A 50,263-nucleotide genomic window follows, 5' to 3' on the forward strand; every position below is an offset into this window, starting at 1 on the left:
CGGGAAGGCCGCCGCGCGCCCAGAACTCGGTGGCCGTCGCACCCGGCAGCACGGCTTGCACGCGCACGCCCTTGCCGTCCAGCTCGTGCTGCAGTGATTGACTGAAGGCCAACACGAAGGCCTTGCTGCCGCCATACACGCCATTCAAGGTCTCCGGCGAAACGGCCACGATGGAAGCGATGTTGATCAACGCACCTCTGCCGCGTGCCACGAAGCCGGGCACCACCGCGTAGCTCAGCCGGGTCAGCGCCGTCACGTTGAGGTCGATCATGCGCACCATCTGGTCCACGTCGCTCTCCAGCAGCGGCGTGTGCGTGCCGATGCCGGCGTTGTTGACCAGCAGGGTGATGCTCGCATCGTGCCTGAGCTTGTTTTCCACGCTGCGCAGCGCCACCGGGTTGTTCAGGTCGGCGGGAAAGACCTCCACCGCGCGGCCGTGGCGGCTGGTGATTTCCTCAGCCAACGGGTTCAAGCGCTCGCGGTTGCGGGCGACGAGGATCAGGTCGTAGCCGAGTCGCGCCAGGCGGTCGGCGTAGAGGGCGCCTATGCCGGAAGAGGCTCCGGTGATGAGGGCGGTGCCCGGGTTCGTCTGTGTCATGGTGATGCTCCGTTTCGGGGTTGCGATGGAGCCTATGTTGCGCCGCCTGGCGTTTGGCGTAAATGACGCTTATAGTCGTGTTTTATGCCATTGGCTATGGAGACGCACATGCACAAGATTGGTTACGTACTGCCGGCCGGCTTCCAGGTGATGGCGCTGGCCACGCAGGCGGTCTTCGAGTTCGCCAACCTCGTAGCGGGCGAGCCCTTCTACGAGGTGACCTGTCACTCGATGCCCGGCGGCACCGTGAAGACTTCACTGGGCACGACCCTGCAGACGAGGCCCTTCACCGCACGCAGCACGGCCGACACCTGGATGGTGGTGGGCTTGATCGACCCGTTGGCCACGCCATCACCACCCTCATTGCTGCAGGCGCTGCGAAAGTGCAGCGCACGGGCGCGTCGGACCGTGGGGCTGTGCACCGGTGCCTTCGTGCTGGCCGAGGCCGGCCTATTGGCAGGCCGACGCGCCACGACGCACTGGGTCTATGCGGACGCACTGCAACGGCGGCATCCGGACATCCAGGTCGAGCCGGACCGCATCTTCATCGCCGATGACCCGATCTGGACCTCCGCCGGCATGACGGCGGAACTGGATCTGGCGCTCGCTCTCGTCGGGAAAGACCTGGGCGACGACGTGGCGCGATCCGTGGCCCACCGGCTCGTCATGCATCAGCGTCGTTCGGGTGGCCAGTCGCAGCATTCGGAGATCCTGAATCTCGCGCCGCGCTCGGACCGCATCGCCCGCGCGCTGGAGCATGCGCGCGGCCACCTGACGCAGTCGCTGGGCGTGGAAGAACTCGCTGCGGCTGCGAACCTCAGCCCGCGCCAATTCAGCCGTGTGTTCACCGCCGAGACCGGGCAGTCGCCGGCCAAGGCGGTGGAGCGTTTGCGCGTGGAGGCGGCGCGCTTGATGATCGAGCGCAGCCGCCACCCGCTGGAGGTGGTTGCACGCGAAACGGGCTTTCGCGATCGACGCCATCTTCGAGAAGCGTTCATGCGGGGTTTCGGCAAGCCGCCGCAGTCACTCAGGCGCGACGCGCGCATGGGGTCCTGAAACGTGTCGAGATGACGGGGCAACGTGACCTACCTGAGCCACTTCATGGTCCTGGGGGCCAGCGACCTGGTCGCCACCAGCACGCCGCTGGGCGTTGGCTTGGGTCATGAGCCACCACTGTCCCGAAGCTTGGATTCTCACTCGGTCAACCGATCTCCCAGCCGCACCACATGCGCCTCTTGCGGATCGACCTTGCCCGCATGCAGGTCGGCGATCACCGCCTGCGCATGCTCAAAGCCCTCGCCCGGTGCGAGCGCCATCCAGCGGTTGCCGGGTTGGGCAAGCATCGCGATGAACCTTGCTTGCGCTTCGTTGAAACGGCGGTTCACCTCCTGCGGGCCCCAGTCGGCGTTGCGCTTGCGGATCTGCACCGGTGCGAAGTAGAACTCGGGCTGCGGGCCGGGCAGGCCGGTCTGGCTCAGGAAGGCGGTGTTCTGCGCCGAACCGGCATAGCAGTCGTACACCAGCGCATCCCCGAAGTGGTGGTGCACGGTGGCGCGCAACGCGTCGTTGCCCGCGAAATCGACATACAGCGTGGGCACATCGGCCGGCAGCTTGGTCACCTCGGCGTAATCCACCACGCGGTCGTAGCAGCCCAGGCCCTCGACGTACGCGCGATTGCCCGCCGAGGTCGCGCCGATCAGCGAGAGGCCTTCGCGCGCATCGAGGCAGAAGGCGGTGCCAAAGGCGGTCTTGCTCGACGCGCTCGACACCACGATCTGCCTGGCGCCGAAGAAGCCGTTGTCCTCCAGAAAGTCGGCGAGCATGAACGAGGTGATGAAGAGCGGGCGCACCAGCATCTGGTGGTCCTCCAGCGCCGCCGAGTAGCCCGCGTCGTTGCTGCAGCGCATGTACTGGTTGTAGGCGGAAACCAGTTCGGCGCGGTGCGGCGCGCCGTCGTAGAAGCCGCGCGGCGTCACGCGCACCGGCTGCATGCGGAAGTGGCTCGCGATTGGAAAGTAGCCGTAGAAGCGTTCACCGACATCGACGCCATCGGCCAATGAGGACACCACGTCCGCAAAGCCCCAGACCGGCATGTGGCCCCAGTCGGCATCGCCGGTCGGGAAGAACGACCAGTACTTCAGCTGCGCATCGCCGAAGGCGGCGTAGGTGATGTTGTTGGTGGTCAGCGCGAAGCGGTCGATTCTCATCAGCACCTCCCCGGGCTGCAGCGCGGCGTTGTCCTGCGTGGTCACGACACGGGTGGTGCCGAGGGCGTTTTTTCGCGTTTCAAGGCGGGTTAAAGTGAATGTGTTGTTCATTCCCAAACTGTAGGGCGACCCGCATCAAAGCGGGTTCGGAAAACCCGCCGATGCCGCACGCACCCCGCTCCAAGCCGCTGAAACGCCCCACGCAGGCCCGCAGCAAGTTCACCGTGCAGGCCATCTACGACGCCTTTGTTCGGATTTGGACCGCGCACGGCTGGGAGGGTGTGACCACGCGCGCCGTGGCGCTGGAAACCGGCATTGCGGTCGGTACGCTGTACGACTACTTTCCCGACAAGGAAGCGCTGCTCTCGGGGTATGTGCGGCATTGCGTCGATGCGCTGCTGGCCCGGCTCGACGCCGAGGTCATTGCGCCTTCAGACATCGCCTGGCAAGAACGCGTGAAACGCCTCGTGCGCATCACCTGCGACACGCGGCTCGATGGTCTGCCCGCGTTCGACCACGAGATGTTGATGCTGGAGCACCGCGTGGCGGAGCCCAAGCACCATCGCCGTGTCTACGAAGAACTCGCCGGCCGTTGGGAACAGGCTTTCGCGAGTTGCAAGGACCTGCTGCCTCCACTGCCGTCAGCCACCGTCCACACCCTGCTGACCGCCGCCTGGGGCGCTCGCCGCTACCGGCTGCTGGTGCAGCCTGAAACCGACCGGGACGAGTGGGTTGTCGACATGGAAGCGATCGTGACCGCGCGTGTTTCCATGCACCTGGCGGTGCACTGACCGTTGCGTGCCTGTTCAGGACGCTTCCGACGCTTCGGTGCGCGCAGGCCGCACGATGGTGACGGGCACGTGGCAGTTCTGCACCATGTGTTGCGCCACCGAACCCAGACCACGCTCGCTCTCGCCGCTGCCGTGGGCGCTCATGATCACCGCGTCGCACTCGTGGCTCTCCACCAGCTCGGCCAGCGTGTGGGCCGGGTCACCGCTGGCCACCACTGACTCCACCAGCTGGCTGGCGGAAGTCAGCAGTGCCACGGCCGGGCGGACCAGATCGTGCCCGGCGGCATCGCTCACCTCGTGCAGCACGTCGGGATCGTGCGCCACCACGAGTTCGTAGAGGTTGGGCGCTTCCTGCACGTTGGCCACCACGAAGCGGGCCTTCAGGCCCGAACTGACCAGGCGCATGGCGTGGTAGGCGGCGTGCATGGACTGGGCAGAGCCATCGACGGGAATGAGGTACTTGATCATGGATGTTTCCAGGGTTAGAGCCGCTCGTTGAGCAGGCACCAGTAAAGTTCGATGTGCTCGGCGACTTCAATGAACTTGCTGAAACTCACCGGCTTCTCGATATAGGAATTCACGCCCAGATCGTAGGCGGTCTTGAGATCGGAGTTCTCTCGCGACGAGGTGAGCACCACCACCGGGATGCGCCGAAACACCGGGTGCGCCTTGAGCTTCTGCAGCACCTCCAGACCATTGACCTTGGGCAGGTTGATGTCGAGCAGTATGACCGCCGGCACGGGCTCGCCCGCTTCCCAGCGCGCCATGTAGGCCAACGCCTCTTCCCCGTCACGCGCGATCTGGATCGTGTTGGAGAACTTCTTCTTGTTGAAGGCGCGCAGCGTGAGATCGAGGTCCATCGGGTTGTCCTCGACCAGCAGGATGGGCGGCAGGGAGGCGGGCTTGTTCATGACGGAAACTCCAGAAAGAAAGTGGCGCCCTGTCCCGGCTGGCTCTCGGCCCAGACCCGACCGCCCATGCGCTGCACGGCCTTGGCCACCAGCGCCAGGCCCAGGCCGGTGCCCTGGTAGTCCTCGGCGCGTTGCAGACGCTGAAAGATGCCGAAGATGCGATCGTGGTACTTCATGTCGAAGCCCACCCCGTTGTCGCGCACCCAGAGGATACGACGCGCGCCCTCGGTGCGGGCGCCGATCTCGACCACGGGCTGGTCCCTGGTGCGGCTGAACTTGATGGCGTTGCCCACGAGGTTGCGCAGCACCACCGCCAGGCCTTCCCGATCGAGCTGCAGCACCATCGGATCCAGGTTCAGGCTGAGCCGCACATCGGTGCTCTCGATGTCGGCGGAATGGCCTTCGATCACCTGCGCCACCAGGGCCGGCACATCCACCCGCTGATGTTCCATGGTGCGCCGCTCCATGCGCGAGTAGTCCAGCAGGCCCGAGATCAGGTCGCCCATCTGCAGCACGCCGCGGCGGATGCGGACCAGGAACTGGCGCCCCTCTTCATTGAGCTGAGCGCCGTGCTCCTCTTCGAGCAACTGGCTGTAGCCGTCGATCCCCCGCAAAGGGGCCTTGAGATCGTGCGAGACGGTGTACGAGAAGGCCTCGAGTTCCTCGTTGAGGCCTCGCAGCTGGGCGGTGCGTTCGGTCACGCGTTGCTCCAGCGCGGCATTGCTCTGCTCCAGCGTGGCCTGGGCCAGCTTGAGCTGGGTGATGTCGAGCAGGGTGCCGCTGTAGGTGTGGTGCCCGGCAGCCGTGGGCTTGCTCTGCACGCTGCCCCGGAACCAGCGCAACGCACCCAGGTCGGGATGGCGGCGAAACTCGGCGGTGATCATCTCCTCGCTGCCGGGGACCGAGCGCATGAAACGATCGGCCTTCGCGCGATCGTCGGGATGGATGCAGTCGAGGTAGGCCGCCAGATCCGCCGGCGGTCCGAGCGCCGGGTCGCGACCGAAATTGCGGTACATCTGGCGCGACCACCAGACGCTCTGACTCTGGGTGTCGTACACCCAGCTGCCGAGTCCGGCCATGGACTCGGCCAGTTCCAGCAGGTCCCTCTGCTTGCCGATGGCCGCTTCGGCCTGCAGCCGCTCGGTGATGTCCTTGATGGTGGCGAACAGGTGCTTGAGCGTGCCGTCGGGATGCCGCACCGCGCGCACGTCGATCTCGGTGTGCACGAAGCTGCCGTCCTTGCGCACGAAGCGCTTGCGCATCGAGTAGTTGTCGGTGCGGTTGGCCAGCATCTGATCGCGCAAGGCCAGGTTCTGGTCCAGATCGGGCTGGGGCGTCATCTCGGCCCATGTCATGCGCGTGAGCTCTTCGCGCGAATAGCCCAGGATCACGCACAGCTGGCTGTTGACCTGCAACCACCGCGTGGAGCCGGGTGCCGAAATCGCCATGCCGATGAAGGGCAGTTCGTAGAACAGGCGCAGGAACTCGGCCTGCTCCTGCTGCGCGAGCTGGGCTTCTTTCTGCACCGTGATGTCGAGCAGGATCCCGCTGATGTCGGTGATGACGCCGTGCTCGTCACGGGTCAGTGTGGTACGGTCGTCAACCCAGACCCAGCCTCCGTCGGCGCAGCGCAGCCGGTATTCTTGGCGGTGTTCGTCTGGCCCGTCCTTGAAGTAGCGGGCGGCCTCGATCGTCACGCGTTCGATGTCTTCCGGGTGGATGAGCTGCGCGTAGGTCAATTCGCCGTGCAACAGTTCCCCGGGCTGGTAGCCCCACTGCGCCACCGACTGGCTGACATAGCTCATGGGCCAACCGGGCTCGTCGCGCCACTCGACCACCACCACGGGCGAACGGTCGACCAGATCGACCAGGTGCCGCAGCCGCGACTGCCCGCTCTGCAAGCGCTCGGCCATGCGGTCGGCTTCGCTGCCGATCATGGCCAGTTCGTCGTGCCCCTGCAGCCCGGCGCGGGCCTGCAACTCCCCTTCGCCCATGCGCTTGAGGGCCAGGGCCAGGCGCCGGGCCCGGCGAAACCACACCAGATGCACCACCAGCGCCAGCAGGATGGTCAGGCCCAGCAACAACAGGCCCTCGCGCAGGGCTTCCTGCTGCAAGCCGGCAAACCGCAAGGCCTGGGGCAGGCCCAGATCGACCACCGCGATCAGGCGCCGCCCCGTGGCGAACGGCACCACGCCCACCAATTGCCGCGTGGCCGCCAGGTGAACCAGGGTGATGGCCACATCCGATGGTCCGTTGAACACCACGCCACTGACGCCGGCGAGGTCGGGATTCCGCCGGAGCACGTCACCGAACGGTTGCCCGATGTCGGAGCGCACCAGCGAAGCCTGCACCAGGCCGTTGGGCTGCAGCAGCCAGGTGTGTTGCATGCCGCTGTACAACCCCATGCCACCCACCAGCCGACGCACCGCGATCTGGTTGTCCATGCCCGACTGAACGCTCAGGCGGCTCTGCTCGACACTCAGGCGCTCGCGCAGCCGCCGGGTCTCCTGATCCAGCACCTGCGCGCCCGCCTGGCGCGTCTGCACGACGTAGTTGATGGTGGAGGCCGTGAGCGCAAACAACACCAGCATCAAGGGCATGAGCCAGCGACCCGGCAGGGTCAGGCGGGAGGACAGCTTCATCACTGCGACGCCTGCCTGCTGGCCTGAAAGCGGCGCATGGGTGCCCCATCGATCAGCTCGTCCCAACGCGGTGGCTGACGCAGCAGTCCGACCTCGGTCAGTGTGCCCACCATGTCTTTCGCCTGCGCCGCCAGCGCTGGCGGGTTGCCCGAGAGTTCGCGCTCGGACGCCTCCCGGGAATAAAAAAGGAAACCGCCCAGCACCGCCAGGTAGTCCGACGGTGAAAGATCGGTGCCTTGGGCCAGCGACTCGGCCGCGCCGGGCGTGTCGAGCTGGAACACGTGCAGGCCGGCGTACCAGGCCCCCAGCAGTGCATCGACGTCGGCGGGGCGTTGCTCCAGCACGTCCTTGCGCACCACCAGCACGTCCAGGATTTCGCCGGGAATCTCGCTGCTGTCAAAGACGCGCCGGTAGCCGGCTTGCGCCATCGCACTGGCCAGAGGCTCGTAGGTCACGGCCGCGCCCACCCGGGCGTTCCGCAAGGCCCCGAGGTGCTCCGTCACCTCCAGGTTGACCACCTTCACGTCGGCCCGGCTCAGACCCGCCTTCTTCAACATGCGGTGCAGCAGCAAGGCCCCCACGGCCGAGTCTTCCACCGCGATGAACTCTCCCTTGAGTTGCGCCAGCGAGCCAATGCGCGGCGCGGCCACCACGGCATCGCCGCCGTTGGATGCATCGAGCATGGCCACGATGCGCACCTCCACGCCGCTGTCGGCGAGCCGCAAGACTTCGTCGAGCGTGAGCGTGGCGGCATCGAGCAGACCGTTGCGCAGGTAGCGCAGCGTCTCTGAACCGGATGGCAGCTCCACCACGCGCAGCCGGCGCGGGTCGGCCAGGCCACGGTCGCGCGCGAGCACCAGCGGGTCGTAACCCACCCAGGGATTCATGCCCACGGTGAGCGGCGGCAGAACCGGCTCTCCACACGCGGCCAGCGCCAGCACCACCACGGCAGCGGCGCAGCGCCACGCACGGCCTCGCCATCCGCCTCGCAGATCGCCTCTCCCCTGTTCGCCGGCCAACGGTGGGCTTGCGCCATGTGTCATAGGAACGAATTGTCAGTTCATCGGAAAACCACAGAATCGCGCGCAACATTCTGTTGCACCTACCCTACCCAGTGTAGGGCGCCGGGCTCGTGTTCGCGTCACGAAGGCGCAACATCCCTGGCCTGCGGCGCGCAAAAAGTCCTGTTCCACGCGGCTCCCGGCCCCCGCTCGGCATACTGAACCTTTGCCCCTGAACGAGAACTCACCCCGCATGATCGAAATGTCAGAGGTGTCCATGCACTACCAGCTGGGCTCGGCACGCATCGACGTGTTGCGCTCGGTGAACCTCTCGGTGGCTGCGGGCCAGCGCATCGCCATCACCGGGCCCTCGGGCTCGGGCAAGACCTCCCTGTTGCTGCTGCTCTCGGGGCTGGAGCGCCCGGCCGGTGGGCGCATCGCCATCGACGGCACCGAACTCGGCGGCATGGACGCCGACGCGCTGGCCGACCTGCGGCGCGACCGCATCGGCATCGTGTTCCAGTCGTTTCACCTGCTGCCCAGCCTGAGCGCGCTGGACAACGTGGCCCTGCCGCTGCAGATGGCCGGCCAACGCGACGCCCACAGCCGCGCCGCTGCCCTGCTGCAGCGCGTCGGCCTGGGCGCGCGGCAAGACCACTACCCCAGCCAGCTCTCGGGAGGCGAACAGCAGCGCGTGGCGATTGCGCGGGCGCTGGTGCACCGCCCGCGCCTGCTGCTGGCCGACGAGCCCACCGGCAACCTGGACGACCACACCGGGGAGGCCATCCGCGACCTGCTGTTCGAACTCAATCGGGAGGCCGGCACCACGCTGGTGCTGGTGACGCACGACCCCGACTTTGCCGCCCGCTGCGACCGCGTGCTGCGGCTGCACGACGGCCACCTGAGCGCCATCAAGACCACCGGACAGGCAGTCGATGCGGTTCCTGTTTAGCCTGGCCTGGCGAGACCTGCGCGCCAGTGGCCGGCACCTGTGGATCTTCTGCGCCTGCCTGGTGCTGGGCGTGGCCCTGGTCACGGCCGGCGGCGGGCTGTACCGCCAGGTGGCCGACGCGCTCAAGAGCGACGCGCGCCTGATGTTCGGCGGCGACCTCGAAGTGGAGCAGACCGGGGCGCTGGCGCCCGAGGTGCTGGCCTGGATGAACGAGCGCGGCGCGGTCTCGCGGCTGGTGGAGCTGCGCACCATGCTGCGAGCGCCCGACGGCCGGGCGCAACTGATCGAACTGCAAAGCGCCGACGAGCACTACCCGCTGTACGGCGCGGTGGAGCTCGCCCCGGCCGGGCCACTGGCCGCCACGCTGGCCGGCAACAACGGCGTGTGGGGCGCGGCGCTGGACGCCACGCTGGCCCAGCGCCTGGACCTCCAACCCGGCGACACCGTGGAGGTGGGCAACCTGAGCCTGGAGGTGCGCGCCCTGGTGGTGCGCCAGCCCGACCGCAGCCTGCGCGCCGACTGGGGCGGCGCCCCGGTGCTGGTGGCCGACGGTGCCCTCGCCGCCACCGGACTGGTGCAGCCGCTCAGCCGCGTGGAGTACCACTACCGCGTGCGCACCGCGCAGCCCGCCGAATGGCGCGACGCCTTCATCGCGGCGTTCCCGGATCTGGCGGCCGAAGTCACCACCTTCGACGAGCGCAGCGACCGCATGGCCGAGGTGCTGGGCCAGATCGGCTCGGGCTTGTTGCTCATCGGTTTCTCGGCCCTGTTCATTGGCGGGCTGGGAGTGTTCAACAGCGTGCAGGCCTACCTGCAGGGCAAGCTGGCCACGCTGGCCACGCTGCGCGCCGTGGGCCTGCGCGATGGCCACCTGGCCGCGCTGGTGCTGCTGCAGATCCTGATGCTGGCGCTGCTCTCCAGTCTGGGCGGCGTGGTGATCGGCAACGCACTCGCCCTGGGCGGCACGCTGGCCGCGGCGCAGCAGTTGCCGCTGGCGCCGCTGCTCATGGGGCTGTGGCTGCCTTCGCTGGTGGGGCTGTGCTTCGGCGTGCTCACCGCACTCACCTTCGCGCTGCCCGCGCTGGGCCGCGCGCTGTCGGTCTCGCCGGCCGCGCTGTTTCGCGGCATCGACGGCAACACGCTGAAAACGCCCAGGCGCGTGTGGTGGCTCACCGGCGGCGTGGCCGCGGTGGTGGGTGCGCTGGTGGTGGCCGGCGTGCCCGATGCGCGCTTTGGCCTGGCCTTCGTGGTGTCCACGGTGCTGCTGCTGGTCGTGCTCGAAGGCGTGACGAGCCTGCTGCGTGGCCTGGCGCGCCGCCAGCTCAACCGCCCGGGTGGACAGCTGCCGTTTGAACTGCGCCTGGCCATGGCCGGCCTGCAGCGCAGCGATTCACCACTGCGCGCCGCGCTGCTCTCGCTGGGTGCCGCGCTCACGCTGCTGGTGGCCTGCACGCTGGTGGTCACCTCGCTCCTGCGCGCGGTGAACGAAACCGTGCCCGAGAACGCGCCGGCCCTGGTGTTCTACGACGTGCAGACCGACCAGATCCCGCTGCTGCGGGACACGCTGAACACGCAGCCCAGCCTGCGCCAGCTCACCACCGCGCCGCTGGTGCTGGGCCGCCTCATCGAGGTGAATGGCGAAGCACTGCGCGACAGCGACGATGGCCAACGCGTGCGCGAAGCGCGCGACGAGCAGAAGTTCAGCAACCGCGCCGGCAACATCGACGACGTGGTGATCCGCGACGGTGCCTGGTGGCCAGCCCACCACACCGGCGCGCCCCTGGTGGCCATGGAAGACCGTGAGGCCGACCAGCTCGGCCTGAAAGTGGGCGATCGCCTCATCTTCGACATCCTGGGCGCACCGGTGCAGGCCGAGCTGGTCGCCATCTACAGCCAGCAGCGGCTGCAGGCGCGCCTGTGGCTGGAAGGCATCTTCAGCGACGGCGTGCTCGATCCCCACATTACCCGCCACGTGGGCGCCGCCTGGCTCAACCCCGACGAAGCCCTGCAGGCGCAAGACCAACTGGCCGCTGCCGCTCCCAACATCGCCACCGTGCGCACCGAAGCGCTGTTGCGAGAAACGCGCGCGCTCATGGGTCGCGCCAGCAGCGGCCTGGCGCTGGTGGCCGGCGTGTGCCTGGCGGCCAGCCTGCTGGTGCTCGCCAGCGTGGTGGCCAGCAGCCGCGCGCGCCAGGTGTTCGAGGCCACGGTGATGCACGCGGTGGGCGCGCGCCTCTCCAGCCTGCGGCGGGTGTTGTATTGGGAATACCTGCTGCTCGCGGTGGTGACCGCCGGCTTCGCCACGCTGGCCGGCAGCGCGCTGGCCACCGGACTGTTGCGCTGGCGCCTCGACCTTGACCCCATGGGCCTGTACTGGACCGGCGCACTCACCGCCATCGGCGTGAGCGCAGTGAGCCTGGGGCTGGGTGCGCAATACCTGATGGCGCAGATGCGGCTGAACCCGGCGATGTTGCTGCGCAGCGGCACCTGATCAGCGATCGGGCGCACTGCGTGCGCTGTCGTACAGACGGCCATCGGCGCGCTTCGGACACTGGAAGCTGTCACCACTCGGTCTCAACGCCCCCACCAAAACCATGCACCGCATCACCACCGCCGACCAGACATCGCTCTACCTCAAGGACTGGGGGGAAGGCAGCCCGGTCGTGCTCATCCACGGCTGGCCCCTGAGCGCCGACTCCTGGGACGACCTGGCCGTCTCGCTGGTCGAAGCGGGCCACCGCGTCATCGCCTACGACCGCCGAGGTTTCGGCCGCTCGTCGCAGCCCTGGAACGGGTACGACTACGACACCCTGGCCGACGATCTGTGGGAAGTGATGGAGCAGCTGGACGTGCAGGACGCCACGCTGGTGGGCTTCTCCATGGGCGGTGGCGAGGTGGCGCGCTACATGTCGCGCCACAGCGGCAAGAACGTGGCCCGGACCGCGCTGATCTCCTCGGTGCTGCCGTTTCGCCTGAAGACCGCCGACAACCCCACCGGCGCGGAAGCGTCGGCCTTCGACAAGACCGCCAAGGCCCTGGCCGACGACCGCGCGAAATTCTTCACCGGCTTCTTCCGCGACTTCTTCGGCCTGGGCTCACCCGACAGCCGCGTCAGCGACGAAACCCTGCGCTGGGCGCACAACATCGCCATGCAGGCCGGCCTGCGTCCCACCGTGGCCTGCATGCGCGCGTTCTCCAGCACCGATTTCCGCCCCGACCTGGCGGCGTTTGACGTGCCCACCCTGTTGATCCACGGCACCGACGACAAGACCGTGCCGATCGCGGCTTCCAGCCGCCTGGCGGCGCCCGCGATTGCCGGTGCGCAGCTGGTCGAATACGAAGGCGCGCCCCATGGCCTGTTTGTCACCCACAAGCAGCGCCTGGCCAAGGACCTGCTGGCTTTTCTGAAGGCCTGAGGGGGCCAGCCGGCATGGCCAAGCGCACGGCTGCGTCCAGCTGGGTGACGGTTTTCAACCGCAACCTCGCCACACTCACGCGCAACACGCGACGCGCACAGACGCGCACCGCAAAAGCCGTGGTGAAGCAGGTCGCGGCCCAGGCCAGGCAGCCACCGTCCACGCCCGGCGACTGGCTCGGCGGCATGGCCATCGGGCCGGGTGGCGCACGCCGCTATCGCCTCTACCGCCCACCCGAGCTGCAAGTCGGCGAGCGCCTGCCGCTGCTGGTGATGCTGCATGGCTGCGGTCAGGACGCCGCTGGCTTTGCGCTGAGCACACGCATGAATGCGCTCGCCCGGCGCGAGCGTTTTCTGGTGCTCTACCCGGAACAAGACCGCCTGGCCAGCGCGCAACGTTGCTGGAACTGGTTTGACACGCGCAGCGGGCGCGCCCATGGCGAGGTGGCCTTGATCCTCGCCGCCATCGATCAGGTCTGCCTGCTGCAACCGGTGGACCGCGCGCGCGTGGCGCTCGCCGGCCTGTCGGCCGGCGCGAGCATGGCCGCGCTGATCGCATCGAGGCACCCCGCGCGCTTCAAGGCGGTGGTGATGCACTCGGGCGTTGGGCCGGGCGCGGCCGACTCCACCGCCACCGCGCTGGCAGCCATGCGCGGGCACCGCCTGCCCGCACCGTGGTCGCCGGCGCCCAGCCAGGTGTTGCTGCCCCTGCCGCCGCTGCTGGTGATCCAGGGTGGGCGCGATGCCGTGGTGGCCGCGAGCAACGGGGCCGCCGCCGCCGGCGTGTGGGCCCTCGCCAGCGGTGCGGCGGCGGGCACCCGGCGCAGCCAGCAGCGTGGCCGGCGCCACCCCATGCACGTGACCGACTTCAAACACCGGGGCCGCACCGCCGCGACCTTGATCGACGTGGACCAGCTCGGCCACGCCTGGAGCGGCGGCGCGGCCAACCAGCCCTACAGCGACGCGCAGGGACCCGACGCCTCCCGGATGGTCTGGGCCTTTGTGTCGCGGCAGTTCGGTGTCGCCAGGAAGCCCGCTGCGTCCATCGCGCGCCCGGTATCGGCCCGACCCTACCCGTTCTTCACACACCCCTTCTTCTTCAACCCGTTCAAACTCCCTTCCGAGGCACTCGCATGAACAAGGATCACATACTGGGCACGATCAAGCTGGCACTCGGCTCGCTCGAGGAGCGTTGTGGCCAGGTCACCGGCAGCACACGCTGGCGCCTCTCGGGCGTGACGCGGCAGGTGGTCGGCCAGACGCAGCGCCTGGTGGGCAACGCCCGGGAAGCCATGAAGGGTGCGACACTCAAACGATGAACCGTCCTCCGATCTACCCCGAACCCCCGCCGATGAGCGCACCCACCACCGGCAACGCGGTCGGCGACAACGCCGCGCCCATCACCGCGCCCGTTGATCCGCTGTTCCTCGCGGCGCCACGTGTGTCCACCTTCCACGGCAAGCAGCCCCTGACCAACGCCAGCGGCTTCTTCTTCGAGCGCGACGACCGCCTGTTCCTCGTGACCAGCCGCCACGTGGTGATCGACGAAGACACGCAACATTTCCCCGACCGGCTGGAGATCGAGCTGCACCTGGATGCCGCCAACCTCACGCGTTCCACCGGCTTTTCGATGCTGCTCTACAGCGACGGTGAAGCCGTGTGGCACCAGGGCCGCGACAGCGGCGGTGAGATCGACGTGGCCGTGATCGAACTCGACCGCAGCGCGCTGCCCGACGCGTCGGTGATCCGCGCCTTCAGCCCGGCCCACCTGTCGACCAACTTCGACGAAGTGCACCCCGGCGAATCGCTGCTGGTGGTGGGCTTCCCGCTCGGCTTTCACGACGCCCTGCACCACCTGCCGGTGTTGCGCCACGCGGTCATTGCCTCGCCCTACGGCATCCGCTTCCAGGGCAACGGCTACTTTCTGACCGACGCCCGCACCCACCGCGGCACCAGCGGAGCCGCCGTGGTGATGCGCGACGCCTCCCCCGAAGCCCGGACCGCCGCCCTGCCCTGGAAGCTGCTGGGCGTGCATTCGTCCCGCATGGACATGGGCGACCGGGATCTGGTGCTGGACGAGTCGCTGGGCCTGAACTGCGCCTGGTATGCGGACATCCTGCTCACGCTGACGGCGCCTCGGGAGCGCGATGCGGGGGAGTGAATCCGCGTGTTGGTGTTCGATTCAGATGCCCCGCCTTGCAAGGCCTGCCCGCGGTGCATGTCAAGGCTCAGAGCTGGACGCAGGCCACTCCAATGCCATCGAACCGCGCCCGCACGGTGTCACCCGCTTGAGCCAGCGGAAGACCACACCACGAACCCGTGGTGACCACCGAACCTGCGGGCAGCACCGCCCCTTGGCGAGTGGCGTGGCGCAACCACTGGGGCAACACCCATGTCGGGTCTCCCAGCGGGTGAGTGCCACTGAACACATGCATCTGTGCGCCGATGTGGAGCTCGCAACGCTGTGTTGCCCAGTCCACCGCGCGCATCGGCTGCCACTCGCCCAGCACGAGGGCGCCATGTGATTGCAGGTCTGCCAGCCTGTGCCACGCGGGCGCATCCTGCGCCTGCTCCCATCGGGAATCGACGATCTCGATGGACACGGCCATGGCGTCGATCAGCAAAACCGCTGCTTGCTGCGTCAGGCTTTCCGCCAGAGACCTGTCCACGGGTTGGCCCAGACGCAGTGCAATTTCTGCCTCGACGCCACGCCATCGCAACGGCCAGGCCACCGCGTCGGCGGGTGATGGCCAGATCCCGGCGGGTGGGAGAGGCGCGTGGGTCAAGGTGTCTTCACGCCGGGCGCCACCGGCCTTCCAGTGGCGCGGCGGCGCCTGGCCAAACCAACCCATGGCCAACGCCACCAGGCCTTGAACCCGATAGGCCTGTGCGGCATCGATGATGCACAGGCTGTCGGCATTGACGGCCCCACCCGTGCGTCTGGCCTGCACCAGGGCATGGGCAATGTCGGCGTCGGTGGAAGGTGAGCTCATGCGCGAGTCGCCCGTTCAACGGGCTGTGCCGAGGTGCGCCAGCCAGTGCCGCGCGATGTCCTCGCGCGTCGCGACCCAGATGGCATCGCCGTGTTGTGCCACGTGACGCAAGACCGCGTCCAGACCGCCAATGCGCGCAGGCCGGCCGATGATGCGGGTGTGCAGGCCCACGGTCAGCATGCGGGGGGACTGCGTGCTTTCGGCCAACAGGGTGTCCAGTGCGGCAATCACATAGTCGGCAAAGTCGCGGCCGTGCACAAAACTCGCACGATCGAAGAATCGCATGTCGTTGGTGTCGAAGGCGTAAGGCAGCACCACATGCGGTCGGCCGTCTTCGCGCGGCAGGGTGTAGGGCAGGTCGTCGCCATAGTCGTCGCTGTCGTACAGGAAATCCATCGCCTGCAGCAGGCGGCGGGTGTTCACCGAACGCGAGGATTTGCAGTGCCAGCCCGCCGGTGCACGCCCCCAGAGGCGCCGGATCACGTCCACCGTTCGCTGGATTTGTTCGCGCTCCGTGGCTTCGTCCATCAACGCGGGCGATTCCCAGCGCCAGCCGTGGCCGCAGAGTTCGTGGCCGCCCTTCAGGGCGTCGGTTGCGACCCAGGGTGTGTGGTCGAGCGCGCGCCCGCAGACATTCAGCGTGAGTGGCCAGCCGCGCTGGGCAAACCGCTGCATGACCCGGTCGTAGCCGCAGCGGGCGCCGTACTCAAAGTGGGTTTCCATGCAGAAGTCGCGCGCACCCCGAATTTCGTTGACCACTTCATGCACCGCCTCGTTGTGGTCGTCACCTGCGCCCAGAGAGAATTCGGCACCTTCCTCGATATTGAGCACGAAAGACAGGGCCAGGCCGCGCCCTTGTGGCCAACACCAGTTGGTCGGCAACGGGCTGCGGGGCGCAAAACGGCGTGCGGGGTTCAAGGTGTCCATGGTGGGGTCACAGTGGCGGTCGGCGTTGGTTCCAGGGGCACAGGCGTTCGAAGGCTTCAGCGACGTTCAGCACCTCGTCATCAGCGCCATACGGCCCGATCAGCTGCAGGCCGATGGGCAATCCGCTGACGGATGGTGCGGTCGGCACGGAAACCGCAGGCAGTCCGGCGGCATTGACCCAGCCAGTGAACACAGCATGGCCCCGCGGACCCACGTCCTGACCCGCAATGACGGACGGGAACGGCTCTTGCGCCGGCCACGGCAACGCCGCGGCGCTCGGCATGGCGATCAGATCGAAGGTTTCAAACAGGTGTGCACAGTCGCGCCGAAGTTGCTCCACCGCTTCCAGCAACTGCCACAGCGCTGCAGCGCCGACGGCCTCACCTTGCGCTGCCATGGCCCGGTATTTGGGTGATGCGCGTTCGCGCCAGGACGGGGTTGCCTTGAACATCGCCGCCAGCCCGATCTGTCCCACCGTGGGCCACTGCCTCGACAGCGCTTCGATGGGCAGTGGCAGTTCGCCCGTCTCCACCTCGCAACCAAGATCGCGCAACCGGTTCGCGGCCACGGCGCAGGCGGCCAGAATGGCGGGGTCCACCGGCGCCTGCGACAGCGTGGGCACGTACAACACCCGTGCCGGGCGCGTGGGGTGTTGGTGGGGGCGCCGGGCGGCATGGCAGGCCAACGATGCGCGGTCGGCGGAGCGTGGCCCGCGCAACACCTCGAACATCAGCCGCGCGTCGGCCACGCGGCGCGCCATCGGTCCCACCACTTCAAAGTCCAGCAGGAGCGAGGGCAGTCCATCGCCGCGTGCGATGGCGCCGATCGAAGGCTTGAATCCCACCAGACCGCAGTGCGACGCCGGGCGCCGTATCGAACCGCCGCCATCCGTACCCAGGGCCAAGGGTGTGCAGCCCGCAGCCACACTGGCCACAGCGCCACCGCTGGAGCCGCCCGGCGTCAGCGTCAGGTCCCAGGGGTTGCGGGTCACGCCAAACAGCGGGTTGTCGGTGTAGCCCTCCAGGGTGAACTCCGGCACATTGGTTTTTCCCACGATGAGTGCACCCGCGGCCCGCGCACGTGCCACCGGCAGTTCATCGCGGGCCACGGGAGGATGCGCACGCAGGCTGGGGCAACCCCAGGTGGTGGGCATGTCGGCGGTGCACAGGTTGTCCTTGATGGACAGCGGAAGCCCATCCAGCGCCGACAGCGGCAGGCCAGCGCGAAAACGCTCGGTGCTGGCCTGTGCATCATCGAGCACGGCCTCCCGCAGCGCCACGAAGGCGTTGATCTGCGGGTTGACCTGCTGAATGCGGGCCAGGCAACTGAGCACCGCTTCGACCGGGGTGACGTTGCCTGCGCGATATGCCCCGGCCAGGGCGGTGGCGGACCACTGCCACAGCGGGTTGCTGTCGCCCGCTTCGCTCACATCTGCCCCGGCAACCAGGTCACGATGGCGGGAAAAAGGATCAGCAGCAGCGAGAAGCCCAGCAGGATGAACACATAAGGCAAGGCACCCACAACGGCGTCGCGTATCGATCCACCATCCGGACGGATGCCCTGCACCACAAACAGGTTCATGCCCACCGGCGGCGTGATCAGACCGAGTTCGCACATCAGCACGATGAACACGCCGAACCACACCGGATCGACGCCCAGCGCCACCACCATGGGAAAGGTGATCGGGATGGTGGCCACCATCATCGAGAGCACGTCCATGAACATGCCCAGCAGCAGGTAGAACAGGATCAGCACCAGGAGCATCTGCGTGGCCGACAAGCCGAACGAGGTCACCCATCGCGTCATCGTCTCGGCCACGCCGGTCAGGCTCACCGCCAGGTTCAAGATGAAGGCGGCGGTGATGATCAGCAGAATCATGCCGCTGGTCTTGGCCGTCTGAATGAAGCAGTTCTGCAACAGTGCCCAGTTGAGCTTGCGGCTGTGCCAGGCAAAGCCCAAAGACGCCACCACACCGAGCGCGGCCGATTCGGTGGTCGTGGCCACGCCGCTGTAGAGGCTCCCCATCACGATCAGGAACACCACACCGGGCGGCACTAGGTCCTTGAGCAGGCGCAGGCGCTCGGGCAGGGGCACCTTGTCCTCACGGATGGTGCTTTTGGTGAGCAGCGCGTGCACCAGGATGAATGCCATGAAGGCTGCCGACAGCAGCAGGCCAGGAACGATGCCTGCGATGAAGAGCTTGCCGATCGATGTGTCGGTCAGCGAGCCGTAGACGATCATGTTGACCGAGGGTGGAATCAGGATGCCCAGCGTTCCGCCCGCGGCAATCGAACCCAACGACATGTGCATGGGGTAGCCACGCTTGTGCAGCGACGGAAGTGCCACGGTGCCGACCGTGGCGGCCGTGGCCACAGACGAGCCGGAGGTGGCGGCAAACAAGGCACTGCAGCCGACGTTGGTGTGCAGCAGCCCCCCTGGAAGTCGCCCCAACCATGCGGCCAGTGCACCGAACATGCGGTCGGCGATGCCCGATCGCAGCAGCAGCTCGCCCATCAACACAAACAGCGGAATGGACGTCAGCAGGTTGTCGTTGTGCACACCCCAGATCACGGGCGCGATGGAGTCTATGAAGGGCACCCCATAGGCCATCATGCCGCCGATGATGCCGACCACCGCCATGGAGGTGGCAATGGGCAACCCCAGCAACATCATGCCCAGCATGGCGAAGAAGCCGATGGCGATGTAGTTCAAGCTCATGCGACACCTGCATGCGATTCGGACCGGGGGATCGCTGGAGCAGCGGTGGCGGGATGCAATCCCGAACGCTCCTGCAGGTCGTCGAGCTCTTCCTTCAGCTCTTCGCGGGTCGAGCGCGGGTGCAGCATCGCGTTGAGCGCGTCGCTGCGCCCCGTCATCAGCTGCCAGGTGGCCACCAGCGCGATGCCGACAGCCAGTGCCCCGAACAGGATCAGCCCCACCAGCCAGGCCGTCTGGGGATAGACCAGCGGCGTGGCCCAGGGTGTCTGCGCCACGCTCTGGTAGGAGCGCGAGTCCTGAATCGCAAACCACCCCAGGTAGGCCATCAGCGCGGCAAATCCAGCGAGTGACAGTGCAGAGAGCCAGTTCAGCACCACCTGCGCTGGTTTGGGCAACCGCTCATGAAGAACATCGACCCGGATGTGGGCACGACCCAGCAGGGCCAGGCTGAAGGCAATGGTGGCGCCAACCGCCAGCGCATAGCCACCGAGCTCGTCGGCACCTTGCAGCGATACGTTGAACAGTTTGCGCAGGGTGGTCTCGACCGCCACCACCAGCGACAAGGCCACAAAAATGAGACCAAACACGGTGCCGAGCCAGCGTTCCAGCTTGTCTTTCATGAGCGTCTTCCTTGAATGGGGAGCCGGGCCGGACAGCGCACGCCACGGGCGCCGCTCCGCTGGCGTGGCAGCGTCACTTGATACCCAGAACCTTGCCCACGGTGGCCTTCCAGGCGGCTGAGCAGCCGGGGTTGGATTTGTCACAGATCTCGGCCCAGGTCGGCACCGAAATGGACGCCACCGCGTCGCGCAGGGTGTTCAGGTCGGCTTGCACCACCGGCACATCCACCAGGTTGAATTTTTTCCCGGTGGTGCATGGCTCCTTGCCTGCGTTGCAGTTCATTGCGTCCTTGGTCAACTCCTGCGAGTAAACCCAGATGTCATCAGTCAGGGCCGTGAATGCCGCCTGCATCCTGGCTTGCTGATCAGCGTTCAGGCGGTTCCACGCCTTGAGCGTGATGGCATAGCCGTTGACCGCCATCTGAAAGCCGATCGGGTATTGGTGGGTGGTCACCTCGGGCCAGCCGGAGCTGTTGGCCGAGCTTGGACCGGTGATGGCACAGTCGACCACGCCCAGTGACAGCGACTGATGCACTTCGGTGAAAGACAAGGGCACCGGAACGCCTCCCACGGTCTCGATGAACTTGGCCAGGTTCTGGTCGTACACGCGCACTTTCAGACCCTTGAGGTCGGCCAGCTTGCTGATGGGTTTCTTGCAAAACAGAATCTGCGGACCGAAGGGCCAGGCACCCAGCAGCTTCACCTGGAACTGCTTCTGCAGCCGCTGGTCCAGCGTATCCCGGTAGGCTTCGTAGACCTTTCGGGCGGTCTCGTAGTTGGGTGCCGCGCCCACCAGGTCCAGTCCCAGCAGCGTGGGTTCGTCGCGCGAGTTCTGCGACACGCGCAGCGACACGATGTCGAACAGGCCGGCCTTCATCACACGCAGTTGTTCGGTGTCCTTGATCCCCAGTTGGTCGATGGCCTTGTAGTCGGCATCAATGGCCAGGCCGGTGCGTTTGGCGAACTCGTCAAAGAAGGGCTTCTCCTTGTTCTTTTGAATCATGCCGGTGGCGGCGGGCTGACCGATCACCTTGAAGGTGATGCGGTCCTGGGCCTGGGCAGCGGAGCCCAGCAGCAAGGCGGCGGCCGAGGCCAGCGGCAGCAGGCAGCGTGTGAAGGTGCGGGTCAGTGTCATGGTGAGACTCCTTGGTTGGTGGATGAAAACGGGATGTCGCTCAGCGACGTGACCAGAGGCTGGGCGCTTTTCTCGCGAGAAACTGGCCTCGGCCGGAACGCGGTTGAAACTGGCCATCCCAGACCACCTCCCCGCGTGCCAGGGTGAGAGCGGGCCAGGCGCGCAAGCGTCGGCCTTCGTAAGGCGTGTAGTCGACCGCGTGGTGCAGTTCGCTGTTGCGGATCACCCGTTCGCCTTCATCCCAGACGACCAGATCGGCGTCGGCTCCGATCGATATGGACCCCTTGCGCGGATGCAGACCGTAGGCCTTGGCCGGGTTGGTGGCAGTCAGTTCGACGAACTTTTCCAGCGTGATGCGGCCACCCAGAACGCCCTCGGAGTACAGCAACGCCATGCGTGTCTCCAGGCCGGGAATGCCGTTGGGAATGTGGCGAAAAGACACCTCTTCGCCAGCGGGACGCTTGCCCTCGGTGCCGTCGTAATTGAACGGCGCGTGGTCAGAAGAGAACACGGTGAAGAGGCCGTCACGCAGACCATTCCAGATCACTTCCTGGTTGGATTGATCTCGCGGCGGCGGGCTGCAGACACAGCGCGCGCCCTGGTAGCTGTCGTCCAGGCCCAGGTCTTCGGCGGTCAGAAACAGGTACTGCGGGCAGGTCTCGGCGTAGATCTGCAGGCCGTGGGCGCGCGCCCAGCGGATCTGCTCCACCGCTTCCTTGCCCGACACGTGCACGATGAGGATGGGCACGTCCACCAGCTCGGCCAGCGATATCGCGCGGTGCGTGGCTTCACGCTCCACCAGCATGGGACGGGCCAGCGCGTGAAAGCGTGGAGCGACGCGGCCGGCCGCCTCCAGCCGGCGCGACAGCCACTCGATGCAGTCTGCGTTCTCGGCGTGAATCATGGCCATGGCACCGTGCTCACGGGCCACGGACAGCACATCCAGAATCTGACCGTCGTCGAGCTTGAGGTCGTCGTAGGTCATGTAGATCTTGAAGGAGGAGTAGCCTTCGGCGATCAGCGCTGGCAGCTCGTGCTGCAGCACATGGGGTGTGGGATCGCTCACGATCAGGTGGAAGGCGTAGTCCACGTGGGCCTTGCCCTGGGCGCGCCGGTGGTAGTCGTCCACGGCTTCGCGCAGCGACTGCCCCTTGTGTTGGGCCGCGAACGGGATGACCGTGGTGGTACCCCCACAGGCTGCTGATCGCGTGCCCGTGTCGAAGTCGTCGGCCATGCGCACCGGCGCTGGCATCGGTTGATCAAGGTGGCAATGGGCGTCCACACCGCCTGGAGTCACCACGCGACCGCGCGCATCAACTTCGCGCACACCCGAAGGAAGCGATGCACCAATCTGGACAACACGTCCCTGGTGCACGCCGATGTCACCGTCATAGCAGTCGCTGGCGGTCGCGATGCGCGCGTTGCGCACAACAAGGTCGAGGGGTGGAGTCGTGGTCATGGGGTGTGGATGGCTCAGTGGGCTCAACCGCACAAGTTGTCGACTTCAATGTCTACAAAATGGTGCGCAGCTGTTTCCATTTCTCATACCTTGCAAGCGTCATGCCAGACAAAATCGGGCATGCCATGTGCTTTCTCATAGGAAGTTGCTTCCCGATGGGCGTCAACAATGTTGTTGACATTTATCCGGCGGCGGGCCTGGATTCGGCCCACAACAACCGCAAGCCAAGGAAAGACACCATGAACCATCCCGTGCGTCTGGGCGTGCTCACGCCCTCCTCCAACACCGCGCTGGAGCCGCTGACCAGCGCCATCGTGGCCTCCCTGCCCGATGTCACCGCGCATTTCTCCCGCTTCAAGGTGACCGAAATCTCGCTCAGTGCACAGGCCCTGGGCCAGTTCGACGACAGCAAGATCCTGGCGGCGGCGGATCTGCTGGCCGATGCGAAAGTGGACGTGATCGGATGGAGCGGAACGGCCGCTGGCTGGATGGGTTTCGAGCAGGACCTTCGGCTGGTCGAGCGCATTCGCGAGCGCACCGGCATCGTGGCCACCACCGCCGTCCTGGCACTCAATGAACTGCTGGCCCTGCAAAACATCCGCCGCCTGGCGTTGGTGACCCCCTACACCAACGATGTGCAGCAACGCATCGTGGCCAACTACGCCGCACAGGGAGTGGAAGTGGTGGCCGAGCGCCATCTGGACATTTCCGTCAACCACGCGTTCGGGTTGGTGCCCGAAGCGCACATTGACAGCTTGCTGGACGAGGTGCGCTCGGCCCGGCCACAGGCCGTGGTCACGTATTGCACCAACCTGCACGCCGCGCGCCTGGCGCCTGGTTTCGAAGCCCGCAGTGGCATCACCCTGCTGGACACCGTGAGCACCACCGTGTGGGGCATGCTGCGTGCGGCAGCGCTGTCGCCCGCCCATGTGACCGGCTGGGGTCGCCTGTATGGCTGGTGAGCCCTGTTGCACGCACCGGCATGTCGACATGGGCGTCGATAGAATGGCCGGCAGCATCGGTGTGATGCGCCACGTCAGCATTTTGTCCATGCCACGCAAAGCCCGCTCTGAGCCCACCAGCCTCCTGGCCCGAGAGAACGCCAACGACGAAATCTACGAACGCATCTACGTCGCCATCCTGGAGCACCGGCTGCACCCGGGCACCAAGTTGGGCGAAGACCGGCTGGCCAGGATTTTTGACGTCAGTCGAGCCCGCGTTCGCGAGGTGCTCAGTCGACTGGCGCACGAGCAAATCGTCGACCTGTATCCGCAACGTGGCGCCTTTGTGGCCAAGCCAACGCCACAGCAAGCCATGGACGTGTTCGAAGCCAGACGGCTGATCGAGCCGGCCATCCTCAAGCGCCTTGTTGCCCACCTGACGACCGACAAGGTGGCCCGATTGCGTCAGCATCAGGAACTGGAAATGGATGCCCGCCGCCGCGACGATCGCCGAGCGGTGGTGCGGCTGTCTGGCGAGTTCCATGTGCTGCTGGCCGAGCTGGCCGGAAACACGGCGCTGCTGCGCAGCCTGCGCGAGCTCTCGACGCTGACGTGTCTCATCATCTTTCTCTACGACGCACCCACGGCGATGAGTTGCCGCGCAGACGAACACGCCGAGATCATCGAGGCCATCGCCAAGCGCGACACCGCACGCGCCGAAACACTGATGCTGGACCACCTGGACCACATCGAGCGCAGCCTGTCGCTGGACAGTGGCGCGGTCGAGGTGGACCTCGAAGCCGTCTTCAAGGATTGACGCGATGGCGCCCGACACAGACGGCGTCCCGACCGGGCGACGCCTGCTCCTGGTCAATCCCAATACCTCTGTGCACATCACCGAGCGACTGGTCCGCTCCGCACGCATCCACCTGCCGGCTGGCGCAACGCTGACGGCACTGACCGCCACCGACGGACCCGCCGCCGTGCGTTCGCCAGCCGAGCTGGCCGCGGCGGGCGAGCGTGTGCTGGCCATGGCCCAAGCGCACCAGGCGGATCACGACGCTGCAATCGTGGGTATCTCACTGGACTGCGGATTGGCGGCCACCCGAGCTGCCTGGACCCCCCGCCCGGTGGTGGGCATGACCGAGGCAGCCTGCCACATGGCCTGCTTGACAGGTCAGCCCTTCGCCCTGCTGACATTGGGCTCGACCATGGGCAACAGCTATCGCGAACATGTCGCTTCGCTGGGCCTGTCGCAGCGTCTGTTGGGGGTGGCCGCACCCGATGCACCAGAGGCATTCAATGCAGCGGCGCACGAGGTGCTGCCCTCGGTACTGGACGCCCTCGCCGTTGCAACGCATCCGATGAGAGAAGGCGGTGCCTGCAGCGTCGTACTGGCCGGAGCGGTGTTGTGTGGTTACGCACCGGCACTGTCGCAACGCCTGAATCTTCCGGTCTTTGATGGGGTGGCTTGTGCCGTCCAACTGATTCGCGAGCATTGGGGCCTGTCTTCCTAGACGGCCTCCCTAGAATCGATTCATGACCCTCCCCATCCGCCCCGCCGTTCTCAACAGCCCGGACTATCCCTTCATCCCCGTCAACGCCCCGATCAAGCTCGACCAGAACGAGTCGTTCGCCGACTTTCCCGACGAGCTGAAGGCCATCGCACTGGAGCGGCTGCGCCATGCGCCGTGGCACCGCTACACCGATCTCAACGCCGAGGCCTTGAGCGAGGCCATCGCCGCGCACGATGCCTGGCCGGCCGCTGGCACGGTGGTCACCACCGGCAGCAATGTGTTGATCGCCTTGCTGATCCAGCTCTGCGCGCTGGGTGGGCGGGTGGTCACGGTCACACCCAACTTCGCGCTGTATGCGCTCGATGCCAAGCTGCTCGGCGCCGCACTGACCGAGGTGCCCTTGCGTGCCGACACGTCGCTGGACATGGACGCGGTGATCGAGGCTCTGGGCCCGTCCACGGGCGATGGCCCCACTGGTGTCATCTACATCCCGCGCCCGCATGCGCCCACCGGATCGCTCTGCGCGCTGCACGAGCTGGAGCGCCTGGCGCAAGCCTGCCCGGGCTGGTTGCTGGTGGTGGACGAGGCCTACCACCAGTTCGCGCCCGACGACGCACGCGACCTCGCGCGGCGACACGCACACGTGGTGCTGCTGCGCACTTTCTCCAAAGCCTGGGGGCTCGCGGGTGTGCGGCTGGGCTACGCGCTGGCCTCAGACGCGGTGGCGCGGCAGTTGCGCAAGCTGGTGCCGCCGTTTGGTGTGTCGCTGATGCAGACGGTGTGCGCACAGGTCGCGCTGGAGCATCCGGGCTATGTGCGGGAGCGTGTGGCCATCACGCTGCGTGAGCGCGATCGCCTGGCCAATGCGCTGCGGACGCACCCCACCTGGCAGGTGCTGCCATCGCACGCCAACTTCCTGCTGATCCGCACACCCGATGCGGCTGCCGCGCACGCGGACCTGCTCGCGCAAGGTGTGCTCGTGCGCCGACAGGACAGCCTGCATGGGCTGCGAGGCTGCATCCGCGTGACGGTAGGCACCGTGGCAGAGAACAGCGCGTTCCTGCGCGCCGCAGGTGTCAGCGTTTAGCGCACCACAGGCGCACCGGGCATGGGTTGCATCGGCTGCATCGGCTGCGGGGGAGCCATGGGCTGCATCGGTGGCATCGGTTCCGGCGGTGGCATGGGCTGTGCGGGTGGCATGGGTTGCATCGGTGGAATTGCCGGCACCGGTGTGACCAGCTCCCGGATCACGCCACCACCCTCCACCGATCCACTCACGGTGCCTTCGCCGCGCACCATGCGCTCGCAGAGGGCCTTGTTTTCGGGCGGCAGATTGGTGCAGCGCTTCAGGGCGTTCTGCATGCGCGACTCCGGGGTTTCACTGGTCATTGGCCTGCGGTTCTTGTTCTGGGCGCGAACCGCGGCCGCTTCGCGCAGACAACTGGTGCGCTCGTGCTGCGAGTCGCTGCGCAGGCAGGCCGCGCGGTCTTGCTCGTAGGTGGACTGGGCCCAGGCGCCCGCAGTGGACAAGGCACAGGCCGCGACCAGCGCGGTGCGGGCCAGAATGGGTGACGGTTGTTTCATGGTGTTCCTCGTTTGCGCTGTACGACATGCGCGCTTCCATGCAGACACGCTACCCGGCGCTGCGTGTAAGGTCTGTGCTCCAGCGCACCCATGACACCCGGAGACACCGATGAGCCTTGTCCATTTGTTGCAGCGCCACGCGCGCCAGACCCCCGAGCGCCCCGCCATCCTCCACGGCACCGAAGCCTGGGCCACCCACGGCCAGTGGGCGCAACGCAGCGCGGGGCTGGCGCAGCGCATGGTGGCCGCCGGCCTGGTGCCGGGCGACCGCGTGGTGCTCTTCATGCGCAACCATCCGCGCTACCTGGAGATCCTCTGGGCCGCCTGGTGGGCCGGGCTGGTGGTGGTGCCGGTGAATGCCAAGCTGCACCCACGCGAAGCCGAGTGGATCGTGGCCAACTCCGGCGCGCGCTGGGGCTTCGTCACGCACGATGTGGCCCCCGAACCGCTGGCCGGGCTGGAGCAGCAGATCGATGTGGAGTCCGCCGCGTGCGACGACCTGCTCGCACCCGTGAGCGACGCGTGGGCGGTGCCGGTGATCGAGCGCGATGTGCAGGACGTGGCCTGGCTTTTCTATACCAGTGGCACCACCGGCCGTCCCAAGGGCGTGATGCTCACGCACCGCAACCTCTTGACCATGGGGCTCACCTATTTCGTCGATGTGGACCCGGTGACGGCGGATGACGTCATCGCCTATGCCGCGCCCATGTCGCACGGCGCGGGCATCTACGCCATACCGCACCTCATGGCCGGCGCGCGCCACATGGTGCCCGCGTCGGGGGGTGTGGACCCGGCCGAGCTGTACGCATTGGGTGAGGCCCTCGGACCGCTCTCCACCTTCGCCGCACCCACCATCGTCAAGCGCCTGGTGGACCACGCCGAGCAGCACGGCCTGTCCGCGGACGATTCGGCACGCGCCTTCAAGACCATCGTGTACGGCGGCGCCCCCATGTACGCGGCCGACATCGCTCGCGCCTTGCACGTGATGGGTCCGCGCTTCGTGCAGATCTATGGCCAGGGCGAGACCCCGATGGTGGGCACCGCGCTCTCGCGCCAGCACCTGGCCGACACCACGCACCCGCGCTGGGCCGAGCGCATGGCCTCGGTGGGCGTGGCGCAGACGCCGGTGCAGGTGCGCGTGGCCGATGCGGATGGCCGCAGCCTGCCCACGGGCGAGGTGGGCGAGGTGCTCGTCAAGGGCGACAGCGTGATGGCCGGCTACTGGCTCAACCCCGAGGCCTCCACCGCGGCGGTGCGCGACGGCTGGCTCTTCACCGGCGATGTGGGCTGTCTGGACGCCGATGGCTTCCTCACCCTCAAGGACCGCAGCAAGGACCTGATCATCAGCGGCGGCTCCAACATCTATCCACGTGAGGTCGAAGAGGTGCTGCTCACCGCGCCGGGCGTGGCCGAGGTGGCGGTGGTGGGCGCACCGGACGCCGAGTGGGGTGAGGTGGTGGTGGCCTTCGTGGTGGCTCAATCCCGCGCGAGCGTGAACACCGAGCAGCTGGATGCGCACTGCCTGGCGCACATGGCGCGCTTCAAGCGACCCAAGCGTTATGTGCTGCTGAACGAGCTGCCCAAGAACAACTACGGCAAGGTGCTCAAGACGGCGTTGCGCACCCGGTTGTGAGCGCTGAAGTGGGTGGCGCGTGTTGCCTGCGGTCACGCATTTTTCTGTTTGTGATTCGCTGGCACAGCTTAACCATTCCGTTACCTGTCAACGAGGGAACCGAAGCGTGCTTTGGGCATCTACTCACGGCATGTTCAAAAAATTCTGGTACCACCGCTCCTTCAACGCCGCCCTGCTCGAACTGGGCATCGCCACCTCCGAACTGAACCCGGCTTTTCGCGAAGAGGTGCTGTCGACGGCGCTGCGCGAGAACCTCACGCCCAAGGAGGCCGCCCTCCTGGTGCTGTCCGCGGTGTATCCCCGCCTGAGTCTGGTGGACCGGCTCAGCAGCATCCACGTGGTGCGCAAGTGGCGCAGCAGTCCGCAGGTCAGCGAGGCGAACTACCAGCGAACACAAAGCGGAGGCCTGGCCTTCGCACAAGCCCCCGCGTTCCGCGAAAGGTAGCGGGCGCCGTGAAGTGAGGCCCGCCCGGTGTGTATGGCGTCGCACAGACGCCGTGGGCGGCGGCTCGACATGATGCAATGCCCGGGCTGGTGCGCTGCAATCTCTGTGGCGCCAGCACGACCCTCTTTCAAGAAGAACCGCCATGAACCTTCACCTGAGCATCGGCCCCCTGGTGGCCCTCATCGCCGGCATCCTGATCCTCATCATGCCGCGCATGCTGAACTACATCGTTGCCTTCTACCTGATCATCGTGGGCCTGGTCGGCCTGTTCGGTCGCAACCTCGGTTTGTGAGGCGCGCGGCCTGAGCCGCAGCGTCTGACCACCCAAGCCCGCCGCACCCGAAGTGCGGCGGGCTTTTTCACGCCTGCGGGGTTGGCATCAAGCTTGCAAGCCATCTTGAATACAAGACGGAATGCTCACGCATGGTGCGGGTCGCTTCCATCCTGGTGCGTCATCCCTTGTTCAACCCGTTGGAGTCCTCCATGAAGCAATCCCCCATCACCACGCCCACTTCTTCCAGTCGCCGCACCGTGTTGCAGCTCGGTGTTGCGGGTGCCGCCATCGGCGTGCTGGGCGCACCGCGCATCCTGCGCGCGCAGGCCGCCACCAAGGTGCGCCTGGGTTACTGGCCCATCGCCGCCGGCCTGCCGTTCTATTCGGCCATCGAGCTGGGCTATTTCAAGGAAGCCGGCCTGGACGTGGAGCCGCTCAAGTTCGCCGGCGCCCAGCAGGTGATGGAGGCGGTGCTCTCGGGCCGCTCCGACGGCACGGCCAACGGCACGGGTTCGGCCAACATCGCCATCGGCGAACTGGCGCAGCCCGGCACCTTCAAGATCTTCTGCTCCAACCCCAGCAACGTGAAGAACGTGCTCGACGAAGTCATCGTGCCGGTGGCCAGCCCCGCCAAGGCAATGGCCGATCTCAAGGGCAAGCGCGTGGCTTCGGGCCCCGGCATCCAGAACGTGACCCTCGCCAAGACCATCCTGGAGCGCGGTGGTGCCACCGGTGCCACCGTGGTCGAGCTGCCGATCGGCCAGCACGTGGCCGCGCTCGCCGCGGGCCAGATCGACGGCGCCTACACGCTGGAGCCCACGGGCACCATCGGCCGCCTGAACGGCACCAGCCGCGTGCTGGAGGCGGGTGTCATTGCACGCTACGTGCTGGGCGACAACATGGCGCCGTGGTTCGGCGGCTCGGCGTCGCTCTCGTCCGAGTTCATCAAGAAGAACCCCGAGGCGGCGAAGAAGTTTGTCGCGGCGTACGCCAAGGGCGTGGCCTACGTGCGCAGCAAGCCGGTGGAGGCGCGCAAGTACCTCACGGGCTACACCCCCATCGAAGGCGCGCTCGCCGGCGAGGTGCCCCTGGCCGCCTACACCATGTACAACGAGTTCACGCCCGCCGACATCGGCCACTTCCAGAAGTTCTTCGACCTGTTCTCCGAGAAGGGCATCTTCAGCTCGCGCCTCATGGTCGACACCATGATCTACAAGGCTTGAACGCGATGGAAGCCGCCAAGCCCTGGACGCCACCGGCGGCCAACGCCGCCCCGGTGGTTCAACGCAAGACCGACTGGGGGCGCGCCCTGCCCTTCGTTGGCCCGGTCGTGCTCTTCATCATCTGGGACCTGGTGGTGCGCACCGGCTTCATCAAACCCATCTTGTTGCCGGCGCCGGTGGACGCCATCGGCGCCTTGCTCAGCGGGCTGGCCGGCGGCCCGTTGCTGACCGACTTTGCCGTGACCGTCTGGCGCACGGTGCAGGCCTTCCTGATCGCCGCCATCGTCGGCATGCCGCTGGGCGTGCTGCTGGGCAGCAACGAGAAAGCCTACCGCAGCGTGGAGTTCCTGATCGACTTCTTCCGCTCCACGCCCTCGTCGGCGCTCATCCCGCTGTTCCTCATGGTGTTCGGCGTGTCCGACATCAACAAGGTCGCCATCGCCGCCTTTGGCGCGCTGTTGATCGTGGTCTTCAACAGCGCGTATGGCGTGATCAACGCGCGCAAGCAGCGGGTGATGGCGGCCAGGGTGATGGGCGCCACGCGCTGGCAGGTGTTCAAGGACGTGCTGATCTGGGAAAGCCTGCAACCGAGCTTCGTGGGCTTGCGCTCGGCCGTGTCCATGGCTCTGGTGATCGTGATCGTGGCCGAGATGTTCATCGGCGCCGACAGCGGCCTGGGCAACCGCATCATCAACTCGCAGCAAGTGATGAACGTCAAGGACATGTACGCGTCCATCCTGGCGGCGGGCGCGCTGGGCTATGCGCTCAACGTGCTCTTCCTGCTCATTGAGCGAAAAATTGTTCACTGGAGTGGAAGATGAACGCTGTGCTCAATGCCCCGGTCTACGACGCCGACGTGCCCGCACCCGAGTTCATGCCCGGCCCGGCCGGCACGCACATCACCATCCGCGGCCTCACCAAGTACTTCGCGGGCTGGCCGCTGTACGAGAACTTCGACCTCGACATCCCCAAGCACAAGATCGTGTCGGTGTTCGGCCCCAACGGTTGTGGCAAGAGCACGCTGATCAACATGATCGCGGGCCTGGTGCCGATCGACAGTGGCGAGATCCTGTTCGACGGCAAAAGCCTCAAGGACACCAAGATCGGCTACGTGTTCCAGAACTACCGCGAAGCCATGTTCCCGTGGATGCGCACCATCGACAACATCGCCTACCCGCTCAAGCTCGAAGGCAAAAGCAAGGCCGAGGTGGATCGCCGCATGGCCGAGCTGGTGGCCTCGTTCGACGTGAAGTTCGACCTGCACCGCTACCCCTACGAACTCTCGGGTGGACAGCAACAAACCGCATCGATCATGCGGGCGCTGGCGCCCAACCCGGAAGTGCTGTTCCTCGACGAGCCGTTCTCGGCGCTGGACTTCGAGATGACGCTGTTCATCCGCGAGAAGCTGCAAGAGGTCTTCATGCAGACCGGCACCACCATGGTGCTGGTGTCGCACGATCTGGAAGAGGCCGTGTACCTGGCCGACCAGGTGTTGCTGCTCACCAAGCGGCCGACCAAGGTGGCCGAGATCCTGCCCTACGACGACCCGCGCCCGCGCACCACCGCCACGCTGTCCGAAGCGAGCTTCATCGCCGCCAAAAAGCGCAGCCTGGAGATCTTCCAGCGCGAGGTGCGCCGATGACCGACGAGCAGACCCTGGCCTATGTGCAGGCCACCGCCGTGGCCGTGGACCTGCCCCTGAGCGACGCACAAGCGCAGCGCGTGGCCACCCACCTGCAGCGCACCGCAGCCCTCGCAGCGCTGATCGATGCCTTCGAGCTGAAGGTGGATGACGAGCCGGCCGAGATCTACTGCCCGGCCCCGTTCCAGCCTTCACACAACCGAGGCGCGCCATGAACGCACCGCTGTCACTGAGCGGGACCGCGCAAGCGGTGGCCGGCGGCACGCTGCGCGCGGCGGACGTGCTGGAGACCTGCATCGCGCGCATCGAAGCCACCGATGCGCGCGTGAACGCCTTCACCGGCACCCGCTTCGAGGCCGCCCGTGCGCAGGCCGCGCGGGTGGACGCACAACGCGCGCGCGGTGAGCCACTGGGCCCGTTGGCCGGCGTTCCCTTCGCGGTGAAGAACCTGTTCGACATCGCCGGCGAGGTGACGCTGGCCGGCTCCAAGGTCAACCGCGCCAACCCGCCCGCCACGACAGACGCGGTGCTGGTGGAACGCCTGCAGGCCGCCGGCGCCGTGCTGGTGGGCTCGCTCAACATGGACGAATACGCCTACGGCTTCACCACCGAGAACACCCACTTTGGCCCCACGCACAACCCGCATCGGCTCGATTGGTCGGCCGGGGGATCGTCGGGCGGCTCGGGTGCGGCGGTGGCCGCGGGCCAGGTGCCCCTGACGCTGGGCTCGGACACCAACGGCTCGATCCGCGTGCCCTCGTCGCTGTGCGGCGTGTGGGGCATCAAACCCACCTTCGGCCGGCTCTCGCGGCGAGGCAGCTACCCCTTCGTGCACAGCCTGGACCACCTGGGCCCATTGGCCGACGACCTGTCTGGCCTGGCCCTGGCCTACGACGCGCTGCAAGGCGCCGACCCGCTGGACCCGGGCTGCCACGCCACCATGGTGCAGCCCACCGCGCGCTTGTTGAGCCTGGGCACCCAAGGCCTGCGCGTGGGGGTGCTGGGCGGCTACTTCGCCGAGCACACCACCGCCCCCGCCCGCGAGGTGGCGGCGCTCGCCGCGCAGGCGCTGGGCGCCACCACCACCGTGGAGTGGCCCGATGCGGTGCAAGCGCGTGCGGCGGCCTTCATCGTGAGCGCCAGCGAAGGCGGCGCCCTGCACCTGCAGCGCCTGCGCACACTGGCGGCCGACTACGAGCCGCTGTCGGTGGACCGCTTCATCTCGGGAGCGCTGCAGCCGGCCGCGTGGTACGTGCGCGCGCAGCGCTTTCGCCGCGTCTACCGTGACAAGGTCAACGCCCTGTTCCGCGACTGGGACGTGTTGATCGCGCCCGCCACGCCCGTGCCGGCGCAACCCCTGGGCACCGAGTGGGTCGAGATCAACGGCCAGCGCCTGCCCTGCCGCCCCTCGGTCGGCCTGCTCACGCAACCCATCTCGTTCGCCGGTTGTCCGGTGGTGGCCGCACCCCTGTGGCCGCAGGGCACCGGTGGCCTGCCCCTCGGCGTGCAGCTGATTGCCGCACCCTGGCGCGAAGACCTCGCGCTGCGCGCCGGCATGGCGCTGCACAATGCGGGCCTTGCCCACTGCAAACCCGCGGAGTTCTGAATGGATACCAACCTGCCCGATGTGCTGGCCGAAGTGACGGCCGCCTTTGAGCGCTATGAGCAAGCCCTGGTCGGCAACGACGTGGCCGTGCTCGACGAGCTGTTCTGGGACAGCCCCCACACGCTGCGCTATGGCGCCACCGAAAACCTCTACGGCATCGACGAGATCCGCGCGTTTCGCAACGCTCGTCCCGCCGCCGGCCTGCAGCGCACGGTGCTGCGCACCGCCATCACCACGCACGGCCGTGATGCGGCCACCACCAACATCGAGTTCCGGCGCGAGGGCAACCCGCGCACCGGCCGACAGAGCCAGACCTGGGTGCGCATGGCCGATGGCTGGCGTGTGGTCTCGGCCCATGTGAGCTGGATGGCCTGATGGTCACACGCACCTTGCGCACCGTGCGCGCACGTCCCGGCAATGTCGCCGCCAAGGCCGCCGCCAGGGTCGAGCCTTTCCAGTCGCGCGCCGAAGAGGTCTACCGCCAGGTCAAGCAGGACATTGCCGACTTCCGCCTGGTGCCCGGCGATCGCTTCACCGAACACGAACTCTGCGCGCGGCTGGACGTCTCGCGCACGCCGGTGCGCCAGGCGCTGTTCCGCCTGCAGCAGGATGGCCTGGTGGAGGTGATGTTTCGCAGCGGCTGGCGCGTGCTGCCGTTCGACTTCGACAAGTTCGACCAGCTCTACGACCTGCGCATGGTGCTGGAGACCGCCGCGGTGCAGCGGCTGTGCCTGCAGGAGGTGGCGGCGTCATCGCCGCAGTTGCAGGCACTCAAGGAACGCTGGCTGGTGCCCGTGGCCGAGCGCAGCGCCGACCCGACCGAGGTGGCCGCGTGGGACGAAGCTTTTCACGAAACCCTGGTGAGCGCGGCCGGCAACGCCGAGCTGGCGCGCGTGCACCACGAGGTGACCGAGCGCATCCGCATCATCCGCCGGCTTGATTTCCTGCAGCAGGTGCGCATCGACGCCACCTACGACGAACACGCCAAGATCCTGCGCGCCATCCTCGCGCGCAAGGCCGACCGCGCCGATCTGCTGCTGCGCTCGCACATCCAGACCAGCCAGGCCGAGGTGCGCAAGATCACCTTGCACCAGGTGTACCTGGCTCAGCAGGTGGCGCCTGTTGCCTGACGCCGCTGGAGCTGCTGGCACGGAAGCCTAAACATCGGTCAGGCCAGCCGTGAAGGTGTCGGCGTGCTCTCTCATTCCAGCTGAAATCCGGCTCCACGTGCGTTGGGGAAAGTCCGCCGGCAAGGCGGCTTCGACGCGATCCAGCGCGGCCGGAACCGATTGAACCATCGCCTGCATGCGCTCCCACAGGGCGTTGCCGCCATTGCCCCTGGCGATGCCGTTCCAGTGCCGGGCGAGGACAGTGTGAAATTGATGGTGTTTGCGCCTGGACTTGACCCCCATGGCCAGCCCCGCCTTGCGTCGGTTGAACTGGCTTGGTGCGCTGCCGAAATAGGGCCACATGGAGAGCACGTCGTAGATCGGCGTGAGTTCGATGACGTCTTCACGGTTGAGGAAAATCGAGAAATTCTTCGCATGGCCATCGGTAGCGGCCAACAACCAGAAGGCCAGTTGCGTCGCGTGGCGCCCAACGGACGACACCATTGGCCTTTCCAGAACAGCAGTGCGGTCTTCTCCTGGGTGCCAGCGATCGAGATGCGAAAAGGCTGTTCTTCATCCTCTGGCTGAGCAGGTCCTTCGGCCGTCACGCCATCGATGATCGATGACCCAGGGGCAGCGACAAGGAGAGTGAACGGGCCTTGGTGGACCGTGTCCACGAATCCTCGTAGGTGAGCTTGTGTGTGCGTCCTGCCTCCCAGGTCGCCACTTTCTCCCCGTTCATCCAGACGACGAGCTGCTTCATCACCAGGAACCCTTCTTTCCGTGCCGGGGCAAGGCGCTGGTACTGGTCGGTTTGGGCTCGCTCACCCTGTGTTCACCGGCTGCTTCGAGCTTGAAGGCGGCCCTCTTCGACTTGTTTTGAGCTGGGCCTTCAGGCAGCGGCACACCGTCACCGGGCTGCAGGGCCGGCGCCTGTCCCGCTTCCTGGTCGTCGTGGACGGTCAGCTGAAGCGTTCCACCGAGCGCGGCCAGCACCTTGATCATTTGTGCGACGCCGACAACGCCAGGCTTGGCCTCCAGTTCGGCAACCCTGGCCTGGCTCACGCCCAGCACATCACCCAGCTGTGCCTGGGTCAGCTTGCGCCGCTTCCTCAATGACCGCAGGAGGGTTGAGAGCTGGTCTGCGTAATGGAGTGTGGTCGTGGTCATGATGCATCTCACAAGCGTTGGCTTGTTTTTTGCATTTATATCCCAAGACCTATGAAAGCACAATACAAGGCCCAACTTGTAGGGAAGGGCGCCAACGACCCCCGCCTTCACACGGCTTCGAGCAACTCCTTCGACGTCGCCGACCAACCCACGATCGCGCCCTGCGCGGTGATCATGGCCAGCGCCGCGGCGTGGAACGCCGGGAAGTAGCTGGCCGTGCCGTCTTCCAGCACCAGGCAATCAAAGCCGCGGTCGTTGGCCTCGCGCAGCGTGGACTGCACACACACCTCGGTGGTGACACCAGCCACCACCAGTTGCGTGATGCCGCGCGCCTGCAGTTGCTGCTGCAGGTCGGTGGCGTAAAAGGCGCCCTTGCCGGGTTTGTCGATCACCACTTCACCCGCCACCGGTGCCAGCGCGGGCACGATCTGGTTGCCCGGCTCGCCGCGCACGAGCACCCGCCCCATCGGACCCACGTCGCCAATGCGCAGGCTGGGGGACCCGCGCAGGCGTTTGGCCGGTGGACAGTCGCTCAGATCCGGTGCGTGCGATTCGCGCGTGTGCACCACCAGGCCACCCATGGCGCGCCAGGCGGCGAGCACCTTCGCGATCGCCGGCACGATGGCCTGCAGCGGTTCCACCGTGTTGCCCAGCGATTCACCGAAGCCACCGGGCTCCACGAAGTCGCGCTGCATGTCGATGATGAGCAGCGCGGCGTGGGTCGGGTCCAGTTCGAAGTTGAACGGGCGGGCTGCGACGGTGCTCATGCAAGGACCTCCTCGGCCTGCGGTTCGCTCTGTGCAGCTTCATCACCGTGGCCACCGGCCATGTGGGCGCCCAGCAGCTTGCGGTCGGCGCCATCGGCGGGGGTTTCAAACACGAGCTGCCCGCCGCTGATCACGGCCACGCGGTCGGCCAGTTGCATCAATTCGTCGAGGTCCTCGCTGATCAGCAGCACGGCCGCGCCCCGGTTGCGCGCGGCCACCAGCCGGGCGTGGATTTCGGCGGTGGCGGCGAAGTCCAGGCCGAAGGTCGGGTTGCTGACCAGCAGCAGCTTCGCAACGCCTGCCAGCTCTCGCGCGAGCACGGCGCGCTGCACGTTGCCGCCCGACAGCGCGCGAATGGGCGCATCGATACCCGGCGTCTTCACGCGGTACTCGTCCACCCAGCGCAGCGCCATGGCGCGAAGCCGAGGCCACCGGACAAAGCCGGCCTGGGCCAGCGGTGCTTCGTCGAACAGGCGCAGCGCCATGTTTTCCGACACGCTCATGTCGGGCACACAGGCATTGATGAGCGGCTCCTCGGGCAGGCTGCGAACCTCCAGCACGCGGTTTTGCTGGCGTCGGCCGGCGTAAGGCTCACCGCGCACCGTGACGTCGCCGCCCAGACGCGCGCGCTGCCCGGTGAGGGCCTGCATCAGTTCCTTCTGGCCGTTGCCCGACACACCCGCGATGCCCAGGATCTCGCCCGCACGCACCTGCAGCGTGAGGCCGTTGAGTGCGAGGTCGCCGCGATCGCCCATCACCGTGAGCTCGTCCACCGCCAGCATCACTTCGGCGTCGAACGGCCGTGCGGTCTTCTCCAGCAAGGCCTTCTCGGCCGCCTGGCCGACCATGGCGTGCGCGAGTTCGTCGGGATCGGTCTGCGCCACAGCCTTGCTCAGCACCAGCTGGCCGCGCCGCAGCACCGACACATCGTCCGCATAGGCCGTGACCTCGCGAAACTTGTGCGTGATCATCACGATGGAACAGTCGCCCGCGTGCGCGCGCTCTTTCAGCGCACCGAGCACCTCGTCGGCCTCCTGCGGCGTGAGCACCGAGGTGGGCTCGTCCAGGATCAAGAGGCGCGGGCGCAGCAGCATCTGCTTCAAGATCTCCAGCTTCTGCTTCTGCCCGGCCGAGAGGTCAACGGGATAGGCGTCGAGCTCGAGCGAGAACGGCGCGCTGGCCATGAAGGCACCTAGTTCGGCGCGCGCGGCCTTCCAGTCGATCACGGCGGGCAGCGCGCCGCGCGCCAGCAGCAGGTTCTCCGCCACCGTCATGCCGGGCACCACGGTGAAGTGCTGGTAGACCATGCCGATGCCGAGTTCGCGCGCCACACTGGGCGAGTGGATGTCCTGCTCGCGGCCGTCGATCAGCACCGCGCCTTCGTCGCCCCGGTGGTAGCCCACCACGGCCTTCACAAAGGTGCTCTTGCCCGCGCCGTTTTCGCCGAGCAGCGCGTGCACGGTGCCCGGGCGCACGGTGAGCGACACCCCATCCAGCGCGGTGAAGGCGCCGAAGCGTTTGGTCAGCTGGTAGGTGTCGAGTTGCAGCGCGTGCATGGTGTGTCCTTCAGAGCGACTGCAGGGCCTGGATGACGGCCGCCGCATCGGACACCGCGCCGAACACACCGCCCTGCATGGGAATCATGTTGAGCGCGGCCTGGTGGTTGCCGGGATCGGTGGCGCCGGTGCCGTCGGAGAGCATCACGCACTCGAAGCCGCGGTCGTTGGCTTCGCGCATGGTCGTGTGCACGCACACGTCGGTGGTGATGCCGGTGAGGATCAGGTTGCGGATGCCGCGCGTGTGCAGGATCAGCTCCAGATCGGTGGCGTGGAACGAGCCCTTGCCCGGCTTGTCGATCACGGGCTCACCGGGCAGCGGCGCGAGCTCGGGAATGATCTCCCAGCCGGGTTCACCGCGCACCAGGATGCGGCCGCACGGCCCGGCGTCACCGATGCCGGCGCCCATCTGCCGCGAGCGCCAGCGCTTGTTGGCCGGCAGGTCCGACAGATCGGGCCGGTGGCCTTCGCGGGTGTGGATCACGTGCAGGCCGGCGGCGCGCGCGGCGGCGAGCACACGGGCTATGGGCCCGATGGGGGCGCGCGTGAGCGACAGGTCGTAGCCCATGGTGTCCACGTAGCCGCCCACGCCGCAGAAGTCGATCTGCATGTCGATGATGACCAGCGCGGTGTTGGCCGCGCGCAAGTCGCCGTCGAACGGCCAGGCGTAGGGGTGGGCTTGGGCGAACAGCGTCATCACTTTTCCAGCAGATTGGGCACGTTGCCCACGAAGTCGCGCGTGGGCGGCTCGAAGCCGCAAGAACGGCCGTCGGTGTGCACCACCTCGGCTTCCCACGGCAGCCTGAAGCGCCCGGCCACCATGTCCTGCATGAAGGTGTAGGGGCAGTCCTGCGCGCCACCTTTCACCGCCACATAACCCCGGTGGCTGAACTGGTAGGGGTTGTTTTCCACGCCCCAGTGCAGGCGCGCTTCGCGGATCAGGTCGGGTCGGATCTCGGCGCAGATGATTTCGTCGGGCCGGCCACCGCCTTGGGTGACCACCGTGCCTTCGTGGTCGCACACCATGGCTTCGCCCATCGAATCGAAGCTGCCGTCGCTGCCGCACAGGCACACGCTGGCCGTGGCCATGAGGTTCTGGAAGGCGTTGGCCTGGTTGGTGATCTGCCAGGCGTGGCGGATGGGCGCGGTGTAGCCAGCCGTGCGCAGCATGAGCTCGGCGCCCTTGTAGGCGCACTCGCGCGCCATCTCCGGGAACATGCCGTCGTGGCAGATGATGAGCGCGAGCTTGATGCCGCACGGTCCCTCGATCACCGGGATGCCCATGTTGCCGGGCTCCCAGGGCTCCACCGGCACCCAGGGATGAAACTTGCGGTAGTAGAGCTTGAGCGCGCCCTGGTCGTCGAAGATGATGCCGGTGTTGTAGGGGTTGCCGCCCGGGTTGGCCTCCATGATGGAGAAACAGCCCCAGATGCGGTGGGTGATGCAGGCCTGGCGCATGGCCTCGACCTCGGGGCCGTCCAGGCTCACCATGAGCCCGGGCGCGGTGCTCATCGACAGGCCATGCAGCGCGTACTCGGGGAACACCAGCAGGTCCATGTGGGCATAGCCCCGGCGGGCCTTGCCCACCATGTCCACGATCTTCTGCGTCTGCGCGGCCAGCTGCGCCGGCGTCTCCACCACCGGCAGTTGCAGCTGGGCCAGGCCCACCACCACCCCACCCGGCGACTTGTTCAAACCACTCAATCCGTTCATGCCCATGGCTCCGGTTTCATCATTCGGTCAGCGCTGCACGCCGAGTTCGCTGGGGGCACCGCGCAGCACACGCTGCGGTGCGCAAGTGACCACCAGGATGACCAGCGTCATCACGTAGGGCACGGCGTTGAAAAGGTAGTAGTAGCCCGTGACGCCGACCGACTGCAGCGCCGGGCCGAGCGCGCCCGCGCCGCCAAACAGCAGCGCCGCCCACAGGCAGGCCATGGGGCGCCAGCGCGCAAAGATCACCAGCGCCACTGCGATCAGGCCCTGACCGCTGGACAGGCCCTCGTTCCAGCTGCCGGGGTAGTACAGCGAGAGCGACGCGCCGCCCAGACCAGCGATGGCGCCACCGGCGGTGGTGGCCAGCGTGCGCACCCAGGTGACCGAGGTGCCGAGCGCGCGCGCGGCGTCCGACGAATCACCCACCATGCGCACCAGCATGCCCCAGCGCGTGTTGGCAAAGGCCCAGGCCATGAGCAGCGCCAGCACCACGCCGATGGGGAACAGCGCGTTGATGTCGAGCGCGGCGCGCACCTGGGGCGAATCGCTCCAGTTGCCCAGGGGAAGTGAGCCCAGCGTGGGCGCCTGCGGCTGGATCAGCGGCTTGCCGAGATAAAACGCCAGGCCGATGCCGAGCATCATCACGCCGATGCCCATGGCGATGTCGTTGACGCGCCTCATCGAGCACGCCAGACCGTGCAGCAGCGCCAGCAGCGCGCCGCTGGCCGAGCCGGCGAGCACGCCCAGCCAGGCCGAGCCACTCCAGTACGCCACGCCGAACGCGCTCATGGCCGAGAGCACCAGCACGCCTTCCAGGCCGAGGTTGATGCGGCCCGACTTCTCGGTGAGGCACTCGCCCAGGCTCACGAAGAGAAAAGGCGTGCCCACCCGGATGGCGCCGCCCAGGATGGCCAGCAGCACCGCACCGATCGCGTCCATGTCCATCAGGCGGCTCCCTTTTGTGGCGCGGGTTGTGGCGCCGGCACACGCTTGAGCACGTCCCAGCGGATGCGCCCGCGCGCGGCTTCGGCCGAGAGGATGAGCACGAAGACGAAGCCCAGCAGCACCTGCACCGAGGCGTCGGGCAGGCCCAGGCGGCGCTGCAGCAAACTGCCGGCCGCGCCGAAGCCGCCGAGCACGATGGCCACCGGAATGATGGCCAGTGGGTGGTGGCGCGCGGCAAAGCTCACCAGGATGCCGGTGTAGCCCAGCCCGGCAATCACCGACGCGTTGGCCGCGGTGTGCACCGCCGCGATCTCGATGCCCCCCGCCAGACCCGCCGCCGCCCCGCCGAGCGCACACGCCGTGATGACCAGCCGCCCCGCCGGCAAACCCACCAGGCCGGCGGCGCGCACATTGCCGCCCACCACCCGGGTGGCGAATCCGTGCGTGGTCTGGCCCAGCCACACGGCAGCCAGCACGCAGCACACCAGGCCCCACACCAGCCCCCAGTGCACGTCGTAACTCCCAATGGGCCCGATCAGCAAACCGTCCTTGAGCGCGAAGGTGGACGGCTTGTTGAGGCTGGCCGGATCGCGCATCGGGCCTTCGACCAGGTGCTTGAACACGTTGACCGCCACATAGGCCAGCAGCAAGCTGCTGATGGTTTCGTTCACGCCGCGGAACTGGCGCAGGTAGCCCGCCAGCGCGATCCACGCGGCCCCGCCGAGTGCTGCGGCCAGCATCAGGCAGGTGGTGCCGAACAGGCCCTCGGGCACGGCCCAGACATAGGGCAGGCCGGCGCAGGTCAGCGCACCCACGATGAGCGCGCCTTCACCACCGATGATGGTGAGGCCGGCGCGCGCGGGCAGCGCCACGCACAGCGCGGTGAGCATCAGCGGCGCGGCGCGCTGCAGCGTGTTCTGCAGCGAGAAGGCATCGCCAAAGGCGCCGCGGAACAACAGCGCCCAGACCTCCAGCGGATCGAACCCCGCCAGCGCGACGAACAGGCCGAAGAGCAGCAGCGCGCCCGCGATGGCGAGCACCGGCAGCAGCACGGCCTCGGCGGTGTCGGTGAAACGGCTCGTCATGGCGGTGCCTGCGTGCCGCAGTCGCTCAGACCTTGCCGACGACGCCTTCGACCAGGTAGTTCATCGACTCGAGTTCGATCGCGGTCTGCTTGAAGACCTTGCCCTTGGGCACCACCACCTTGCCGGTGTTGTCTTTCACTTCACCCGCGAAGATGTCGAAATCGCCCTTGAGCATGCGGGCCTTGATCGCGTCGGCCTGTTTGCGCGCCGGCTCGCTCACGGTGGGGCCGTAGGCCGAGGTCTTCACGAAACCGTCGCGCAGCCCACCGCGCACGAAGTTGGGGTGTGGCTTGCCGGTGCGGGCGGCGTCGATCATGGTGGTCACGGGCGTGACCCAGTTCCACTCTGCACCGGTCAGGTAGGCCTGGGGCGCGAGCCTGGATTGATCCGCGTGGTAGCCGCAGACCATCTTGCCGCGGCGCGCGGCGGTCTCCACGATCACCTTGGGCGAGTCCACATGCATGGTGAACACGTCCACGCCCTGGTCGGCCAGGCTGCTGGTGGCTTCGGCTTCTTTCACCGGCAGCGACCAGTCGCCCGTGAAGATCACGGTGGTGGTGATGCTCGGGTCCACCGAGCGCGCGCCCATGGTGAAGGCGTTGATGTTGCGCAGCACCTGCGGAATCGGCTTGGCGGCGATGAAGCCGAGCTTCTTGCTCTTGCTCATGTGGCCGGCCACCACGCCGTTGAGGTACTGGGCTTCCTCGATGTAGCCGAAGTAGCTCGCCGTGTTGGCCGGGTGTTTGCCGGCCGTCCACAAGCCGCCGCAGTGGGCGAAGCGCACGCCCGCGTTCTTGGGCGCCACGGCCAGGATGTGGGGATCGAAGTAACCGAACGAGGTGGGGAACAGCAGCGTGGCGCCGTCCTGCGAAATCATGCCCTGCATGCTGCGCTGCACCGCCTGCGTCTCGGGCACGCTCTCCTCTTCAACCACCTTCACGCCCGGCATCTTCTTGAGCACGGCGGCCGACTCGGCGTGGGCCTGGTTGTAGCCGTAGTCGTCGCGCGGGCCCACGTAGAGGAAACCCACGGTGATGGGCGCCTGCGCCCGTGCGGCCAGCGGCAGCCCGCTCAACGCCAGCCCGGCGCCCATGGCGCCCGAGCCCAGAATCCAGTCGCGACGGTTCCACATTGCCTTGTCCATGAAAGACCTCTCTTCATATCCGGTGGTTGGTTGATCGGTGGTCTTGCGTCGGGACGGGTTCTGAAATAACACCATCTTGTATTCAAGACGATGCACTTCAAGCAATGGGCGTGCCACGCGGCTGCGCAGCGCCTCTGCGCGGCGCGCTTCAAGGGCGTAGAGCCGTCGGTTGTGGGCCGGCACCGGGGCGCGGGCCGGCGGGCCGCGCCCCCTGTGGGCACGGGTGCAGTGCGTCGGGCGCGCTCATGCCCCTCGGCGGTGCATGAACTGCACCGTGGCTCGCACCAGCGGGGCGCGGGCCACGGAGGCCCGCTCAGCTGGCCGGACTGCTGGCCGGAAAATCGTAGGCGTCGTCGAGCACCTTGGTCGCCATGCGAGGCAGCATGCGCCCGATGAATGCCTCGCCCAGCCAACGGCGCACCTGCGGCACCGACGCGCCGGGTTCGAGTTCGAAGCTCAGGCTGCTGAAGCTGCTGATGCCGTCGTCCACCAGCAGCCCGGCAGGCACCGCGGGCGTCGAGCCGGCATCGTCCAGCGGCGTGGCGGCTTCGAGCTTCCAGGCGTTGAGAAACCGGTCGAAGTAGCCCACCGTGCCCTGGCGCCAGACCTCGGCCACATACACATTCCACGCGCTCTGCTGCTCCACCACGAAGCCCCAGGCGAATTCATGCACCTGCACCGGCGCCTGGTCAAAAACACCGATCTCGCGCACCTCTTCGCGCGCGGCGAATTCGACAAACAGCGGGCCCGGGCCACTGGCCTGGCCGCTGACGAAGCGCTCGATCTCCTGCGGATCCGCCACAAACAGCGCCTGATCGGCCTGCGTGGATCGGCGTGCCCGTTTGAGCAGCCGCTCGGTCGCGTCCACCGTCTTCTGGGCATTGATGCAGCGGTCGCGGAAGGTGCGACGCCCTTCTTCGGTGGAGATCAGGGTCACGGTCTCGTCGAACGCGGCGTCGTCCTGCAGGTGCCCCGATTCGCGCATGTGCAGCACGATGTCGAGCATGGAATTGCGGGTGATGTGCTCGATCATGTAGGCCATCTCGCCGCCTTCGTAGTCGGTCATCGACGACTTGATCCAGGCCATCAGCTCCACGCCCGAGAGGCCCTGCGGCGCGCGCGGCATGTCGTTGAACAGAGCCCGAAGCACCCGCACGGTGTCCAAATCACTCGCCATAAACCTCTCCAGGCTGACCTACACGCCAATGGGTGGGTGACCCAAAAAGGCCACCGATACCCGGTACAGTGGCAAGCATAGTTCCGAACCGATGCTTGAAACACCTTGAATGCCTCACGGCGAAGGCTGGGTGGGTCAAGAACGTGACGGTTTTGGCATGCTTGACCGAACACCCGTGAACATCGTCGAGTCTGCCGTCAACCCAGCCCCAGGAGAACCCCCCATGCGCCTCAAATCACTGTTCGCCAGCCTCACCCTGGCTCTCGCCGCCGGCGTCGTCTCGGCGCAGGACACCGTGGTCTACCACTTCGACAACACCGTCGCGCAAGGCCTCAAAGGCTTGCGCAACGTTCGCAACCACCTCGATACCGATCCCAAGGCGAAGATCACCATCGTCACCCACGCCGACGGCGTGGACATGCTGATGGAGGGAGCCAAGGCGGCCAATGGCACCGAGTTCGCACCGCTGGTGTCGGCTCTCAAAAGCCGAGGCGTTGCCTTCGAGATCTGCGAGATCACGCTGAAGAACCGCGACCTCAAGAAAGAGCAGTTCATCCAGGAAGCCGATTTCACGCCTTCGGGCGTGGTCAGGATCGCCAAGTTGCAGAAGCAGGGCTTTGCCTACATCAAGCCCTGAGCGCGGATGAGGCTGCGCGGCGCTCATTGGTCGTAATCGAGCCTGGGATACCAGTCGGTCCCGCGACCTTCGGGCGTGCAGTCAAGAATCGTCCACAGCGGCATCAGGTCCGGCGCACCGCGCGGGTCCTGGCCTGGGTCGGCGGTGCTGGCGCCCATCTCGCCGCTCCAGAAGTGGCGGATGCTGCCGTCTCGCCGCGTGAAGACATTGAACGCCGGCATGTCCGCGTCTTCAGCGCTGACGTAGTCGCGGGTGAAGTCTCCGTCAACGTCCGAATACAACCGGAGGTTGCGCCAGCCGCGCTGACTCTTGACCTCCAGCAGGCGCTCGATCGGTGACCGCGCCACCATGACGAGCGCCACGCGCTGTTCCACATCGGGCGCTTCACCGTCCCAGGCAGCCATCAGCGAAGTGCACATCGGGCAAGGCTGCTCGCGCTGGGGTCCATACATGTAGCTGTAGACCGCCAGCGTCTGCTTGTCGCCAAACAGGTCGGCGAAGTTGACGTGGCCGTGCTCCCCGACGAAGGCGTAGTTTCCGGGCACGACCCCACCCGGAGGCAGCGCGCGTCGTTGCTCTGCCACCCGTTCGATATGGCGCCGGAGTTCGATCTCTTCGGCCAGCAGCGCATCGCGTGCACGGCGGTAGTCGGGGCTTTCGTTGGGGAAGTGGACTCCGTTGCCCTTGGCCAGCTCGCTCGCGGGCTTGAGTTGCGATGTTGCGTTCATGAGCATCCTTTCAAAGTTTGCACTGCGTTCTAGGCGAGCGTGCACCTTGGAGTCTGTTCGTCAGCACACGTGCCCTGGCGCCTGCCGCTCGATGGACTTCATCCGCGCGACATCTGCGGCTGCCTGGAAAACAGATCCGCCACCCACTCCACAAACGCCCGCACCTTCGCGCTCAGGTGCCGGTTGGGCGGGTACACCACGTACAGGGGGATCGTTTCACAGGACCAGTCGCCCAGCACCCGTACCAGCTCGCCGCGCTCGACCAGCGGCAAGGCCGTGAAGGACGCCATCTGCCCCACGCCCAGACCCGCCAGCACCGCCGCGGTCATCGCATTGCTCTCGTTCACGGAGAGCTTGTAGCGGCCTGAAATCTCCAGTGTCTGGCCGTCCTTTTCGAATTCGTTCGCGAACGGCCGCCCGTTGCGGGTGGAGAAGTAGTTCACCATCGTGTGCTCGTTCTCAAGCTGCTCCGGGTGCGTGGGCATGCCGTGCGCCTTCACGTAGGCGGGCGAGGCGACGGTGACCAGCGGCACGTTGGCCACGCGCCGCGCCACGAGCGACTGGTCCAGCAGCTCGCCGCCACGGATCACGCAGTCCACGTTGTCGGCCAGCAGGTCCACCGAGCGGTCGGTCACGCCCAGGTCGAGCTGGATGTCGGGGAAGCGGCGGTAGAAGTCGGCCAGCGCGGGGATGATGATCTCGCGCGCCACCGAGGTGCCCACGTCCACCCGCAGGCGTCCGCTCGGGCTGGCCTGGGCGTTGGTCATGCTGGCCTCGATGTCGTCGAGGTCGTTGAGCACGCGCACCGTGCGCTCGTAGTAGGCCGCACCGTCGGGCGTGACCGTCACGCGCCGCGTGGTGCGGTTGAGCAGCTTGACCTTCAGGCGCGACTCCAGGTGCTGCACCAGCTTGGTCACCGTGCCCTTGGGCAGGTCCAGCGACTCCGCCGCCTTGGTGAAGGTGCCGGCCTCCACCACCCGCGCAAACACGCGTATCGATTGAATCTGGTCCAAGTCCTCACTCCTTGATGTGCTGTTTTATGGCCGGATTGTTCACGCATTGGAAACAGACAACTGGTTGAAGGTGGCTTTATCCGCAGAAGTGGTGTGTCTATAGTCCAGTCCATGGTTTCCACTCCGTCCACCTTCGTCCCGCTGGCCCCGACACAGACCCTGTCGGTGCCGGGCATGCCTGCGCTGGAACTGCGCGTCTGGGGCAAGAAGCCGCGCGGCGGCGCGGTGCCGCTGGTGCTGCACTTCCACGGCGGCGCCTTCGTCTCGGGCGATCTGGACAGCGGCGCCTGCCTGGCCGAGCTGCTGGCCAGCTCGGGCGCGGTGGTGGCCTCGCTGGCCTACCCGCTGGCGCCCGCGCACCGTTTCCCCGACGCGGTGGAAGCCGGCTACGCGGCACTGGAGTGGCTGTACAAGCAACGCACCAAGCTGGCGGGCTCGACGGCGCCCCTGTTCGTCGCCGGTGAAGAGGCCGGTGGCAACCTCGCGGCCGCGGTGGCGCTGATGGTGCGCGACCGCGCCCACCCGCCACTGGCCGGCCAGATCCTGGTCGCCCCCATGCTGGATCCGTGCAACGCCACCGCCTCGCTGCGCAAGACCATGGGTGAAGCCACCGGTTGCAAGTGGATGGATGGCTGGCAGCAGTACCTGCGCGGCCCGATGGACGCCGAGCATCCCTATGCCGTGCCCGGCCGCGCGCAGCGCCTCATCGGCCTGCCACCGGCGCTGATCCTGACCGGCGCCGACGACCCGATGCGCGACGAGGCCCTGGCGTATGCCGAGCGCCTGCGCGGCGCGGGCATCGCCGTGCACAGCGGCGTGCTGCCCTCCACCACCGGGTGGCCCGACTCGCTGAGCGAGCAGCCTGCCGAGGAATGTCCGTGTGCCATCGAAGTGCGCGAACACCTTCGCGCCTTCTTCCAGGCCGCGACGCCACCGCCGCCGTCCTGACGGACCCCCGCTCCCCTTTCTCACCACCCTGAACTGCCAACCCCGGTCATCCACCGGGGGCGGCCCCGCTCGCCCTCAAAAAGGAAAAACCATGTTCCAGCTGTCCACTTCCAAGCGCTACATCTGGTGGCCGACCGCCGCCGCCCTGGCCGCCGTCACCCTCGTCGTGATCGCGCTCGCGCAGGAATCCACCCCCGCCCAGGCCAGCGCGCCCGCCAGCGCGCCACCGCCCATGCCGGTGTCCGTGGCCACGGTGACCGAGAGCGACATCGCCGCCTGGGAAGAGTTCTCGGGCCGCCTGGAAGCGGTCGAGCGGGTGGACATCCGCTCGCGCGTCGCGGGCGTGGTGCAGGCCACGCATTTCCGCGAAGGCGCGCTGGTGGCCAAGGGCGATCTGCTGATCTCCATCGACCCCGCACCGTATGAAGCCGAGGTGGCGCGCGCCGAAGCGCAGACCGTCGCGGCCCAGGCCCGCGTGACCCACGCCAGCAACGAGCACGCCCGGGCACGCCGCCTGTGGGACGACAAGGCGATCGCCCAGCGCGAGCTGGACGACCGCGAGAACGTGCTGCGCGAGGCCGAGGCCAACCTGAAAGCCGCGCAGGCCCAGCTGCAGACCACACGCCTGAGCCTGGGTTACACGCAGGTGCGGGCCCCGGTGGCCGGGCGCATCGGCCGGCTGGAAGTGACGGTGGGCAACCTGATCGCCGCCGGCCCGGGCGCGCCCGTGCTCACCACCCTGGTCTCGGTCAGCCCGATCTACGCCAGCTTCGACGCCGACGAAAAAACCGTGACCGGCGCGCTCAAGAGTCTCGCGGGCGGCGCACGTCGGACCATTGAACGCATCCCCGTGCAGATGGGCACCTCGGCCACGAGCGACACCCCCTACACCGGCCAGTTGCAGCTGATCGACAACCAGGTCGACCCACGCAGCGGCACGGTGCGCGTGCGCGCCGTCTTCGACAACAAGGACGGCAGCCTGATGCCCGGGCAGTTCGCGCGCATCCGCATGGGCCAGCCGCAGACCGCGCGCACCCTGCTGGTGAGCGAGCGCGCCGTCGGCACCGACCAGGACAAGAAGTACGTGCTGGTCGTGGGCGAGGGCGACAAGACCGAGTACCGCGCCGTCACGCTGGGTGCTTCCGTCGATGGCCTGCGCACCGTGCTCAGCGGCCTCAAGCCCGGCGAACGCATCGTCGTCAACGGCCTGCAGCGCGTGCGCCCCGGTGACGTGGTGCAACCGGAAATCGTGCCCATGAACGCGCGTGCCGAGACACCGGCGCCCGCAGTGGCGAAGTCCTGAATTCCGCGATCAAGAAGAACACCATGAATCTCTCGAAATTCTTCATCGATCGACCGATCTTCGCGGGCGTGCTCTCGCTGCTGATCCTGATCGCCGGCCTGGTCGCGCTGCGCGGCCTGCCGATCTCCGAGTACCCCGATGTGGCCCCGCCCTCGGTGGTGGTGCGCGCCCAGTACCCGGGTGCCAACCCCAAAGTGATCGCCGAAACCGTGGCCACGCCGCTGGAGGAATCCATCAACGGCGTGGAAGACATGCTCTACATGGGCAGCCAGGCCACCACCGACGGCGTGATGACGCTGACCGTCACTTTCAAGCTCGGCACCGACCCCGACAAGGCCCAGCAGCTGGTGCAGAACCGCGTCTCGCAGGCCGAGCCGCGCCTGCCCGAGGAAGTGCGCCGCCTGGGCGTGACCACGGTCAAGAGCTCGCCCGACATCACGATGGTGGTGCACCTGGTCTCGCCCAACGACCGCTACGACATCAACTACCTGCGCAACTACGCGGTGCTCAACGTCAAGGACCGCCTGGCGCGCATCGAAGGCGTGGGCCAGGTGCAGATCTTCGGCGGTGGTGACTACTCCATGCGCGTCTGGCTCGACCCGCAGAAGGTCGCGCAGCGCGGCCTCTCGGCCAGCGACGTGGTGGCCGCCATCCGCGGCCAGAACGTGCAGGCAGCGGCCGGCGTGGTCGGCGCTTCGCCAGGCCTGCCGGGTGTGGACATGCAGTTGTCCATCAACGCCCAGGGCCGCCTGCAGACCGAAGAGGAGTTCGGCGACATCATCGTCAAGGCCGGTGCCGACGGCGCCGTGACCCGGCTGCGCGACATCGCGCGGCTGGAGCTGGGCGCGGCCGATTATTCGCTGCGTTCGCTGCTCAACAACCAGCCCGCCGTCGGCATGGGCGTGTTCCAGGCGCCGGGCTCCAACGCGCTCGACATCTCGGCCCAGGTGCGCGAGACCATGGCCGAGCTGCAGAAGAACATGCCCGAGGGCGTGGAGTTCCGCATCGCCTACGACCCCACGCAGTTCGTGCGCGCTTCCATCAAGTCGGTGATCACCACGCTGCTCGAAGCCATTGCGCTCGTGGTGCTGGTGGTGATCGTGTTCCTGCAGACCTGGCGCGCCTCCATCATTCCGCTGCTGGCGGTGCCGGTGTCGGTGGTGGGTACCTTCGCGGTGCTGCACCTGCTGGGCTTCTCGATCAACGCGCTCTCGCTGTTCGGCCTCGTGCTGGCGATCGGCATCGTGGTGGACGACGCCATCGTGGTGGTGGAGAACGTGGAACGCAACATCGAGGCGGGGCTCTCGCCGCGCGATGCGACCTACCGCGCGATGAAGGAAGTGTCCGGGCCCATCATCGCGATCGCGCTGGTGCTGGTCGCGGTGTTCGTGCCGCTGGCTTTCATCAGCGGCCTCACTGGCCAGTTCTACAAGCAGTTCGCGGTGACCATCGCGATCTCCACCGTGATCTCGGCGATCAACTCGCTCACGCTCTCGCCCGCGCTCGCCGCCCTGCTGCTGCGCGGCCACGACCAACCCAAGGACGCGCTCACGCGCGGCATGGACCGCGTCTTCGGCCCGCTGTTCCGCGGCTTCAACCGCTTCTTCAACCGCGGCGCCGAGGCCTACAGCGGCGGCGTGCGGCGCGTCATCTCGCGCAAGGCGCTGATGATGGGGATCTACCTCGCGCTGGTGGGCGTGACCTTCGGCCTGTTCAAGGCGGTGCCCAGCG

The 50,263-nt window shown here is 67.2% G+C and carries 53 protein-coding genes; 26 read left to right on the plus strand and 27 right to left on the minus strand.

Going from position 1 to position 50,263, the window contains the following annotated elements:
• Positions 1-598 (minus strand): SDR family NAD(P)-dependent oxidoreductase (locus tag V6M63_RS00265; RefSeq protein WP_332738324.1); only part of this gene is annotated, 598 nt, incomplete at its 3' end.
• A 108-nt stretch (positions 599-706) separates the two neighbouring features.
• Here V6M63_RS00265 and V6M63_RS00270 point away from each other — a divergent pair.
• Entirely contained in the window at positions 707-1,654 is a 948-nt protein-coding gene (locus V6M63_RS00270) for a GlxA family transcriptional regulator (RefSeq protein WP_332738326.1), read from the plus strand.
• Positions 1,655-1,791: 137 nt separating this feature from the next.
• Here the strand turns inward: V6M63_RS00270 and V6M63_RS00275 are convergent, their stop codons facing one another.
• Positions 1,792-2,916 carry a DUF2855 family protein gene (locus V6M63_RS00275; RefSeq protein WP_332738328.1) on the minus strand — a complete coding sequence of 375 codons (1,125 nt, stop codon included), beginning with the start codon at positions 2,914-2,916 and terminating at the stop codon, positions 1,792-1,794.
• A 50-nt stretch (positions 2,917-2,966) separates the two neighbouring features.
• Between V6M63_RS00275 and V6M63_RS00280 the strand changes: the two genes are divergently transcribed.
• Positions 2,967-3,596: a TetR/AcrR family transcriptional regulator gene (locus V6M63_RS00280; protein ID WP_332738330.1), complete on the plus strand. Its 630-nt coding sequence runs from the start codon at positions 2,967-2,969 to the stop codon at positions 3,594-3,596.
• 15 nt (positions 3,597-3,611) lie between these two features.
• On the opposite strand, the gene V6M63_RS00285 is transcribed toward V6M63_RS00280, so the two are convergent.
• From V6M63_RS00285 to V6M63_RS00300, 4 genes are read right to left on the minus strand one after another with little or no spacing between them, the layout of a single operon-like run.
• Entirely contained in the window at positions 3,612-4,064 is a 453-nt protein-coding gene (locus V6M63_RS00285) for a universal stress protein (protein WP_332738331.1), read from the minus strand.
• A 14-nt stretch (positions 4,065-4,078) separates the two neighbouring features.
• Positions 4,079-4,507, minus strand: a complete 429-nt coding sequence (locus tag V6M63_RS00290; protein ID WP_332738332.1) for a response regulator — start codon at positions 4,505-4,507, stop codon at positions 4,079-4,081.
• Complete coding sequence (locus V6M63_RS00295) at positions 4,504-7,149, minus strand: PAS domain-containing sensor histidine kinase (protein ID WP_332738334.1); 2,646 nt, start codon at positions 7,147-7,149, stop codon at positions 4,504-4,506. Before V6M63_RS00295 ends, V6M63_RS00290 begins: the two co-directional genes overlap by 4 nt.
• Complete coding sequence (locus tag V6M63_RS00300) at positions 7,149-8,192, minus strand: ABC transporter substrate-binding protein (RefSeq protein ID WP_332738336.1); 1,044 nt, start codon at positions 8,190-8,192, stop codon at positions 7,149-7,151. The genes V6M63_RS00295 and V6M63_RS00300 overlap by 1 nt, the downstream gene beginning before the upstream one ends.
• Before the next feature lie 211 nt (positions 8,193-8,403).
• Here V6M63_RS00300 and V6M63_RS00305 point away from each other — a divergent pair, with 211 nt between their 5' ends.
• From V6M63_RS00305 to V6M63_RS00330, 6 genes are all read left to right on the plus strand, one after another.
• Positions 8,404-9,102, plus strand: a complete 699-nt coding sequence (locus V6M63_RS00305; RefSeq protein ID WP_332738338.1) for an ABC transporter ATP-binding protein — start codon at positions 8,404-8,406, stop codon at positions 9,100-9,102.
• The gene (locus V6M63_RS00310; RefSeq protein ID WP_332738340.1) at positions 9,086-11,593 is read left to right on the plus strand and encodes an ABC transporter permease; all 2,508 of its coding nucleotides are present in this window, start codon (positions 9,086-9,088) and stop codon (positions 11,591-11,593) included. Before V6M63_RS00305 ends, V6M63_RS00310 begins: the two co-directional genes overlap by 17 nt.
• Positions 11,594-11,696: 103 nt before the next feature.
• Positions 11,697-12,518: an alpha/beta fold hydrolase gene (locus V6M63_RS00315; protein WP_332738342.1), complete on the plus strand. Its 822-nt coding sequence runs from the start codon at positions 11,697-11,699 to the stop codon at positions 12,516-12,518.
• Positions 12,519-12,532: 14 nt separating this feature from the next.
• A complete protein-coding gene (locus V6M63_RS00320) occupies positions 12,533-13,654 on the plus strand; it encodes an extracellular catalytic domain type 1 short-chain-length polyhydroxyalkanoate depolymerase (protein ID WP_332738344.1) in 1,122 nt (373 codons plus the stop codon).
• Positions 13,651-13,836 (plus strand): CsbD family protein, encoded by a 186-nt coding sequence (locus tag V6M63_RS00325; RefSeq protein WP_332738346.1) that lies wholly within the window; start codon positions 13,651-13,653, stop codon positions 13,834-13,836. Before V6M63_RS00320 ends, V6M63_RS00325 begins: the two co-directional genes overlap by 4 nt.
• A 32-nt stretch (positions 13,837-13,868) precedes the next feature.
• Complete coding sequence (locus tag V6M63_RS00330; RefSeq protein WP_332738422.1) at positions 13,869-14,678, plus strand: S1 family peptidase; 810 nt, start codon at positions 13,869-13,871, stop codon at positions 14,676-14,678.
• A 67-nt stretch (positions 14,679-14,745) separates the two neighbouring features.
• Here the strand turns inward: V6M63_RS00330 and V6M63_RS00335 are convergent, their stop codons facing one another.
• The 7 genes from V6M63_RS00335 to hydA all read right to left on the minus strand — a co-directional run bounded on the left by V6M63_RS00335 (position 14,746) and on the right by hydA (position 22,369).
• On the minus strand, positions 14,746-15,510 hold the full coding sequence (locus V6M63_RS00335) for a fumarylacetoacetate hydrolase family protein (RefSeq protein ID WP_332738348.1): 765 nt from the start codon (positions 15,508-15,510) through the stop codon (positions 14,746-14,748).
• Between the two features lie 15 nt (positions 15,511-15,525).
• Complete coding sequence (locus V6M63_RS00340; protein ID WP_332738350.1) at positions 15,526-16,437, minus strand: polysaccharide deacetylase family protein; 912 nt, start codon at positions 16,435-16,437, stop codon at positions 15,526-15,528.
• A 7-nt stretch (positions 16,438-16,444) separates the two neighbouring features.
• Positions 16,445-17,866 (minus strand): amidase, encoded by a 1,422-nt coding sequence (locus V6M63_RS00345; protein ID WP_332738352.1) that lies wholly within the window; start codon positions 17,864-17,866, stop codon positions 16,445-16,447.
• Positions 17,863-19,155: a TRAP transporter large permease gene (locus tag V6M63_RS00350; RefSeq protein ID WP_332738354.1), complete on the minus strand. Its 1,293-nt coding sequence runs from the start codon at positions 19,153-19,155 to the stop codon at positions 17,863-17,865. The genes V6M63_RS00345 and V6M63_RS00350 overlap by 4 nt, the downstream gene beginning before the upstream one ends.
• Positions 19,152-19,775, minus strand: coding sequence for a TRAP transporter small permease subunit (locus tag V6M63_RS00355; RefSeq protein WP_332738355.1), 624 nt, complete (start codon positions 19,773-19,775; stop codon positions 19,152-19,154). Before V6M63_RS00355 ends, V6M63_RS00350 begins: the two co-directional genes overlap by 4 nt.
• Before the next feature lie 73 nt (positions 19,776-19,848).
• On the minus strand, positions 19,849-20,910 hold the full coding sequence (locus V6M63_RS00360; protein ID WP_332738357.1) for a TRAP transporter substrate-binding protein: 1,062 nt from the start codon (positions 20,908-20,910) through the stop codon (positions 19,849-19,851).
• Between the two features lie 40 nt (positions 20,911-20,950).
• A complete protein-coding gene (hydA, locus tag V6M63_RS00365) occupies positions 20,951-22,369 on the minus strand; it encodes a dihydropyrimidinase (RefSeq protein WP_332738359.1) in 1,419 nt (472 codons plus the stop codon).
• Between the two features lie 239 nt (positions 22,370-22,608).
• Between hydA and V6M63_RS00370 the strand changes: the two genes are divergently transcribed.
• From V6M63_RS00370 to V6M63_RS00385, 4 genes are all read left to right on the plus strand, one after another.
• Complete coding sequence (locus V6M63_RS00370) at positions 22,609-23,331, plus strand: maleate cis-trans isomerase family protein (RefSeq protein WP_332738361.1); 723 nt, start codon at positions 22,609-22,611, stop codon at positions 23,329-23,331.
• Between the two features lie 88 nt (positions 23,332-23,419).
• Positions 23,420-24,127 carry a GntR family transcriptional regulator gene (locus V6M63_RS00375; protein WP_332738363.1) on the plus strand — a complete coding sequence of 236 codons (708 nt, stop codon included), beginning with the start codon at positions 23,420-23,422 and terminating at the stop codon, positions 24,125-24,127.
• 4 nt (positions 24,128-24,131) lie between these two features.
• A complete protein-coding gene (locus V6M63_RS00380; protein WP_332738365.1) occupies positions 24,132-24,827 on the plus strand; it encodes an aspartate/glutamate racemase family protein in 696 nt (231 codons plus the stop codon).
• Between the two features lie 22 nt (positions 24,828-24,849).
• A complete protein-coding gene (locus V6M63_RS00385; RefSeq protein ID WP_332738367.1) occupies positions 24,850-25,914 on the plus strand; it encodes a pyridoxal phosphate-dependent aminotransferase in 1,065 nt (354 codons plus the stop codon).
• Here the strand turns inward: V6M63_RS00385 and V6M63_RS00390 are convergent.
• Complete coding sequence (locus V6M63_RS00390) at positions 25,911-26,411, minus strand: hypothetical protein (protein ID WP_332738369.1); 501 nt, start codon at positions 26,409-26,411, stop codon at positions 25,911-25,913. The genes V6M63_RS00385 and V6M63_RS00390 overlap by 4 nt on opposite strands.
• A 109-nt stretch (positions 26,412-26,520) precedes the next feature.
• Between V6M63_RS00390 and V6M63_RS00395 the strand changes: the two genes are divergently transcribed.
• The 10 genes from V6M63_RS00395 to V6M63_RS00440 all read left to right on the plus strand — a co-directional run bounded on the left by V6M63_RS00395 (position 26,521) and on the right by V6M63_RS00440 (position 34,364).
• Positions 26,521-28,044, plus strand: a complete 1,524-nt coding sequence (locus V6M63_RS00395) for a class I adenylate-forming enzyme family protein (protein WP_332738371.1) — start codon at positions 26,521-26,523, stop codon at positions 28,042-28,044.
• A 130-nt stretch (positions 28,045-28,174) separates the two neighbouring features.
• The gene (locus V6M63_RS00400; RefSeq protein ID WP_332738373.1) at positions 28,175-28,489 is read left to right on the plus strand and encodes a hypothetical protein; all 315 of its coding nucleotides are present in this window, start codon (positions 28,175-28,177) and stop codon (positions 28,487-28,489) included.
• Between the two features lie 142 nt (positions 28,490-28,631).
• Positions 28,632-28,781, plus strand: coding sequence for a DUF3096 domain-containing protein (locus V6M63_RS00405; protein ID WP_332738375.1), 150 nt, complete (start codon positions 28,632-28,634; stop codon positions 28,779-28,781).
• 191 nt (positions 28,782-28,972) lie between these two features.
• Positions 28,973-29,986: an ABC transporter substrate-binding protein gene (locus V6M63_RS00410; protein ID WP_332738377.1), complete on the plus strand. Its 1,014-nt coding sequence runs from the start codon at positions 28,973-28,975 to the stop codon at positions 29,984-29,986.
• A 5-nt stretch (positions 29,987-29,991) separates the two neighbouring features.
• Positions 29,992-30,807, plus strand: a complete 816-nt coding sequence (locus V6M63_RS00415) for an ABC transporter permease (RefSeq protein WP_332738424.1) — start codon at positions 29,992-29,994, stop codon at positions 30,805-30,807.
• Positions 30,804-31,628 carry an ABC transporter ATP-binding protein gene (locus V6M63_RS00420; RefSeq protein WP_332738379.1) on the plus strand — a complete coding sequence of 275 codons (825 nt, stop codon included), beginning with the start codon at positions 30,804-30,806 and terminating at the stop codon, positions 31,626-31,628. The genes V6M63_RS00415 and V6M63_RS00420 overlap by 4 nt, the downstream gene beginning before the upstream one ends.
• Positions 31,625-31,843 (plus strand): DUF4089 domain-containing protein, encoded by a 219-nt coding sequence (locus V6M63_RS00425; RefSeq protein ID WP_332738381.1) that lies wholly within the window; start codon positions 31,625-31,627, stop codon positions 31,841-31,843. The genes V6M63_RS00420 and V6M63_RS00425 overlap by 4 nt, the downstream gene beginning before the upstream one ends.
• Entirely contained in the window at positions 31,840-33,234 is a 1,395-nt protein-coding gene (locus tag V6M63_RS00430) for an AtzE family amidohydrolase (RefSeq protein ID WP_332738383.1), read from the plus strand. The genes V6M63_RS00425 and V6M63_RS00430 overlap by 4 nt, the downstream gene beginning before the upstream one ends.
• Positions 33,235-33,609 (plus strand): oxalurate catabolism protein HpxZ, encoded by a 375-nt coding sequence (gene hpxZ / locus V6M63_RS00435; protein ID WP_332738385.1) that lies wholly within the window; start codon positions 33,235-33,237, stop codon positions 33,607-33,609.
• Positions 33,609-34,364 (plus strand): GntR family transcriptional regulator, encoded by a 756-nt coding sequence (locus tag V6M63_RS00440; RefSeq protein ID WP_332738387.1) that lies wholly within the window; start codon positions 33,609-33,611, stop codon positions 34,362-34,364. Before hpxZ ends, V6M63_RS00440 begins: the two co-directional genes overlap by 1 nt.
• 27 nt (positions 34,365-34,391) lie before the next feature.
• On the opposite strand, the gene V6M63_RS00445 is transcribed toward V6M63_RS00440, so the two are convergent.
• From V6M63_RS00445 to V6M63_RS00495, 11 genes are all read right to left on the minus strand, one after another.
• Positions 34,392-34,847 (minus strand): HipA domain-containing protein, encoded by a 456-nt coding sequence (locus V6M63_RS00445; protein ID WP_332738389.1) that lies wholly within the window; start codon positions 34,845-34,847, stop codon positions 34,392-34,394.
• A 100-nt stretch (positions 34,848-34,947) separates the two neighbouring features.
• A complete protein-coding gene (locus tag V6M63_RS00450) occupies positions 34,948-35,106 on the minus strand; it encodes a HipA N-terminal domain-containing protein (protein ID WP_332738391.1) in 159 nt (52 codons plus the stop codon).
• Positions 35,106-35,513 (minus strand): helix-turn-helix domain-containing protein, encoded by a 408-nt coding sequence (locus V6M63_RS00455; RefSeq protein WP_332738393.1) that lies wholly within the window; start codon positions 35,511-35,513, stop codon positions 35,106-35,108. The genes V6M63_RS00450 and V6M63_RS00455 overlap by 1 nt, the downstream gene beginning before the upstream one ends.
• Before the next feature lie 107 nt (positions 35,514-35,620).
• A complete protein-coding gene (locus V6M63_RS00460) occupies positions 35,621-36,280 on the minus strand; it encodes a cysteine hydrolase family protein (protein ID WP_332738395.1) in 660 nt (219 codons plus the stop codon).
• Entirely contained in the window at positions 36,277-37,836 is a 1,560-nt protein-coding gene (locus V6M63_RS00465) for an ABC transporter ATP-binding protein (RefSeq protein ID WP_332738397.1), read from the minus strand. The genes V6M63_RS00460 and V6M63_RS00465 overlap by 4 nt, the downstream gene beginning before the upstream one ends.
• A gap of 10 nt (positions 37,837-37,846) precedes the next feature.
• Positions 37,847-38,533, minus strand: a complete 687-nt coding sequence (biuH, locus tag V6M63_RS00470) for a biuret amidohydrolase (protein WP_442909513.1) — start codon at positions 38,531-38,533, stop codon at positions 37,847-37,849.
• On the minus strand, positions 38,533-39,549 hold the full coding sequence (locus V6M63_RS00475; RefSeq protein WP_332738401.1) for a formamidase: 1,017 nt from the start codon (positions 39,547-39,549) through the stop codon (positions 38,533-38,535). Before V6M63_RS00475 ends, biuH begins: the two co-directional genes overlap by 1 nt.
• A 27-nt stretch (positions 39,550-39,576) precedes the next feature.
• Positions 39,577-40,497, minus strand: coding sequence for an ABC transporter permease (locus tag V6M63_RS00480; RefSeq protein ID WP_332738403.1), 921 nt, complete (start codon positions 40,495-40,497; stop codon positions 39,577-39,579).
• A complete protein-coding gene (locus V6M63_RS00485) occupies positions 40,497-41,582 on the minus strand; it encodes an ABC transporter permease (protein ID WP_332738405.1) in 1,086 nt (361 codons plus the stop codon). The genes V6M63_RS00480 and V6M63_RS00485 overlap by 1 nt, the downstream gene beginning before the upstream one ends.
• 25 nt (positions 41,583-41,607) lie before the next feature.
• Positions 41,608-42,714, minus strand: coding sequence for a BMP family ABC transporter substrate-binding protein (locus V6M63_RS00490; protein WP_442909514.1), 1,107 nt, complete (start codon positions 42,712-42,714; stop codon positions 41,608-41,610).
• A 325-nt stretch (positions 42,715-43,039) separates the two neighbouring features.
• Positions 43,040-43,903: a hypothetical protein gene (locus V6M63_RS00495; RefSeq protein WP_332738408.1), complete on the minus strand. Its 864-nt coding sequence runs from the start codon at positions 43,901-43,903 to the stop codon at positions 43,040-43,042.
• Positions 43,904-44,126: 223 nt separating this feature from the next.
• Between V6M63_RS00495 and V6M63_RS00500 the strand changes: the two genes are divergently transcribed.
• Positions 44,127-44,540 carry a DsrE family protein gene (locus tag V6M63_RS00500; RefSeq protein WP_332738410.1) on the plus strand — a complete coding sequence of 138 codons (414 nt, stop codon included), beginning with the start codon at positions 44,127-44,129 and terminating at the stop codon, positions 44,538-44,540.
• Positions 44,541-44,563: 23 nt separating this feature from the next.
• Here V6M63_RS00500 and V6M63_RS00505 read toward each other — a convergent pair whose 3' ends face one another.
• Both V6M63_RS00505 and V6M63_RS00510 read right to left on the minus strand, forming a co-directional pair.
• Positions 44,564-45,268, minus strand: a complete 705-nt coding sequence (locus tag V6M63_RS00505) for a DUF899 family protein (RefSeq protein ID WP_332738412.1) — start codon at positions 45,266-45,268, stop codon at positions 44,564-44,566.
• A 98-nt stretch (positions 45,269-45,366) separates the two neighbouring features.
• Positions 45,367-46,281, minus strand: coding sequence for a LysR family transcriptional regulator (locus V6M63_RS00510; RefSeq protein ID WP_332738414.1), 915 nt, complete (start codon positions 46,279-46,281; stop codon positions 45,367-45,369).
• 111 nt (positions 46,282-46,392) lie between these two features.
• Between V6M63_RS00510 and V6M63_RS00515 the strand changes: the two genes are divergently transcribed.
• The 3 genes from V6M63_RS00515 to V6M63_RS00525 form a co-directional block, all read left to right on the plus strand.
• Entirely contained in the window at positions 46,393-47,229 is an 837-nt protein-coding gene (locus V6M63_RS00515) for an alpha/beta hydrolase (RefSeq protein ID WP_332738416.1), read from the plus strand.
• Between the two features lie 91 nt (positions 47,230-47,320).
• On the plus strand, positions 47,321-48,532 hold the full coding sequence (locus V6M63_RS00520) for an efflux RND transporter periplasmic adaptor subunit (RefSeq protein WP_332738418.1): 1,212 nt from the start codon (positions 47,321-47,323) through the stop codon (positions 48,530-48,532).
• 23 nt (positions 48,533-48,555) lie between these two features.
• Positions 48,556-50,263 (plus strand): efflux RND transporter permease subunit (locus V6M63_RS00525; RefSeq protein WP_332738420.1); only part of this gene is annotated, 1,708 nt, incomplete at its 3' end.

The sequence above is a fragment of the Hydrogenophaga sp. genome (assembly GCF_036675665.1).
Classification (GTDB): Bacteria; Pseudomonadota; Gammaproteobacteria; order Burkholderiales; family Burkholderiaceae_C; genus Hydrogenophaga.

Coding starts and splice junctions, on each gene's coding strand:
- V6M63_RS00330 (WP_332738422.1), top strand. CDS start 13,869: ATGAGCGCACCCACCACCGGCAACGCGGTCGGCGACAACGCCGCGCCC.
- V6M63_RS00295 (WP_332738334.1), bottom strand. CDS start 7,149: ATGAAGCTGTCCTCCCGCCTGACCCTGCCGGGTCGCTGGCTCATGCCC.
- V6M63_RS00460 (WP_332738395.1), bottom strand. CDS start 36,280: ATGAGCACCGTCGCAGCCCGCCCGTTCAACTTCGAACTGGACCCGACC.
- V6M63_RS00515 (WP_332738416.1), top strand. CDS start 46,393: ATGGTTTCCACTCCGTCCACCTTCGTCCCGCTGGCCCCGACACAGACC.
- V6M63_RS00290 (WP_332738332.1), bottom strand. CDS start 4,507: ATGAACAAGCCCGCCTCCCTGCCGCCCATCCTGCTGGTCGAGGACAAC.
- V6M63_RS00325 (WP_332738346.1), top strand. CDS start 13,651: ATGAACAAGGATCACATACTGGGCACGATCAAGCTGGCACTCGGCTCG.
- V6M63_RS00465 (WP_332738397.1), bottom strand. CDS start 37,836: ATGCACGCGCTGCAACTCGACACCTACCAGCTGACCAAACGCTTCGGC.
- V6M63_RS00270 (WP_332738326.1), top strand. CDS start 707: ATGCACAAGATTGGTTACGTACTGCCGGCCGGCTTCCAGGTGATGGCG.
- V6M63_RS00370 (WP_332738361.1), top strand. CDS start 22,609: ATGAACCATCCCGTGCGTCTGGGCGTGCTCACGCCCTCCTCCAACACC.
- V6M63_RS00375 (WP_332738363.1), top strand. CDS start 23,420: ATGCCACGCAAAGCCCGCTCTGAGCCCACCAGCCTCCTGGCCCGAGAG.
- V6M63_RS00405 (WP_332738375.1), top strand. CDS start 28,632: ATGAACCTTCACCTGAGCATCGGCCCCCTGGTGGCCCTCATCGCCGGC.
- V6M63_RS00455 (WP_332738393.1), bottom strand. CDS start 35,513: ATGACCACGACCACACTCCATTACGCAGACCAGCTCTCAACCCTCCTG.
- V6M63_RS00340 (WP_332738350.1), bottom strand. CDS start 16,437: ATGGACACCTTGAACCCCGCACGCCGTTTTGCGCCCCGCAGCCCGTTG.
- V6M63_RS00410 (WP_332738377.1), top strand. CDS start 28,973: ATGAAGCAATCCCCCATCACCACGCCCACTTCTTCCAGTCGCCGCACC.
- V6M63_RS00320 (WP_332738344.1), top strand. CDS start 12,533: ATGGCCAAGCGCACGGCTGCGTCCAGCTGGGTGACGGTTTTCAACCGC.
- V6M63_RS00475 (WP_332738401.1), bottom strand. CDS start 39,549: ATGAACGGATTGAGTGGTTTGAACAAGTCGCCGGGTGGGGTGGTGGTG.
- V6M63_RS00500 (WP_332738410.1), top strand. CDS start 44,127: ATGCGCCTCAAATCACTGTTCGCCAGCCTCACCCTGGCTCTCGCCGCC.
- V6M63_RS00495 (WP_332738408.1), bottom strand. CDS start 43,903: ATGGCGAGTGATTTGGACACCGTGCGGGTGCTTCGGGCTCTGTTCAAC.
- V6M63_RS00310 (WP_332738340.1), top strand. CDS start 9,086: ATGCGGTTCCTGTTTAGCCTGGCCTGGCGAGACCTGCGCGCCAGTGGC.
- V6M63_RS00440 (WP_332738387.1), top strand. CDS start 33,609: ATGGTCACACGCACCTTGCGCACCGTGCGCGCACGTCCCGGCAATGTC.
- V6M63_RS00520 (WP_332738418.1), top strand. CDS start 47,321: ATGTTCCAGCTGTCCACTTCCAAGCGCTACATCTGGTGGCCGACCGCC.
- V6M63_RS00350 (WP_332738354.1), bottom strand. CDS start 19,155: ATGAGCTTGAACTACATCGCCATCGGCTTCTTCGCCATGCTGGGCATG.
- V6M63_RS00395 (WP_332738371.1), top strand. CDS start 26,521: ATGAGCCTTGTCCATTTGTTGCAGCGCCACGCGCGCCAGACCCCCGAG.
- V6M63_RS00400 (WP_332738373.1), top strand. CDS start 28,175: ATGTTCAAAAAATTCTGGTACCACCGCTCCTTCAACGCCGCCCTGCTC.
- V6M63_RS00335 (WP_332738348.1), bottom strand. CDS start 15,510: ATGAGCTCACCTTCCACCGACGCCGACATTGCCCATGCCCTGGTGCAG.
- V6M63_RS00285 (WP_332738331.1), bottom strand. CDS start 4,064: ATGATCAAGTACCTCATTCCCGTCGATGGCTCTGCCCAGTCCATGCAC.
- V6M63_RS00505 (WP_332738412.1), bottom strand. CDS start 45,268: ATGAACGCAACATCGCAACTCAAGCCCGCGAGCGAGCTGGCCAAGGGC.
- V6M63_RS00420 (WP_332738379.1), top strand. CDS start 30,804: ATGAACGCTGTGCTCAATGCCCCGGTCTACGACGCCGACGTGCCCGCA.
- hpxZ (WP_332738385.1), top strand. CDS start 33,235: ATGGATACCAACCTGCCCGATGTGCTGGCCGAAGTGACGGCCGCCTTT.
- V6M63_RS00485 (WP_332738405.1), bottom strand. CDS start 41,582: ATGACGAGCCGTTTCACCGACACCGCCGAGGCCGTGCTGCTGCCGGTG.
- V6M63_RS00390 (WP_332738369.1), bottom strand. CDS start 26,411: ATGAAACAACCGTCACCCATTCTGGCCCGCACCGCGCTGGTCGCGGCC.
- V6M63_RS00425 (WP_332738381.1), top strand. CDS start 31,625: ATGACCGACGAGCAGACCCTGGCCTATGTGCAGGCCACCGCCGTGGCC.
- biuH (WP_442909513.1), bottom strand. CDS start 38,533: ATGACGCTGTTCGCCCAAGCCCACCCCTACGCCTGGCCGTTCGACGGC.
- V6M63_RS00315 (WP_332738342.1), top strand. CDS start 11,697: ATGCACCGCATCACCACCGCCGACCAGACATCGCTCTACCTCAAGGAC.
- V6M63_RS00445 (WP_332738389.1), bottom strand. CDS start 34,847: ATGGTGTCGTCCGTTGGGCGCCACGCGACGCAACTGGCCTTCTGGTTG.
- V6M63_RS00450 (WP_332738391.1), bottom strand. CDS start 35,106: ATGAAGCAGCTCGTCGTCTGGATGAACGGGGAGAAAGTGGCGACCTGG.
- hydA (WP_332738359.1), bottom strand. CDS start 22,369: ATGACCACGACTCCACCCCTCGACCTTGTTGTGCGCAACGCGCGCATC.
- V6M63_RS00360 (WP_332738357.1), bottom strand. CDS start 20,910: ATGACACTGACCCGCACCTTCACACGCTGCCTGCTGCCGCTGGCCTCG.
- V6M63_RS00490 (WP_442909514.1), bottom strand. CDS start 42,714: ATGTGGAACCGTCGCGACTGGATTCTGGGCTCGGGCGCCATGGGCGCC.
- V6M63_RS00275 (WP_332738328.1), bottom strand. CDS start 2,916: ATGAACAACACATTCACTTTAACCCGCCTTGAAACGCGAAAAAACGCC.
- V6M63_RS00300 (WP_332738336.1), bottom strand. CDS start 8,192: ATGACACATGGCGCAAGCCCACCGTTGGCCGGCGAACAGGGGAGAGGC.
- V6M63_RS00385 (WP_332738367.1), top strand. CDS start 24,850: ATGACCCTCCCCATCCGCCCCGCCGTTCTCAACAGCCCGGACTATCCC.
- V6M63_RS00380 (WP_332738365.1), top strand. CDS start 24,132: ATGGCGCCCGACACAGACGGCGTCCCGACCGGGCGACGCCTGCTCCTG.
- V6M63_RS00415 (WP_332738424.1), top strand. CDS start 29,992: ATGGAAGCCGCCAAGCCCTGGACGCCACCGGCGGCCAACGCCGCCCCG.
- V6M63_RS00280 (WP_332738330.1), top strand. CDS start 2,967: ATGCCGCACGCACCCCGCTCCAAGCCGCTGAAACGCCCCACGCAGGCC.
- V6M63_RS00355 (WP_332738355.1), bottom strand. CDS start 19,775: ATGAAAGACAAGCTGGAACGCTGGCTCGGCACCGTGTTTGGTCTCATT.
- V6M63_RS00305 (WP_332738338.1), top strand. CDS start 8,404: ATGATCGAAATGTCAGAGGTGTCCATGCACTACCAGCTGGGCTCGGCA.
- V6M63_RS00480 (WP_332738403.1), bottom strand. CDS start 40,497: ATGGACATGGACGCGATCGGTGCGGTGCTGCTGGCCATCCTGGGCGGC.
- V6M63_RS00430 (WP_332738383.1), top strand. CDS start 31,840: ATGAACGCACCGCTGTCACTGAGCGGGACCGCGCAAGCGGTGGCCGGC.